The 55,510-nt window shown below is 69.7% G+C and carries 58 protein-coding genes and 1 pseudogene (1 of these 59 cut by a window edge); 24 read left to right on the forward strand and 35 right to left on the reverse strand.

Going from position 1 to position 55,510, the window contains the following annotated elements; genetic code table 11:
- A pseudogene (locus tag GPZ80_RS33780) lies at positions 1–431 on the reverse strand (hypothetical protein); the annotation flags it as partial.
- 503 nt (positions 432–934) lie between these two features.
- On the opposite strand from GPZ80_RS33780, the gene GPZ80_RS21800 reads away from it, so the two are divergent.
- Positions 935–2,284 (forward strand): PucR family transcriptional regulator, encoded by a 1,350-nt coding sequence (locus tag GPZ80_RS21800; protein ID WP_187222862.1) that lies wholly within the window; start codon positions 935–937, stop codon positions 2,282–2,284.
- Here GPZ80_RS21800 and GPZ80_RS21805 read toward each other — a convergent pair.
- Positions 2,281–3,414, reverse strand: a complete 1,134-nt coding sequence (locus GPZ80_RS21805; protein WP_187222863.1) for a zinc-dependent alcohol dehydrogenase family protein — start codon at positions 3,412–3,414, stop codon at positions 2,281–2,283. The two genes, GPZ80_RS21800 and GPZ80_RS21805, sit on opposite strands and share 4 nt — an antisense overlap.
- A gap of 134 nt (positions 3,415–3,548) precedes the next feature.
- On the opposite strand from GPZ80_RS21805, the gene GPZ80_RS21810 reads away from it, so the two are divergent.
- Positions 3,549–4,130 carry a dihydrofolate reductase family protein gene (locus GPZ80_RS21810; RefSeq protein ID WP_187222864.1) on the forward strand — a complete coding sequence of 194 codons (582 nt, stop codon included), beginning with the start codon at positions 3,549–3,551 and terminating at the stop codon, positions 4,128–4,130.
- A gap of 51 nt (positions 4,131–4,181) precedes the next feature.
- Here the strand turns inward: GPZ80_RS21810 and GPZ80_RS21815 are convergent, their stop codons facing one another.
- The 3 genes from GPZ80_RS21815 to GPZ80_RS21825 all read right to left on the reverse strand — a co-directional run bounded on the left by GPZ80_RS21815 (position 4,182) and on the right by GPZ80_RS21825 (position 6,610).
- Positions 4,182–4,406 carry a hypothetical protein gene (locus tag GPZ80_RS21815; RefSeq protein ID WP_187222865.1) on the reverse strand — a complete coding sequence of 75 codons (225 nt, stop codon included), beginning with the start codon at positions 4,404–4,406 and terminating at the stop codon, positions 4,182–4,184.
- Entirely contained in the window at positions 4,403–5,554 is a 1,152-nt protein-coding gene (locus tag GPZ80_RS21820) for an inorganic phosphate transporter (protein WP_187222866.1), read from the reverse strand. The genes GPZ80_RS21815 and GPZ80_RS21820 overlap by 4 nt, the downstream gene beginning before the upstream one ends.
- Positions 5,555–5,641: 87 nt before the next feature.
- The gene (locus GPZ80_RS21825) at positions 5,642–6,610 is read right to left on the reverse strand and encodes a cation diffusion facilitator family transporter (RefSeq protein WP_187222867.1); all 969 of its coding nucleotides are present in this window, start codon (positions 6,608–6,610) and stop codon (positions 5,642–5,644) included.
- A gap of 110 nt (positions 6,611–6,720) precedes the next feature.
- Here GPZ80_RS21825 and GPZ80_RS21830 point away from each other — a divergent pair, with 110 nt between their 5' ends.
- The 6 genes from GPZ80_RS21830 (at position 6,721) to GPZ80_RS21855 (ending at position 11,708) form a co-directional block, all read left to right on the forward strand.
- On the forward strand, positions 6,721–7,809 hold the full coding sequence (locus tag GPZ80_RS21830; protein WP_187223071.1) for an LLM class flavin-dependent oxidoreductase: 1,089 nt from the start codon (positions 6,721–6,723) through the stop codon (positions 7,807–7,809).
- Positions 7,806–8,414, forward strand: a complete 609-nt coding sequence (locus GPZ80_RS21835) for an FMN reductase (protein ID WP_187222868.1) — start codon at positions 7,806–7,808, stop codon at positions 8,412–8,414. The genes GPZ80_RS21830 and GPZ80_RS21835 overlap by 4 nt, the downstream gene beginning before the upstream one ends.
- Before the next feature lie 15 nt (positions 8,415–8,429).
- Positions 8,430–9,026 carry a hypothetical protein gene (locus GPZ80_RS21840; RefSeq protein ID WP_187222869.1) on the forward strand — a complete coding sequence of 199 codons (597 nt, stop codon included), beginning with the start codon at positions 8,430–8,432 and terminating at the stop codon, positions 9,024–9,026.
- A 41-nt stretch (positions 9,027–9,067) separates the two neighbouring features.
- Complete coding sequence (bla, locus tag GPZ80_RS21845; protein WP_187222870.1) at positions 9,068–9,952, forward strand: class A beta-lactamase; 885 nt, start codon at positions 9,068–9,070, stop codon at positions 9,950–9,952.
- A gap of 121 nt (positions 9,953–10,073) precedes the next feature.
- Positions 10,074–10,871 carry an RNA polymerase sigma factor SigF gene (locus GPZ80_RS21850; protein WP_187222871.1) on the forward strand — a complete coding sequence of 266 codons (798 nt, stop codon included), beginning with the start codon at positions 10,074–10,076 and terminating at the stop codon, positions 10,869–10,871.
- Between the two features lie 63 nt (positions 10,872–10,934).
- Positions 10,935–11,708, forward strand: a complete 774-nt coding sequence (locus GPZ80_RS21855; protein WP_187222872.1) for a hypothetical protein — start codon at positions 10,935–10,937, stop codon at positions 11,706–11,708.
- Between the two features lie 64 nt (positions 11,709–11,772).
- Here the strand turns inward: GPZ80_RS21855 and GPZ80_RS21860 are convergent, their stop codons facing one another.
- On the reverse strand, positions 11,773–12,189 hold the full coding sequence (locus GPZ80_RS21860; protein ID WP_187222873.1) for a CBS domain-containing protein: 417 nt from the start codon (positions 12,187–12,189) through the stop codon (positions 11,773–11,775).
- Between the two features lie 115 nt (positions 12,190–12,304).
- Here GPZ80_RS21860 and GPZ80_RS21865 point away from each other — a divergent pair, with 115 nt between their 5' ends.
- A complete protein-coding gene (locus GPZ80_RS21865) occupies positions 12,305–12,868 on the forward strand; it encodes an SRPBCC family protein (protein WP_187222874.1) in 564 nt (187 codons plus the stop codon).
- Between the two features lie 110 nt (positions 12,869–12,978).
- Entirely contained in the window at positions 12,979–13,539 is a 561-nt protein-coding gene (locus tag GPZ80_RS21870) for a hypothetical protein (RefSeq protein ID WP_187222875.1), read from the forward strand.
- Here the strand turns inward: GPZ80_RS21870 and GPZ80_RS21875 are convergent.
- The 8 genes from GPZ80_RS21875 to GPZ80_RS21910 all read right to left on the reverse strand — a co-directional run bounded on the left by GPZ80_RS21875 (position 13,475) and on the right by GPZ80_RS21910 (position 21,448).
- Positions 13,475–13,861 carry a DUF3037 domain-containing protein gene (locus GPZ80_RS21875; protein ID WP_187222876.1) on the reverse strand — a complete coding sequence of 129 codons (387 nt, stop codon included), beginning with the start codon at positions 13,859–13,861 and terminating at the stop codon, positions 13,475–13,477. The two genes, GPZ80_RS21870 and GPZ80_RS21875, sit on opposite strands and share 65 nt — an antisense overlap.
- The gene (locus GPZ80_RS21880; RefSeq protein WP_312880491.1) at positions 13,845–14,630 is read right to left on the reverse strand and encodes a HipA family kinase; all 786 of its coding nucleotides are present in this window, start codon (positions 14,628–14,630) and stop codon (positions 13,845–13,847) included. The genes GPZ80_RS21875 and GPZ80_RS21880 overlap by 17 nt, the downstream gene beginning before the upstream one ends.
- A gap of 46 nt (positions 14,631–14,676) precedes the next feature.
- A complete protein-coding gene (locus GPZ80_RS21885; RefSeq protein WP_187222877.1) occupies positions 14,677–15,867 on the reverse strand; it encodes an RNA polymerase sigma factor in 1,191 nt (396 codons plus the stop codon).
- On the reverse strand, positions 15,867–16,211 hold the full coding sequence (locus GPZ80_RS21890; protein ID WP_187222878.1) for a YciI family protein: 345 nt from the start codon (positions 16,209–16,211) through the stop codon (positions 15,867–15,869). The genes GPZ80_RS21885 and GPZ80_RS21890 overlap by 1 nt, the downstream gene beginning before the upstream one ends.
- Positions 16,208–16,798, reverse strand: coding sequence for a dihydrofolate reductase family protein (locus tag GPZ80_RS21895; RefSeq protein WP_187222879.1), 591 nt, complete (start codon positions 16,796–16,798; stop codon positions 16,208–16,210). The genes GPZ80_RS21890 and GPZ80_RS21895 overlap by 4 nt, the downstream gene beginning before the upstream one ends.
- A gap of 71 nt (positions 16,799–16,869) precedes the next feature.
- Positions 16,870–17,664, reverse strand: coding sequence for a pentapeptide repeat-containing protein (locus GPZ80_RS21900; protein ID WP_187222880.1), 795 nt, complete (start codon positions 17,662–17,664; stop codon positions 16,870–16,872).
- Between the two features lie 7 nt (positions 17,665–17,671).
- Positions 17,672–20,077: a PEP/pyruvate-binding domain-containing protein gene (locus tag GPZ80_RS21905; RefSeq protein WP_187222881.1), complete on the reverse strand. Its 2,406-nt coding sequence runs from the start codon at positions 20,075–20,077 to the stop codon at positions 17,672–17,674.
- 45 nt (positions 20,078–20,122) lie between these two features.
- Positions 20,123–21,448, reverse strand: coding sequence for a lysine N(6)-hydroxylase/L-ornithine N(5)-oxygenase family protein (locus tag GPZ80_RS21910; RefSeq protein ID WP_187222882.1), 1,326 nt, complete (start codon positions 21,446–21,448; stop codon positions 20,123–20,125).
- Positions 21,449–21,563: 115 nt separating this feature from the next.
- On the opposite strand from GPZ80_RS21910, the gene GPZ80_RS21915 reads away from it, so the two are divergent.
- Complete coding sequence (locus tag GPZ80_RS21915) at positions 21,564–22,499, forward strand: methionyl-tRNA formyltransferase (protein WP_187222883.1); 936 nt, start codon at positions 21,564–21,566, stop codon at positions 22,497–22,499.
- Between the two features lie 23 nt (positions 22,500–22,522).
- On the opposite strand, the gene GPZ80_RS21920 is transcribed toward GPZ80_RS21915, so the two are convergent.
- The 7 genes from GPZ80_RS21920 to GPZ80_RS21950 form a co-directional block, all read right to left on the reverse strand.
- Entirely contained in the window at positions 22,523–23,434 is a 912-nt protein-coding gene (locus tag GPZ80_RS21920; protein ID WP_187222884.1) for a glutaminase, read from the reverse strand.
- Between the two features lie 283 nt (positions 23,435–23,717).
- Positions 23,718–25,346 (reverse strand): monocarboxylic acid transporter, encoded by a 1,629-nt coding sequence (locus GPZ80_RS21925; RefSeq protein WP_187222885.1) that lies wholly within the window; start codon positions 25,344–25,346, stop codon positions 23,718–23,720.
- Positions 25,343–25,687: a DUF485 domain-containing protein gene (locus GPZ80_RS21930; protein ID WP_187222886.1), complete on the reverse strand. Its 345-nt coding sequence runs from the start codon at positions 25,685–25,687 to the stop codon at positions 25,343–25,345. The genes GPZ80_RS21925 and GPZ80_RS21930 overlap by 4 nt, the downstream gene beginning before the upstream one ends.
- A 69-nt stretch (positions 25,688–25,756) precedes the next feature.
- The gene (locus GPZ80_RS21935; protein WP_187222887.1) at positions 25,757–27,520 is read right to left on the reverse strand and encodes a sodium/solute symporter; all 1,764 of its coding nucleotides are present in this window, start codon (positions 27,518–27,520) and stop codon (positions 25,757–25,759) included.
- Entirely contained in the window at positions 27,517–27,873 is a 357-nt protein-coding gene (locus tag GPZ80_RS21940) for a hypothetical protein (RefSeq protein WP_091382217.1), read from the reverse strand. Before GPZ80_RS21940 ends, GPZ80_RS21935 begins: the two co-directional genes overlap by 4 nt.
- Positions 27,873–28,661 carry a LytR/AlgR family response regulator transcription factor gene (locus GPZ80_RS21945; protein WP_187222888.1) on the reverse strand — a complete coding sequence of 263 codons (789 nt, stop codon included), beginning with the start codon at positions 28,659–28,661 and terminating at the stop codon, positions 27,873–27,875. The genes GPZ80_RS21940 and GPZ80_RS21945 overlap by 1 nt, the downstream gene beginning before the upstream one ends.
- Entirely contained in the window at positions 28,658–29,734 is a 1,077-nt protein-coding gene (locus GPZ80_RS21950; protein ID WP_187222889.1) for a sensor histidine kinase, read from the reverse strand. The genes GPZ80_RS21945 and GPZ80_RS21950 overlap by 4 nt, the downstream gene beginning before the upstream one ends.
- Before the next feature lie 147 nt (positions 29,735–29,881).
- On the opposite strand from GPZ80_RS21950, the gene acs reads away from it, so the two are divergent.
- From acs to GPZ80_RS21970, 4 genes are all read left to right on the forward strand, one after another.
- A complete protein-coding gene (gene acs / locus GPZ80_RS21955; protein WP_187222890.1) occupies positions 29,882–31,831 on the forward strand; it encodes an acetate--CoA ligase in 1,950 nt (649 codons plus the stop codon).
- A gap of 686 nt (positions 31,832–32,517) precedes the next feature.
- Positions 32,518–34,608, forward strand: coding sequence for a M14 family zinc carboxypeptidase (locus GPZ80_RS21960; RefSeq protein ID WP_222719692.1), 2,091 nt, complete (start codon positions 32,518–32,520; stop codon positions 34,606–34,608).
- A 97-nt stretch (positions 34,609–34,705) separates the two neighbouring features.
- Complete coding sequence (locus tag GPZ80_RS21965; RefSeq protein WP_187222891.1) at positions 34,706–35,092, forward strand: VOC family protein; 387 nt, start codon at positions 34,706–34,708, stop codon at positions 35,090–35,092.
- 67 nt (positions 35,093–35,159) lie between these two features.
- Positions 35,160–36,479 carry a glycoside hydrolase family 125 protein gene (locus tag GPZ80_RS21970; RefSeq protein ID WP_222719693.1) on the forward strand — a complete coding sequence of 440 codons (1,320 nt, stop codon included), beginning with the start codon at positions 35,160–35,162 and terminating at the stop codon, positions 36,477–36,479.
- Here the strand turns inward: GPZ80_RS21970 and GPZ80_RS21975 are convergent, their stop codons facing one another.
- A complete protein-coding gene (locus tag GPZ80_RS21975) occupies positions 36,480–36,941 on the reverse strand; it encodes an SRPBCC family protein (RefSeq protein ID WP_187222892.1) in 462 nt (153 codons plus the stop codon).
- A 50-nt stretch (positions 36,942–36,991) separates the two neighbouring features.
- Entirely contained in the window at positions 36,992–37,552 is a 561-nt protein-coding gene (locus tag GPZ80_RS21980; RefSeq protein ID WP_187222893.1) for a copper resistance CopC family protein, read from the reverse strand.
- Between the two features lie 231 nt (positions 37,553–37,783).
- On the opposite strand from GPZ80_RS21980, the gene GPZ80_RS34075 reads away from it, so the two are divergent.
- Entirely contained in the window at positions 37,784–38,107 is a 324-nt protein-coding gene (locus GPZ80_RS34075) for a hypothetical protein (protein WP_376771709.1), read from the forward strand.
- The gene (locus GPZ80_RS21990; RefSeq protein ID WP_187222895.1) at positions 38,029–38,835 is read left to right on the forward strand and encodes an ArsR/SmtB family transcription factor; all 807 of its coding nucleotides are present in this window, start codon (positions 38,029–38,031) and stop codon (positions 38,833–38,835) included. The genes GPZ80_RS34075 and GPZ80_RS21990 overlap by 79 nt, the downstream gene beginning before the upstream one ends.
- 51 nt (positions 38,836–38,886) lie before the next feature.
- On the opposite strand, the gene GPZ80_RS21995 is transcribed toward GPZ80_RS21990, so the two are convergent.
- Positions 38,887–39,042 carry a hypothetical protein gene (locus GPZ80_RS21995; protein WP_187222896.1) on the reverse strand — a complete coding sequence of 52 codons (156 nt, stop codon included), beginning with the start codon at positions 39,040–39,042 and terminating at the stop codon, positions 38,887–38,889.
- A gap of 230 nt (positions 39,043–39,272) precedes the next feature.
- On the opposite strand from GPZ80_RS21995, the gene GPZ80_RS22000 reads away from it, so the two are divergent.
- Positions 39,273–42,038, forward strand: coding sequence for a helix-turn-helix transcriptional regulator (locus tag GPZ80_RS22000; RefSeq protein WP_187222897.1), 2,766 nt, complete (start codon positions 39,273–39,275; stop codon positions 42,036–42,038).
- Here GPZ80_RS22000 and GPZ80_RS22005 read toward each other — a convergent pair.
- A complete protein-coding gene (locus GPZ80_RS22005) occupies positions 42,020–42,571 on the reverse strand; it encodes a DUF6328 family protein (RefSeq protein WP_187222898.1) in 552 nt (183 codons plus the stop codon). The genes GPZ80_RS22000 and GPZ80_RS22005 overlap by 19 nt on opposite strands.
- A gap of 134 nt (positions 42,572–42,705) precedes the next feature.
- Here GPZ80_RS22005 and GPZ80_RS22010 point away from each other — a divergent pair, with 134 nt between their 5' ends.
- Entirely contained in the window at positions 42,706–43,737 is a 1,032-nt protein-coding gene (locus GPZ80_RS22010) for a TRM11 family SAM-dependent methyltransferase (protein ID WP_187222899.1), read from the forward strand.
- Entirely contained in the window at positions 43,734–44,159 is a 426-nt protein-coding gene (locus tag GPZ80_RS22015; RefSeq protein WP_187222900.1) for a universal stress protein, read from the forward strand. Before GPZ80_RS22010 ends, GPZ80_RS22015 begins: the two co-directional genes overlap by 4 nt.
- A gap of 220 nt (positions 44,160–44,379) precedes the next feature.
- On the opposite strand, the gene GPZ80_RS22020 is transcribed toward GPZ80_RS22015, so the two are convergent.
- The 4 genes from GPZ80_RS22020 to GPZ80_RS22035 are packed head-to-tail and all read right to left on the reverse strand — an operon-like array spanning position 44,380 to position 48,096.
- The gene (locus tag GPZ80_RS22020) at positions 44,380–46,575 is read right to left on the reverse strand and encodes a heavy metal translocating P-type ATPase (protein WP_312880492.1); all 2,196 of its coding nucleotides are present in this window, start codon (positions 46,573–46,575) and stop codon (positions 44,380–44,382) included.
- Between the two features lie 11 nt (positions 46,576–46,586).
- On the reverse strand, positions 46,587–47,474 hold the full coding sequence (locus GPZ80_RS22025; protein ID WP_187222901.1) for a DUF8832 domain-containing protein: 888 nt from the start codon (positions 47,472–47,474) through the stop codon (positions 46,587–46,589).
- Between the two features lie 10 nt (positions 47,475–47,484).
- Positions 47,485–47,766 carry a metal-sensitive transcriptional regulator gene (locus tag GPZ80_RS22030; protein ID WP_187222902.1) on the reverse strand — a complete coding sequence of 94 codons (282 nt, stop codon included), beginning with the start codon at positions 47,764–47,766 and terminating at the stop codon, positions 47,485–47,487.
- Positions 47,767–47,814: 48 nt separating this feature from the next.
- The gene (locus GPZ80_RS22035; RefSeq protein ID WP_187222903.1) at positions 47,815–48,096 is read right to left on the reverse strand and encodes a metal-sensitive transcriptional regulator; all 282 of its coding nucleotides are present in this window, start codon (positions 48,094–48,096) and stop codon (positions 47,815–47,817) included.
- Positions 48,097–48,203: 107 nt separating this feature from the next.
- Between GPZ80_RS22035 and GPZ80_RS22040 the strand changes: the two genes are divergently transcribed.
- The 4 genes from GPZ80_RS22040 (at position 48,204) to GPZ80_RS33435 (ending at position 51,635) form a co-directional block, all read left to right on the forward strand.
- Positions 48,204–48,932: a ZIP family metal transporter gene (locus GPZ80_RS22040; protein WP_187222904.1), complete on the forward strand. Its 729-nt coding sequence runs from the start codon at positions 48,204–48,206 to the stop codon at positions 48,930–48,932.
- A gap of 46 nt (positions 48,933–48,978) precedes the next feature.
- The gene (locus GPZ80_RS22045; protein WP_187222905.1) at positions 48,979–50,415 is read left to right on the forward strand and encodes a S8 family serine peptidase; all 1,437 of its coding nucleotides are present in this window, start codon (positions 48,979–48,981) and stop codon (positions 50,413–50,415) included.
- Positions 50,416–50,817: 402 nt separating this feature from the next.
- Positions 50,818–51,414, forward strand: a complete 597-nt coding sequence (locus GPZ80_RS22050) for a DUF7711 family protein (RefSeq protein ID WP_187222906.1) — start codon at positions 50,818–50,820, stop codon at positions 51,412–51,414.
- Positions 51,415–51,512: 98 nt separating this feature from the next.
- A complete protein-coding gene (locus GPZ80_RS33435) occupies positions 51,513–51,635 on the forward strand; it encodes a hypothetical protein (protein ID WP_281401377.1) in 123 nt (40 codons plus the stop codon).
- A gap of 230 nt (positions 51,636–51,865) precedes the next feature.
- On the opposite strand, the gene GPZ80_RS22055 is transcribed toward GPZ80_RS33435, so the two are convergent.
- The 6 genes from GPZ80_RS22055 to GPZ80_RS22080 form a co-directional block, all read right to left on the reverse strand.
- The gene (locus GPZ80_RS22055; protein WP_187222907.1) at positions 51,866–52,420 is read right to left on the reverse strand and encodes a carboxymuconolactone decarboxylase family protein; all 555 of its coding nucleotides are present in this window, start codon (positions 52,418–52,420) and stop codon (positions 51,866–51,868) included.
- On the reverse strand, positions 52,417–52,842 hold the full coding sequence (locus GPZ80_RS22060; protein ID WP_187222908.1) for a DUF6187 family protein: 426 nt from the start codon (positions 52,840–52,842) through the stop codon (positions 52,417–52,419). Before GPZ80_RS22060 ends, GPZ80_RS22055 begins: the two co-directional genes overlap by 4 nt.
- The gene (locus GPZ80_RS22065) at positions 52,835–54,127 is read right to left on the reverse strand and encodes an FAD-dependent monooxygenase (protein ID WP_187222909.1); all 1,293 of its coding nucleotides are present in this window, start codon (positions 54,125–54,127) and stop codon (positions 52,835–52,837) included. The genes GPZ80_RS22060 and GPZ80_RS22065 overlap by 8 nt, the downstream gene beginning before the upstream one ends.
- Before the next feature lie 73 nt (positions 54,128–54,200).
- A complete protein-coding gene (locus tag GPZ80_RS22070) occupies positions 54,201–54,749 on the reverse strand; it encodes a DUF6423 family protein (RefSeq protein WP_312880493.1) in 549 nt (182 codons plus the stop codon).
- Between the two features lie 162 nt (positions 54,750–54,911).
- Positions 54,912–55,196 (reverse strand): DUF6235 family protein, encoded by a 285-nt coding sequence (locus tag GPZ80_RS22075; protein ID WP_187222910.1) that lies wholly within the window; start codon positions 55,194–55,196, stop codon positions 54,912–54,914.
- Positions 55,186–55,510: the 3' portion of a hypothetical protein gene (locus tag GPZ80_RS22080; protein ID WP_187222911.1), read on the reverse strand. 17 nt of this gene lie beyond the right edge of the window; 325 of the gene's 342 nt are visible here — the last part of the coding sequence; its start codon lies beyond the right edge, outside the window; the stop codon is at positions 55,186–55,188. The genes GPZ80_RS22075 and GPZ80_RS22080 overlap by 11 nt, the downstream gene beginning before the upstream one ends.

Here is a 55,510-nt window from a genome sequence, read left to right on the forward strand (position 1 = left end):
GGCGCGTCGAACGGGTTCGACGGCGGGATGCTCGCGAGCGAACCGTCGGCCTTGCGCGCGGTGATGTTGAGCAGCAGGTCGTGCACGGTGATCTTGATCGGGCCCGCCTGCGGGAACTTCAGCGAGGGCGTCTTGCCAGTCGCCCGCACGGTGAAGCCGCCGGTCGCGGGGACCGCGGTCTTCTCCACGGTGACCGGGACTTCGAGGTCGGTGTCGAAACCGGGCGCCGTGATGTGCGCGGTCGAGACAGCCGTGCCCTCGATCGTCGCGACCTTGACCAACTTCANGAACGTGCACGAGTAGTTGAGGTCGAGCTCGGCCGCGGTGGCGCCGCCCGCCGAGACGAACAGGCTGGTCGTCACCAGACCGGTGACGGTGAGGCCCGCCAGCACGGCGGCGAGACGCCTCGGTTTTAACTTCCGGTGAGTCATTTGTTCTCCAACCGCACAAAAACGGGGGACCGGCTATTACTGGAAGGGCCTGAACAAAGCCGCGCCGAAAATCACCTCGAAACGGCTCCGGTATATGCAGGCAACGTACCGGCCAGTAGATCGGCCCGCAATACCGGATCTCGCAGGTAAACCGGCACAATTATCAAGCTAAAGCAATTCCAGTCATACGTTTTGCCCGGTGGTGACAAGGACCGTCCAGGGGTTGCAGGGCGAGACGAACAGTCACGAAGCGTAGCCGAAACCCTGGGCAAACCCCGGGATAACGGCACCGTGAGTAGCTTTGTCACGTTCGGACAGGCCTCGACCTCCGCGCTATCCGTCTCACACAAACTCTGCGGCGGTAACCGCCCGATCGTTGGCATGGACACGCGGGCCACGGGTCGCTATTTGACACTTGAATCCGCTGAATTTATCGTCATTCGAGCAAACGCCGCCGCCGCGCCCCGGTGGTTCCACCACATTCTCCCCTACGAGGTGGGTTAATGACCGAACTGAACGGGCGAAGCCCGCGTGCCGATCTGACGGCGACGGCGCTGCGGAAAGTCGAACCGGTCAATGGTGATGACCCGGCCCGATTGCGTTCCCGGCACCGGACCGACGCCGCGCTGAAGATGTGGCGGATGATCCCGCCGGAGCTGGCGCACAAGCTCCGGCCCATGGCGCCGCACCTGGTGAAGGCCGCGGTCCTGGAGATCCAGCGCGCGGTTCCCGCTTACGCCCAGCCGCTCGACGGCAAGTTCCGCGAGGTCCTCGTCGGCGCGGTCGACATGGCCGTGGTCAAGTGCTTCGACAACATCCTCGACTCCAACGCCCAGCAGGCGGACTGGGAAGCCGCGTTCCGCTACGCGGGTCGGGTCGAGTTCCTCGAGGGCCGCACGATGGACTCGCTGCAGACGGCGGTCCGGGTCGGTGCCCGCGTCGTCTGGCGGCAGCTCAGCGCCGCCGGTCGGTCCGTCGGCATCCCCCACGACGTGCTGTTCGCCCTGGCCGACGCGATCTTCGCGTGGGTAGACGAGCTGTGCACCGCGGCCATCGCCGGGTACACCGCCGCCCAGGCCCGCTCCACCGGCGCACTGGAGCGACGCCGCAGGCAGCTACTCAAGATGATCCTGTCCGACCCGCCGGTGGCCCGGCAGTCGCTGGCCGACCTGGCGGGCGTGACCGACTGGGAACTCCCGCAGCGGGTCGCGGTGATCTCCCTCGAATACCGCGAGGACCAGCACCGGCTGCCAGCCACCGCCCTGGGCCCCGAGGTCCTCGTCGACCTGGAGAGCACCGAGCCGTGCCTGGTCGTGGCCGACCCGGACCGCCACCTCGCCCGGCTGGAGAAGGAACTGCGCGGCAGGCGGGCCGCGGTCGGCCCGACGGTGGAACTTGGCGACGCCATCCTTTCGCTGCGCTGCGCGCGCAAGGCGATGACGCTCGTGCACCGCGGTGTGCTGCCGGACAAGAACATCACGCTGTGCGCCGAGCACCTCTCGACGCTGGCCCTGATGTCGGACGAGTTCCTGGTCTCGCACCTGACCGGCCGCGTCCTCGTCCCGTTCGAGAACCTGACCGCCAAGCAGCGCGAACGCCTGGAGAGCACCCTGCTGGCCTGGTTGGAGACCCGCGGCGGCATCAACGAGATCGCCACCCGGCTCGACGTGCACCCCCAGACCGTGCGCTACCGCATGCACCAACTGGAGCAGTTGCTCGGCGAGCGCCTCGCCGATCCGGAGGAGCGGCTGTCCCTGGAGATCGCCCTGCGCTACCGGCGGATCATCGCCGAGGGCAACCCGACCGAGGACGCCGAGGAACCTGAGGAAGCCCTGCTGGACGACGCCATCTAACCCCGCGAGTCCCCACCTCCCGACCGCGAGTTCTCAGTTCGAGCACCCCGAATCGGGAACTCACTGTCGGGAGGTGGGGACTCGTGGGTCAGGTCGACAACTGTGACACCGGGGCGGCCGGGCGCGGCGTCGTTCATCGCGACCAGCGCGCCTGGGACACCGTCGAGGCTGATCCGCGGCCCCACCAGGCGGGAGAGATCCATGCCTGCCCGCTCGACCATGCTCAGCATCGCCGGGTACTCATGCGCCTGGACGCCGTGGCTGCCGAGCAGAACCAGTTCGTCGGCGATCACCTGGTGCATCGGGATCGGCGCGACGCCGAGCGACGGCGGCATCAGCCCGACCTGCACGTGCCTGCCGCGTTTGCGCAGGCACGCCACCGAAGCCGCGCAGGTCGCCGGGTGGCCGACGCAGTCGAGCGACACGTGGGCGCCGCCGCCGGTGACCTCGCGGACCGCGGCGGCCACGTCATCGACCTCGCCCGCGTCGATCACCACCTCCGCGCCCAGCGACAACACCAACTCCAGAGCCGCCCGCGACAGGTCGACGGCCACGACCCTGGCGCCCGCCGCGACAGCGATCAACACGGCGGAGATCCCCGCGCCGCCGCACCCATGCACGGCGACCCACTGACCGGGCCGCACCTCGCCCTGGCGCAGGACCGCACGGAAGGCCGTGCCGAACCGACAGCCCAGCGCCGCGGCGGCGACCGAGTCGATCGACCCGGGCAACCGGACCAGGTTCACCTCAGCATGGTCGAGGGCCACAAACTCGGCGAAGGAACCCCAGTGCGTGGAGCCGGGTTGGAACTGGCGGTCGCACACTTGCTGGTTGCCGCTCGCGCATTGGGGACACGCCCCACAGGCGCAGACGAACGGCACCGTGACCCGCTCGTCCAGCCGCCAACCGCGCACCTCCGACCCGACTTCGACGATGCGCCCGGCGAGCTCATGCCCGGCCACGTGCGGCAGCGCGACACTCGGGTCGTGGCCCTGCCAGGCGTGCCAGTCGCTGCGGCAGACGCCGGTCGCCTCGACTCGCACGACGACCCCGTCGCGACTCGACTTGGGCTCGTCGACGTCTTCGACCAGCGGTTTCACGCCGAATTCAGTGATCACGACGGCGCGCATGGCAGTCCTCCGGTCTCGGGTGGAAGTTTCTCGAAAATACTTTGTCGAGGGCTGTCGATTCCGCGGTGGAGCGTTCGTCGGGTGAGTGAACGGCAAGGAGAGCCCCACCCGGGGCCACACCGAAGGAGCACATCATGGGCAAGCTGGTCGTCACCGAGTTCATCTCCCTCGACGGCGTCATCGAGGACCCGGGCGGCGCCGAGGGCTTCGAGCACGGTGGCTGGAGCTTCAAGTCCCCGGCGCCGGACGGCGAGCAGTTCAAGTTCGACGAGCTGATGGCGAGCGACGCGCAGCTCTTCGGCCGCCACACCTACGAGGCGTTCGCCGCGGCGTGGCCGGAGATGACCGACGAGGCCGGGTTCGCCGACAAGATGAACTCGATGCCCAAGTACGTCGTGTCCACGACCCTCGGCGAGGCGAAGTGGAACAACACCACCGTCATCTCCGACAACGTCGCCGAGGAGGTCGCGAACCTCAAGACCAAGTACCAGGGCGACATCCTGGTCGCGGGCAGCGCGACCCTGGTCGACACCCTGCGCGCCCATGACCTCGTCGACGAGTACCGCCTGATGGTGCACCCGGTCGTCCTCGGCTCCGGCAAGCGTCTGTTCCACCAGGTCGGCGGCATGAGCGACCTGGAACTGGTCGACTCCCGCAAGGTCGGTCCGAACGTGCTGCTGCTGACCTACCGCGCCGCCGCCAAGACCGAGAGCTGACCGTCGCACCCGCGCGGGCCGCCTGAGCACCTCAGGCGGCCCGCGGGCGGGTCAGCCCGCGACGATGATCCAGAGACCGAAGGCCACGACCGCCGCGCACAGCGCGAAACTCACCGCGGCCGTGGCGACGCCGAAGACGTTCGATCCGCCCTTCGCGCGGGCGTCGGCGTGGTCGGACCAGCCGCGCACCCCGAGCGAGAACAGGATCACGGTGCCGACCGCGGTGCTGAAGGCCACGATGAGGACCTCGACCAGCAGCGCCCAGTTGATGTTCATCGGGCTGCCCCACCAGTGGTCTCGACAGTCTCACCGGGGATGGGTTCGACCGGGATGTCGTTGACGTTGTGCGCGCCGACGACGTCGCGGCGCGAGCGGAGGTAGATGCCCAGGCCGAACGCCAGCCCGACCACGGCGACCACGACGGTGCCGAACGTCCCGGACTCGGCGACGACGCCCGCGAGAGCGCCTGCCAGGCCCGCGGCGGGCAGGGTGATGATCCAGGCGAGCACCATTCGGCCGGCGGTCCCCCACTGCACCTTGGCCTGCGGCGTGCCGAGGCCCGCGCCGAGGATGCCACCGGAGCAGACGTGGGTGGTCGAGAGCGCGATGCCCAGGTGCGACGAGGTCAGGATGACGGCGGTGGCGCTGGCCTGGGCGGCGAAGCCCTGCGGCGCCCCGATGTCGGTGATGCCCTTGCCGAGGGTGCGGATGATCCGCCAGCCACCGAGGTAGGTGCCAAGGGCGATGGCGGCACCGGCGCTCACGATGACCCACACCGGCGGGCCGGAGCCTTGAGGCAGGCTGCCCGCGCTGATCATGGTGAGGGTGATGATGCCCATCGTCTTCTGCGCGTCGTTCGTGCCGTGCGCCAGCGAGAGCATCGACGCGGAGGCGATCTGGCCGATGCGGAAGCCGCGCGGCGTGCGGCTCGCGGTGGCCCGGCGGGTGATGCGGAAAGCCAGATAGGTGGCGACCATGCCCGCGAACATGGCGATGAGGGGCGCGGCCAGGGCCGGGACCAGGACCTTCTCGGCGAGCTTGGCGAAGCGGACGGCGTCGCTGCCCGCGGCGACCCAGGTCGCGCCGATGAGGCCGCCGAACAGCGCGTGCGACGAACTCGACGGCAGGCCGACGTACCAGGTCAGCAGATTCCAGACGATGGCTCCGACCAATCCGCCGAACACCACCGCCGGGGTGATCGCGGCGTCGTCGACCAGCCCGCCGGAGATCGTTTTGGCCACCTCGACCGACAGGAACGCGCCCACCAGGTTCAGCACCGCCGACAGCGCCACCGCCGTCTTCGGACGCAGCGCGCCCGTGGCGATCGACGTGGCCATCGCGTTGGCCGTGTCGTGGAAGCCGTTCGTGAAGTCGAAGATCAGCGCGGTCACCACCACGATGGTGACCAGCACAGACACATCCACCGAGAACTCCTCCCCCGACGACCGGAACGACGCAAACCTACGTTAACCACTCGTTCACACGATCACAGGGCAGGCAGGGGGCAGGCTTTACCGCTTGCCGTAGCGGGCCAGGACAGCCGACCGGAGGACCATGTCGGACCGCGGAACGGGTTCGATGAACACCTCGGCGATCACCGGGTAGGCCGCGCCCAGGTCGGTGGCCAGCCGCACGCAGGCGCGTTCGAGATCGGCGGCGGTGAGCGCGTCATCGAAGTCCACGCGTGCGCACACCAGGACACGGTCGGTGCCGATGAGCATGGTCTGCAGATCGACCACGGCTTCGATCTCACGCGCCGCGGCGAGGGTGTCACGGATGGCGTAGACGAGGTCCGCCGAGGCCTGGCGGCCGATGAGCAGGCCCGCGTTGGTCCGCCCGAGGAGGAACGCGACGAACGCGAGCAGCAACCCGATGGCCACCGACGCGACGCCGTCCCACACCGAGGACCCGGTGAACTGGCGCAGGCCGACACCGGTGAAGGCGATCAGCAGGCCGAGCAGCGCGGCGGTGTCCTCGTACAGCACGGTCTTCGACGTCGGGTCGTCGCCGTGCCGCAGGTGTTCGAGGAGGGTGCGGCCCTGCTCGGCGGCCTCGCGGCGCACCTGGCGCCGCGCCTGCGTCCAGGAGATCGACTCCAGCGCGAAGGCGATGATCAGGACGAGGTACGCCACGTGCGCCGAGGTCGACTCCTCGGGCTCGCCGAAGATCGTGGAGAAGCCTTCGTAGAGGGCGAACACCGCACCCGAGACGAAGATCGACACCGCCGCCAGCAGCGACCAGAAGTACCGCGCCTTGCCGTAGCCGAACGGGTGGCGCCGGTCTGCGGGACGGTCGGAGACCTTGAGCGCGGTGAGGAGCAGCAGTTCGGTGAAGGTGTCGGCCACGGAGTGCGCGGCCTCGGCAAGCATCGCCGCCGAGCCGGTGATCACGCCCGCGATGAGCTTCATGATGGCGATGGCCAGGTTCATCACCCCGGCGAGGACGACCGTCAGCGTGCTCTCATCCTCCGATTCGCTCACGGTCGGATCGTAAGAGCGCGCATACCGGCGCGCCGGGTGGGAATACCGGGTGATCAGCCTTTGTTCGGCATAGTTGAGAGCTGAACTACCTATTGGGAAGAGGCGTGGACATGCAGTTCGGGATCTTCACCGTCGGCGACGTGACCACCGACCCGACCACCGGGACGACGCCCACGGAGGCCGAGCGCATCCAGGGGATGGTCACGATCGCGCTCAAGGCCGAGGAGGTCGGGCTGGACGTGTTCGCCACCGGCGAGCACCACAACCCGCCGTTCGTGCCGTCGTCCCCCACCACGATGCTGGGCTACGTCGCCGCGCGCACCGAGCGGCTGATCCTGTCCACCTCGACCACGCTGATCACGACGAACGACCCGGTGAAGATCGCCGAGGACTTCGCGATGCTGCAACACCTCGCGGGCGGGCGGGTCGACCTGATGATGGGCCGCGGGAACACCGGCCCGGTCTATCCCTGGTTCGGCAAGGACATCCGTGACGGCATCGATCTGGCGATCGAGAACTACGCACTGCTGCGCGGACTGTGGCGCGAGGACGTCGTCGACTGGGAAGGCCGCTTCCGCACGCCGCTGCGCTCGTTCACCTCGACCCCGCGCCCACTCGACGGCGTGCCCCCGTTCGTCTGGCACGGCTCGATCCGCAGCCCGGAGATCGCCGAGCAGGCGGCGTACTACGGGGACGGGTTCTTCGCGAACAACATCTTCTGGCCCAGGGAGCACTTCATCCGGCTCGTCAACCTCTACCGGGCCCGCTTCGAGCACTACGGGCACGGCAAGGCGGAGCAGGCGATCGTCGGCCTCGGCGGGCAAGTGTTCATGCGCAAGAACTCCCAGGACGCGGTGCGCGAATTCCGGCCGTACTTCGACAACGCGCCGGTCTACGGCCACGGACCGTCCCTTGAGGACTTCACCGACCAGACCCCGCTGACCGTGGGCAGCCCGCAGGAGGTCATCGACAAGACACTGACGTTCCGCGACTCCTTCGGCGACTACCAGCGGCAACTGTTCCTCGTGGACCACGCGGGCCTGCCACTCAAGACGGTGCTGGAGCAGCTCGACCTGCTCGGCGAGGAAGTGATCCCGGTGCTGCGCAAGGAATTCGCCGCGCTGCGGCCTGCCAACGTACCCGAGGCCCCGACCCACCAGAGCCTGCTCGCCGCGTCGACCGTGCAGGCCGCCCGATGACCACCATCGCCGTGGTGTCCGCGGGCCTCAGCGAGCCGTCGTCCACCCGCCTGCTGGCCGACCGCCTCGCGGCGGCGGTCCAGCGGGAGGCGCAGGCAGAGGTGCGCGTGATCAACCTGCGCGAACACGCCCACGACATCGCCGACAACCTCCTGACCGGCTTCCCACCACCGGCCCTGCGAACGGCGATCGACACGGTCGTCGAAGCCGACGCCCTGATCGCCGTCTCCCCCATCTTCAACGCCTCATATAGCGGCCTGTTCAAATCCTTCTTCGATGTGCTGGAGCCGGATTCCCTCGCGGGCAAGCCAGTCCTCCTTGGAGCGACCGGAGGAACGGCCCGACACTCACTCGCGTTGGAACACGCCCTGCGCCCGATGTTCGCCTACCTCCGCGCGACCGTGGCGCCGACCGCGGTGTTCGCGGCCACAGAGGACTGGGGCGGCGACGACCAAGGCTTGGCGGACCGGGTAGCCAGTGCGGGGAGGGAACTCGCCGACCTGGTCAACGGCAAGCCATCCAGGCCGAGGCCAAACGGATTCGACGACCCGATCCCGTTCGAACAACTCCTGGGCCGGGGCGAGCTGACGAGGCCTGCGGACTGACGTCAGACTGGTGCGGTGGACGACTACTGCGACCGATGCGGCCCCGATGCCCCCGAACGACTCTGCCGTCACGGCGAGGCGCGGACCGCTTGGTCGATGGTGCCCGTGGACGTCCGCGAGGAGATCGATGACCTCATCTGCCAGCGGCGGATGATCTTCGCGATCGTCGCCTTCCGGGACAGGGCCGGTATCGAGCCCAAGCCAGGTATCCCGCTGGGTAAGGAACTCGTGGATCACCGGCACGGCATCCTGATCGAGCAGGGCCGGATCACCGCGCCACCGGAGACCACCGTCGAGGACATGCTCGCCGAGGCCGCGACGCTCGGCGAGGAGGCAGTCGCGGTCGAGGCGTACTGGGACGGCGACTCCTGGGGCTCGATGGTCTGCGTCTGCGTGATCGTGCGGCGGCCGAGTCGCCATCACGACTCCTTCGACGAAACGTGTCTCGCGGTGTTCCGCGGCCTCGATCCGGTGGAGGAAGCGGTGCAGAAAGGCCAGGCGGTGGCCGAACGGCTGGGGGTTCCGTTCTTCTTCCCGGCCCCGGAGAAGCAGGATCTCGACCCGCCGCGCTGGTGGGACACACCGGACGCGGGCCACCTCCCCCTCACCTGATCTCCACACCTTCTCCACCCATGGTCTGTACCTTTCCAACCATGGGACTTGATCACACACGCCGCACCCTGCTCACCGCCGCCGTCGCCGCCCCGCTCCTCGTGGCGGCGGCAGGCCGGGCGAGTGCGACCAGCGCGCAGCGGACCCTGAGAGAACTCGAAGCCGGATACCCCGGCCGCATCGGCGTCACGGCCATCAACACCGGGACCGGCAAGACCATCCGCTACCGCGCCCACGAGCGGTTCGCGCTCTGCTCGACGTTCAAATGCCTCGCGTCAGCCGCGATCCTGCACAAAGCCCGCACCACAGACCCAGGCCTGATGGACCGGGTGATCCACTACACCCACGCCGACCTCGTCAAGCATTCCCCGGTCACCGAACTGCACGTCGACACCGGCATGACCGTGCGCGCGCTGTGCGCGGCCACCATGACCACCAGCGACAACACCGCGGGCAATCTCCTGCTGCGCCTACTCGGCGGTCCCTCGGGCATCGGCGAGTTCACCCGCACCCTCGGCGACCGGTGGACCCGGCTCGACCGCTACGAGACCGACCTCAACACCAACCTCCCCGGCGACCCGCGCGACACCAGCACGCCCGACGCCATCGCCCGGGACCTGCGGAAACTCGTCCTCGGCGACGCCATGCACCCCGGTGACCGGGCCGAGCTCACCGGCTGGCTGATCGACAACAAGACCGGCGACGAGCGAATCCGGGCGGGCCTGCCGAAGGGCTGGACGACCGGGGACAAGACCGGCGGGGGCGACTACGGCGCCCTCAACGACATCGCGGTCACCTGGCCGCCGGGCGCGGCGCCGCTGGTCATCGCCGTCTACACGACCCGCCTTGACCCGACCATTCCCGGACAGAACCGCGTCGTCGCCGATATCGCGCGTGTGGTCGCCACCGAGCTTCACCCCTACTGAAAAGGCTCTGACCAGGCGTGATGCGGCCGTACCCGGTCGTGGGCGAATGAGGTTCGCCGATCGGTGGTAGTCCACCAATCAACGACCCCATCGCAGACCCCAGCCTGGAACGGGAGCTGGCATGACCCAACCGCAGCTGACCAACGCCGCCTACCGAGACTCGTCGGAGGGCTACGGACACCTGCGGCCACTGTTCGAGGCGATGGCGGAACTGCCCGCCGACTCCCCGGAGCGCACCGACCTCCGGGAGCGGCTCGTGACCGGGCACCTGCCCATCGCCGAGCACATCGCCCAGCGGTTCAGCCACCGCGGCGAGTCGCACGACGACCTGCTGCAGGTGGCGACCGTGGGGCTGCTCAACGCGATCGACCGATTCGACCCCGACCGCGGCACGGACTTCCTGTCCTTCGCCATCCCCACCGTGATGGGCGAGGTGCGCAGGCACTTCCGCGACTCCGGGTGGGCCATCCGGGTGCCGCGCAGGCTGCAGGAACGCCACCTCGCGGTGACCGCGGCGGGCTCGAAGCTGTCGCAGACCCTCGGCCGCGCGCCCACCCCCCGCGAGATCGCCGCCCACCTGGGGATCTCCGCCGAGGAGGTGTACGAGGGCCTCGAAGCGGGCGCGGTGTACCGCTCCCGCTCGCTCGACGAGATGATCGGCCCCGACGAGGACGCCGCGCCCGTGGCCGACCGGATCGGCGTCGAGGACGAGGCGTTCCACGACGTGGAGAACAACGAGACGCTGCGCCCGCTGCTGGGCAGGCTGCCCGCGCGGGAACGCCGGATCCTGCTGTTGCGCTTCTACGGCAACCTCACCCAGACCGAGATCGCCGCGCGCGTCGGGCTGTCCCAGATGCACGTGTCGCGCCTGCTCAGCAAGACCCTGCAGACGCTCCGCAAGGGAATCACCCAGCCGTGAGCGCCGTTCAGGTATGAACCGACGCCACCCGGGGTACTTGCCTGGTGTCGGAAGGAGTACCTGATGACCAGCTATGACCCGGATGTCAGCGCATCCAGAGAGCTCACCACGAGCTCGGACGTACCCCGGCGGCGTGGCGCCATCAACGGCCTGCTGCTGGTGCTGCTCGGGGCGTGGGGTGCCTTGATCCCCCTGATCGGGCCGTACTTCTCGCTCGCGTACACCCCGGACACGGCTTGGACGTTCACCGGCAACCGGCTGGTGCTCAACATCCTGCCCGGTCTGGCCGTGCTGCTCGGCGGTCTTGGCCTGATGGCCACCAACCGGCGCGGTGGCGGCGTGTTCTGGGGCTGGCTCGCCGCGGTCGGCGGCGCCTGGTTCATTCTCGGCCCCGCCGTCAGCAGGCTGTGGAACAACGGCACCCCGGCCACCGGTGAGCCGGTTGGCTCGTCGACGGCCGCCCAGGTGTTGACCGAGATGGCGTTCCACACCGGGCTCGGCGCGCTCATCGTGTTCCTCGCGGCGGTGGCCCTTGGCCGCTTCACCATCCGTGAGCGGACCTTTGACACGTACACCGTGGCCGACGAGGCCCAGGTGGACGAGGACTCGGCCCGGGCACGGATCGATGAGACCCGGCGTGCCGAACCCCAGACGGTCGAACCCGCGAGCCCGATCGACCCGCGCACCAACGAAGTCCCGCAGCCGCGCGACGTTCCGCAGCGTGACGTGCTGCAGCCCAACGTGGCCCAGCGTGAGGTGCCACCGCGCACCGCGCCGCCGCGCGAGGTCCCGCATCCGATCGACGTGGACGAACCGCCGAATCGACGCGGGCGGTAACCCGAGCCGGAGAACGAAGAACCCCACCGCGCCCGACGCGCGGTGGGGTTCTTCGTTCTCCGGCTCAGTCGGTCGAGATGGCCTTGAGCAGGTCCCCGACCGGTCGGTCGGGCAGCGCCCGGGCCACGTCGGCCTGCGCGATGATGCCCACGAGATCGTCCCCGTCCAGGACCGGCACCCGGCGCACGCTGTGGTCGGCCATGGCGCTCAGCACGGCCTCCACGTCGTCGTCGACGCGGACCGTCACGGCGTCGCCCTGGGCCAGCTCACCGGCGTGCATGGCCATCGGGTCCTTGCCCTCGGCCAGCACCTTCACCACGATGTCGCGGTCGGTCAGCATCCCCTTGAGCGTGTCGTCCTCACCCCGGATCGGCAGCGACCCGACGCCCAGCCGAGCCATGGCGCGAGCCGCGTCCATCACGGTGTCGGACGCGCGCACGCAGGTGACGTCCGCTGTCATCAGTTCCCTGGCAGTGATCATGTCGCTCCTTTCCCTTCCTCGGGCTACCCAGAGCGAGTCGGTTCAACCACGGCACGTGTAGGTCTCAGCCGACAGGGGTAGGTCACGGGTGTAGCCCACGACCTAAGGAGTGCGAATGACCACGATCGAGAAGTCTGTCGACGTGACCGCGCCGGTGTCCACGGTCTACAACCAGTGGACCCAGTTCGAGTCGTTCCCGGCGTTCATGGACGGCGTGGACCGGGTCATCCAGGTCACCCCCACGCGCAACCACTGGGAGACCACGATCGGCGGGGTGCACCGCGAGTTCGACACCGAGATCACCGAACAGCACCCGGATGAGCGCATCGCGTGGAAGTCGGTGGCGGGCCAGGAGCAGGCCGGTGTGGTGACGTTCCACCGCCTCGACGACAAGACCACGCGGGTCAACCTGCAGATGGAGTACGAGCCGGACACGCTCACGGAGAAGGCGGGCGCCGCGCTCGGGGTGATCGGGCACCGCATCGACGGCGACCTGCACCGGTTCAAGGAATTCATCGAGGGCCAGGGCCACGAGACCGGCGCGTGGCGTGGCGACGTGCGGCGCCCGCCGCAGCAGGGTGACGGACCGACCCTCGCCGGGCCGGGTGCGCCGCCGGAGACCAGCGTGCCGCCGCTGCCGCCGGGCCAGGACCCGAACCGCCCGGACTCGCTGCGCTGACTCGGAGCCGAACCTGAAGGGCGACTCCAGCCGAGGGCTTCGCGCTGCCGAGGCCACCGGTCCGGGCGCATACTGGCTGTTCCAAACGGACATACGAAAGGTGGCCGCGGGTGACTTCGGCAGACCGGACCGGGCGGTTCAGCCCACTGGAATGGGTCGGCATCCTCGCCGGGCTCGGCGCCCTCGTCGTCAGTTTCTTCCCCTGGCAACGGGTCACCGGCCAGTTCGCCGACATGGTGGAGCAGATCGGATTCCGCACGACGTCGACGGCGTGGAGCAGCGGCCCGGTCGCCTGGCTCGCCGTTCTCGCGCTGTTGCTCGCCGCGGCTTTGCTGCTGGCACGGGCGTTCGGCGTTCGACTGCCCGGTGTGTCGGTGGTGTGGCTGCTGCTCGCGGTCACGGCGGTGGTGCTGGTGATCATCCGGTGGGTGACGCTGCCGGAACTCGACCCGGCCCGGCTCGCCCTGCTCAACCTGAACCCGGAAGACGTCGTCTCCAACGCCGGGCCGGGCCTGTTCCTGTGCCTGGCCATCGCGATCGTGTCGATGGCGGCGGCGGTCGCCCGAATCCGGACAGCGGGCAGGCCGGCGGCGCGGACGGCGCCGGTCAGGCCTCCGGCGGCAGCACCAGCCGCCGAAAGAGCCGATCAAGATCGGCATCCGGATCGCTAGTCAACCCCGTGTGGGTGGGCGAAGTCTGAACCAGAGTGCTGCGTGGCGCGGTCAGCCACCGGAACCGCCGCCCTGGGGTGATCTCGGTGACCGGGCCTGCCTCGTCGGACTCGCAGCTGCCGCAGAGATGGTCGAGGCTGTCGGCCAACACTTCCAGGTCGATCCCGGGGTCCAGCGCGCGCAGCCGGTCCGGGTCCACGTGGGTCCGGCACCGCAGGTAGTCCAGCGGCGCGCAGTAAAGCAGGATGCCGATGTTGATCGACTCGCCCCGGTCCTGGCGGGGAACCGCGCGCAACAAGGCGTACTCAAACACGTGCGGCACGAGCGGCCTCCAGGGTCTCGACCCAGCGCGGCGAGGACGCCAGCCGTGATTCGAAAAAGGCGGTGTAGGCGGCTCGGAGCTCCGTCGGCGTCATGCCGTCCTGCACGAGCCACGCGTCGGGGACGATGGCGAGCACGTCGCGGAGCACGTCGCGGGTGATCAGGGGCTTGAGTTCGGCGTCCGCATCGGCGACCGAACCGGCGACCGGCATCATCACGTGGTCGGCGCCGTCGTAGCGGTAGTCCGCCGAAGGCTTCCAGCCCGCCGACCAGCCATGGTGGAAATACAGGGCGGCGCCGTGGTCGATCAGCCAGACATCGCGGTGCCACAGCAGCAAGTTCGGGTTGCGCCAGCTCCGGTCGACGTTGAGCACCAGCGCGTCGAACCACAGCAGGTGCGCCGCCAGGTCGGGGCCGGGATCGCGCACCAGCGGGTTGAAGTCGAACACCCCGGGCAGGTAGTCGAATCCCAGGTTCAGGCCACCGCTGGCCCGCAGCAGGTCCTGGACCTCCTGGTCCGGCTCGGCACGGGCGAGTTCGGGGTCAAGGTCGGCCAGCACGATCTCCGGCACCCGGAAACCCAGCGCCCGCGCCAGTTCCCCGACGACCAGCTCCGCGACGAGCACCTTGATGCCCTGTCCCGCGCCCCGGAACTTCAGGACGTACATGCCCAGGTCGTCGGCCTCGACCAGCCCGGGCAGCGACCCGCCTTCACGTAGCGGGGTGACGTACCGGGTGGCGACCACGGTGCGCGGGTTCGGAATGGTCACCCCCGCATCATGCCGTGGCACCGCGCGACCGACCCGGTGGACACCCTCAAGCGGTCAACGTCTCCCGCCGCCGACACAGCAGTTCACGCTCAGCGGCGTTGTCCGCGCGGGCGATCGCGGCGTCGTAGGCGTCCGCCGCCTGTTCGACCCAGCCGAGGCGGCGGAGCAGGTCGGCCCGGATGGCGTGGAACAGGTGGTACGCATCGAGGTTCAGGTCGTCGACGATGGCCAGTGCCGCCCTGGGCCCGGCGACCTCGGCGACGGCGACCGCGCGGTTGAGCGCCACGATCGGGGTCGGGGCCATGGCGAGCAACTGGTCGTAGAGGGCGACGATCTGCGGCCAGTCCGTGTCGACGGCTGACGCGGAGTCGCTGTGGACGGCGTTGATCGCCGCCTGGAGCTGGTACGGCCCCGGCGCTCCCCGCCGCAGGCACCAGCGGACGAGGGCCTGGCCCTCGGCGATCAGGTGGCGGTTCCAGCGGGTGCGGTCCTGGTCGCGCAGCAGGACCACGGCGCCATCGGTGTCCGTGCGCGCGGCCGATCGGGAGGCGGTGAGCAGCATGAGGGCGAGCAGCCCGACCACCTCCGGCTCCTCCGGCATCAGCTCGACGAGCAGCCTGCCGAGCCGGATCGCCTCCGCGCACAAGTCGTCGCGCACCAGTTCCCCGCCGGAACTGGCCAGATAGCCCTCGTTGAACACCAGGTAGACCACCGCGAGCACCGGCCGCAGCCGGGCCGCCAGGTCGTCCGGCACCCGGTAGGGAATCCCCGCGTCGCGGATCTTGCCCTTGGCGCGCACCAGCCGCTGCGCCATCGTCGGTTCCGGGACAAGGAACGCGCGGGCGATCTCCGCGGTGGTCAGCCCGCCGAGCAGCCGCAGCGTCAACGCCACCTGCGCGGCCGGGGCCAACGCCGGGTGGCAGCAGGTGAAGATCAGCCGCAGCCGGTCGTCGCCCACCACGCCCTCCTCCCCCGGTTCGTCGACCGCGAGGATGGCCGCGGCCTGCCGCTCCGCTCGGGTGGACTCACGGCGCAGCCGGTCGATGGCGCGGTTGCGGGCCGTGGTGATGATCCACCCGGCCGGGCTCGGCGGCGGTCCGCTCGACGGCCACCGCTTGACCGCCTCGGCGAAGGCGTCCTGCACGGCCTCCTCCGCGAGGTCGATATCGCCGAAGGCCCGGACCAGCACGGACACCGCGCGCCCGTACTCCTCGCGGAAGACGCGGGCGATGTCCATCAGGTTCCCTGCAGCGGCCGGACCTCGATCGGCAGGGTGGTGATCTCGGCAAGCCTGCGGCCCCACGCCACCGCCGCGTCCAGGTCGGGCGCCGTGATCACGGTGAACCCGCCCAGGTGCTCCTTGCCCTCGACGAACGGCCCGTCGGTCATGAGCAGCTCCGAATCCCTCACCCGGACCACGGTGGCCGTGCTCGGCGGGTGCAGGCCGGCGCCGAACACCCAGGCGCCCGCGTCGCGCAGTTCCTGGTTCCAGGCCAGCAGCTCACGCATGATCGGCTCGAGGATCTCCGCGGGCGGCAGGTCCCCGTCGGGCTGGTAGACGCTGAGCAGGTACTGCTTCATCGAGTGCCCTCCTCGGCCCGGTAGGTCGCCACGACCACGCCGGTGGTCGTCGTGACGCTCTCGGTCAGCCGCAGCGACGCCGTGGCCCCGTCGAAGAGCCGCTGCCCCGACCCGAGCACCACCGGGTGGATCGCGAGCAGGAACTCGTCGACGAGCCCGTGGGCCATCAGCGACCGGACCAGTGCTCCGCTTCCGAGTATCACCACATCCTTGCCCGGCTGCTTCTTGAGTTCGCGCACCGCGGCCGCGGCCTCGCCTGCGAGCAGCGTGGAGTTCTGCCACGGGAGCGGTTCGGTCAGGGTCCGGGAGGCGACGTACTTGCGGGTGCGGTTGAGCACGTCGGTGAACGGGTTCGGCTCCGGCTGGTTCGGCCAGACCGCGAAGAAGTGCTCATAGGTCCGGCGGCCGAACAGCAGCGCACCGGTGGTGCTCATGCTCTTGGCCATCGCGTCGGCGAACACCGAGTCGCCGTAGGGCGCCGCCCAGCCACCTTGGGTGAACCCGCCGCGGCGGTCCTCGTCCGGGTGTCCGGGGGCCTGGGTGACGCCGTCGACGGTCACGCTGTTCACGGCCACGATCCTGCACATGTTCGAGTCCTTCCGTCGGTTCCTGTCCCCTATACGAACGGAACACGGCCGGATCGACAGTCGAGACCGAATCACCAGTGCGACGGCGCTGTGAGCGTCACCGGCAGCTTCGTCTCGGCGTTCCCCTTGGCGGCGTCCACCTGCGATTGGATGAGGAAGAGGCTCTCACGCAGGTCGGCGCCTCGCAGGTCCGCGTCGCGGAAGTCGGCGCCGATGACGTCGGCCAGCCGCAGGTCGGCGGCGCGCAGGTCCGCGCCGATCAGGTAGGCCCCGCGCAGGTTCGCGCCCCGCAGATCGGCGCCGCTCAGCCTCGCCCCGATCAGGTCGGCTCCCCGGCGCTCCTTCTTCCTGGGGACTCCGGACCGGACCAGCTCGCTTGCCAGCAGCAGCAGTGTGTTGACCGCGCCTTGGTGGACCGACACGTCCAGTCCACGCAGGCTGTCCGGGTCGCCCTGGGTGAGGGTCTCGATGCCCTCGCGGGCACGTTTGAGCTCGTCGCGCATGCTCGGGGCCAGGGACTCGGCCTCGGTCAGGTAGTAGAGCAGCTCGTGCAGGTGCCGCATGGCGGCGAACACCTCGAACATCGGCTTCGCCCGCTTCGGCGCGGACCGCCAGTCCTGGCCGCCGAAGGTCACCTGGGAGACCTGCTGGCCCGCGCCGAAGCAGTCGAACACCGTGCACCCGGTGAAGCCGGACGTCCGCAGCCTGGTGTGGATCCCGCAGCGGAAGTCGTCGAGCAGGTTGCGGCACGGCGTGCCCGCGGGCTTGTCGACCGCGAAGTCCGCCGACTTGGCGAACGCGGGCGCGACACAGCACAGCGCGAAGCAGTTCGCGCAGTCGGCACGCAATCGGGCGGGGTCGGCCACTGCTCTCCTAGCGGTCGGGTTCGCCCACCAGTGTGACTGTCCCCTTTCCGCCGTCGATACGGACGTGGTCGCCCGTGGACAGCCGGGCGGTCGCGTTGCCGCAGCCGACCACCGCCGGGATGCCGAGTTCGCGGGCGACGATCGCGGCGTGCGAGAGGGGGGCGCCGACATCGGTGACGATCGCCGCGGCCCGGGGGAACAGTGGCGTCCACCCGACGTTGGTCACCGCGGTCACCAGGATCTCGCCTTCCCGCAGCGCTTCCGCTTCCTCCACAGTGGACACGACGCGGGCGGTGCCGGTGACGATGCCCGCCGCGCCCGGGAAGCCGGTGATCTCCTCGCCCATCGGTGCGTGCTCGGCGGTCTCGTCGTAGAGGTCCGTGCGACGGTTCGGATCGGCAGCCCAGGCGACCGGGTCGAACCGGCCGCGGATCAGCGTCGGGTACGCGGGCAGCGCGCCGTAGCGGTCGTAGGCCGCGCGGGCGGCCGGGACCCTCGCCAACCGGGACTCGTCGCCGTCGAGGACCGCGACGATGTCGTCGACCGGGAGGAAGAACAGGTCGTCGCCACGGCCGGTCAGCTCCCCGGCACGCAGCACGAACGCGCGGAGCACCCAGAAGGCGCGCACCATCTCCGAGCGGGCCCGCTCGCGTGCCCTGGCCACGTCGGCCGCCTTGCCGACCGCCTTGCGGATCGCCGCCGCCTTCCCCGGGTGCCGCTCGACGAGCCGGGCCCACGCCTCGTCGCGGGTCGCCGCCTGGCGCTTGAGCAGGGTGTCCGGGTCGAGGTCGCCGACGCGGTCGAGGAGCCGGTCGATCCAGGCCGGATCCTCGGCGGGGCGCGGTTCGGACAGCTCGAACTCGTCGGGGCCGCGGTGGCCCCAGGTAGCGGCGTAGGTGTCGTGGTCGATCTCGCCGCGCCGCAGCTGGGCCAATCCGAGCAGCGGACCGAGGCTGGCCAGCTCGCCACCCGCCCCTTGCAGGCCCGTGAGCAGCGCGGTCGTGTCATCGGGGCCGACCAGCTTGGTCAGCCGCCGTTGGACCTTGTCGGGTCCGGCGCCGCGGGCGCCCGCGTCGAGTATTCGGCAGGTCTCGCGGAGCAGTGTGTCGAGGTCGGAGCGCCACAGCGCGGCCAACTCGTCGAGCCGCCGCGCCGCGCGGATCCGCTCGTGCAGGGACGCGCACCGGGCGGGTGTCTCGGCGAGGAGCTGGGGCAGCCGCTTGCGGTAGGCGATGGCTTCGCGGACGAAGGGCACGGCCGCGCGCAGCACCGCGAGGCGTGACATCGGCAGCGGAGGGATCTCGACGCCGTCGGGGAGGCGGCCGAGGGTCTGCTCACCGGCCCGGCGGGCGATCTTGCCCAGCCCGACAGCGCTCGCGGCGGCCGTGGAGACGCTGAGATTGAGGTAGAACCGGCCGCCGAGGTTGCCCGTGATCCGGTACTCCCCGACCTTCGCCGAGGAGAGGATCTTCACCACCGACCAGGTGGCCGGGGTCATCACGCTCGGCACGGCCTCGCCGAGATTCACGCAGGTCCACAGGTAGTCGCCGCCGAGGCTGTCGTTCCACACCTCGGGCTCGACCCGCAGCGTGGTGATCGGGCGCGCCTGCAGAACGCTGAACCGTCCATTGTGGAGCGCCCACTCGACGTCCATCGGTGTGCCGTAGAGGTTCTCGATCCGAGTCCCCAGCGCCGCGAGTTCGATGGCCTGCGCGTCGGTGAGGACGGGGGCGCGGCGGCGGTCCTCGGGCACCGCCTCGTCGCCGGTGCCGTCGGCGGTGCGCACGGTCATCACGGTCTTCTCGGCGATCTCACGCCCGAGCACCCTTCCGTCGCTGACGACGTGCGTGTCCGGGGTGACCACGCCGCCCACCACGGCCTCGCCCAGACCCCAGGCGGAGTTGATCACCTGTTCGCCGCGCGCGCCGGTCAGCGGGTTGGCGGTGAACAACACGCCCGCGGCGTCCGCGGGCACGAGTTCCTGCACCACCACCGCCAGGGCGACGCCGTCGGTCTCGACGCCGTTGTGCGCCCGGTAGGCGACGGCCCGCTCGGTCCACAGCGACGCCCAGCAGCGGGCGACCGCGTCGAGCAGCGCGTCGGGCCCGGTGACGTTGAGGAACGTGTCGTGCTGGCCGGCGAACGACAGGTCGGGCAGGTCCTCCGCGGTCGCCGACGACCGCACCGCGACCGGCCCTTCGCCATACGCGGCCAGAATCGCCGAGGCGACCCCTGGCGGCATCTCGCCGCCCGCCGCCACGAATGCCCGGTAAGCGCTGGTCGTGACGTGGAAGCCGGGTGGCACCGGCTGGCCCGCGCGGGCCAGACGCGCCAAGGAAGCGCCCTTGCCGCCGACTGTGGCGAGGTCAGCGGCCGGATCGTCGAGCGGGAGGATCAGCACATCGTCGGGCATGCGCCCATACAACCAAAAGCGCGCCCGCCCGGTCGGCCGAACGGATCAGCCGAGCGTGCTCAGGGCGAGTTCCGCGGCGGGAACCAGAGCCCGGTCTCCGCGCAGGATCGCGTCGAGGATCTCCCCGGACCGCACGGCGTTGTTCGACAGCAGCGACGAGGTGATGCCGTGCGAGTGCTCGGTGGCCCCGCCCTGCACGTAGATCCCGGCGGCGACGTCAGCGCAGGTGCGCACGCGGTAGTCGCGGGACACCTGGAGCCTGCCCTGGTCGTCACGCGCGCACTCGCCCGCCAGATCGCCAAGCAGGGCAAGGGAATCGTCGCCGCGGTAGCCGGTGGCGTAGACGACGACGTCGGCGTCGAGCACGGTGCGCTCACCGGAGGTCATCGACTCGACGGTGACCCGCACGCGGTCGCCGAGGTCGGCGACGTCGACCGGGCGGGACACGTTGAACATGCGCAGCCGCGGCTTGCCGAGGACTTTCTCCTGGTACATCCGCTTGTAAAGGTCGTCGATGAGGTCGATGTCGACGACGGAGTAGTTGGTGTTCGCGTGATAGTCCATGATCTTGCGCTTGGCCTCTTCCGGCGCGAGGTAGTACTCGTCGACCGCGGCCGGGTCGAACACCCGGTTGGCGAACGCGCTGTCGTCGGCCGGGCTGTAGCCGAAGCGGGAGAACACCGAGCACACCTCGGCCTCGCCGAACTTGGTGTGCAGGAAGGCGGTCGCCTCGGCGGCGCTCTGACCCGCGCCGACCACGACGAAGCGTTTCGCGGCATCGGGGACGTGGTCAATGTCGCGCAGAAGTGTGCTGTTGTGCCAGATCCGCTCGCCCGGGCTGACGCCGTCGGGCAGGTTGGGCCGTAAACCGGTGGCCAGGACCAGGTTGCGGGCCCGGACGGTCTTCGGCTCCCCGCCGACGGTGGGCCGGGACACGACGTCGAAGTACGCCACCGTCCCGTCGACCACGACCGGGTTCACCGCGGCGACCTCCTGACCGTAGAGCACCTGGTCGGCCATTTTCGCCGCGCACCACTCGAAGTAGTCGTGGAACTCGACGCGCAGCGGGAACAGGCTCTTGTGGTTGACGAAGTCGATGAGCCTGCCGCGGCTGTGCAGGTACGACACGAAGCTGAACTCGCTGGTCGGGTTCCGCAGGGTGACCAGGTCTTTCAGGAACGACACCTGCATCGTCGCGTCGTCGAGGAGCATCCCCCGATGCCAGCCGAATTTCGGCTGGCGCTCGAGAAACCGCGCGGTGAGGGGCGTGGCCGCCGTCGCGTTGTGCTCGGTGAGAGCGATCGCGAGACTCAGGTTCGACGGGCCGAAGCCCACGCCCACGACGTCGTAGACCGGTGTATCGACCCGCATCTGTGACCTACCCATCCCCTAGTGGCGGTACCCGAACAAAGGTCACCCTAACCTAAGTTAAGTTAGGCTCAGCTTCGCCCGACCGGGTGACGTGCACCACGAGGAGGAAACGCCCATGCGGGTGGTCATGTTCGGGTACCAGACGTGGGGTCACCGGACTCTGCAGGCGTTGCTCCAGTCGGAGCACGAGGTCGTGCTGGTGGTGACCCACCCGCGGTCCGACCACGCCTACGAGAAGATCTGGTCCGATTCGGTCGCCGACCTGGCCACGTCGCACGGCGTCGAGGTCATGCTCAAGACGCGGCCGGACGAAGACGTGATGTCGCGGCTGCAGCAACTCGAGCCGGACCTGATCGTGGCGAACAACTGGCGCACCTGGATCCCGCCGAAGATCTTCACCCTCCCCCGGCACGGCACCCTGAACGTGCACGACTCGCTGCTGCCCGCGTACGCGGGTTTCTCCCCGCTGATCTGGGCCCTCATCAACGGTGAGAAGGAAGTGGGCCTGACCGCGCACATGATGGACGACGACCTCGACGCGGGCGCGATCGTCCTGCAGCGGTCCATCCCGGTCGGTCCCCGCGACACCACGACCGACCTGTTCCACAAGACGGTCGACCTGATCGCGCCGGTCGTCACCGAGGCGATCGACCTCATCGCCTCCGGCACCGCGATGCTGACCCCGCAGGACCGGTCGAAGGCCACGTTCTTCCACAAGCGCGCGATCGAGGACAGCCGCATCGACTGGACCTGGTCGGCCGAGGAACTCGACCGACTGGTCCGCGCCCAGTCCGACCCGTACCCGAACGCTTTCACCTTCCACAACGGAAAGCGGCTGCGCATCGTCGAGGCGTCGGTCTCACGGGCCCGCTACGGCGGCACCCCGGGCCGGGTCTTCATCCGCGAGGGCGACGGCGTGGTCATCGTCGCGGGCCCCGAGGCCCGGCGTGGACAGAGCCCGGGCCTGGTCATCGAACGAGTCCGCACTGACGACGACCGCGAACTCGCCGCCACCGACTACTTTCGCAACATGGGCGGATACCTCGGCTAGGTCGTGTCCTGTGGACGACATGCCTAGAACACGGACCAGCCGGTCAGCGTGGTGAACCGGTCCAGGGCGGCGACGCCCCGGACCGAGTTGCCGTGGGTGTCCAGGCCGGGGCTCCAGACACAGATGGTGCACCGGCCTGGGATCACCGCCAGGATGCCGCCGCCGACGCCGCTCTTGGCAGGCACACCGACGCGGTAGGCGAACTCGCCCGCGGCGTCGTAGGTACCGCAGGTGAGCATGATCGCGTTGAGCCGCTTGGCCTGGCTGCGGGTCAGCAGCCGACTGCCGTCGGCGCGCATGCCATGGCGGGCCAGGAACAGTCCCGACAGGGCGACGTCGCGGCAGCTCATCATGATCGCGCACTGTCGCACGTACTGGTCGGCGACCGTCACGACGGGGTTGCGCATGTTGCCGTAGGACGCCATGAAGTGCGCCAGGGCCAGGTTCCGGTCGCTCTGGGTGATCTCGGAGTCGCGGACCTCGGTGTCCACGCGAACGGCGAGGTTGCCACTCTCGGCCCGCAGGAAGGTGAGCAGCTCAGCGGCGGCGTCACCGACGATGGAGGCGAGGTGGTCGGTGGTGACCATGGCGCCTGCGTTGATGAACGGGTTGCGCGGGATGCCGGCTTCGTTCTCCAACTGCACCAGCGAGTTGAACGGGTTGCCGGAGGGCTCCTTGCCGACCCGGTCCCAGAGCGATTCCTCGTCGCGGGCCAGGACCATGGCCAGGGTGAAGACCTTGGAGATGCTCTGCAGGGAGAACGGCGTCTCCCAGTCCCCCACCCCGGTGACCGTGCCGTCGATGTCGGCCACCGCGATCCCGAACTTCGTCGTGTCGACCCCGGCGAGCGCGGGAATGTAGTCCGCCGGGGCTCCATGTGGGACGGCCTCGGAGACCTCGGTGTGGATGGCTTCGAGCAGCGCTGGGATATGCACGGCGCAATAGTGACAGCGCTCGGGTGGTATCAGCCATCCTGACCAGCAGGTGGGTGGGGCTTATGGCTTCACCGACTTGCGACTTGGGTTTGGCGGCTTGGCGGGCCGGCGGGTGAGTGCCTGTTTTGGGTGGTTCGGCCCGTTGCGATCCGGGCTGGTCGGCGATCGACAGCGTTCATCGACCGCGTCTGACCACACCGAACCTTCGCCATCGCACCACAAAGAAGCCAGGCATGGGTCGGGGGCGCGCCGTCCTCCGCGGATGGCGCACCCCCGGGTCTCGCTAGTGCGCGGTCGCCTTTTCGGCGTGCGCACCGGTCAGGGCTCGGACCTCCATCTCCGCGTACTTCTCCGCGTCAGTGCCGCCCTTCGACAGCACCGTGCCGAGCCAGCCGAGGAAGAAGGCCAGCGGGATCGACACCAGGCCCGGGTTTTCCAGGGGGAACCAGTGGAAGTCGACACCCTTGATCATCGACGGGGTCGAGGCCGTCGCGGGCTTGCCGGACACCGCGGGCGAGAAGATGATCAAAACGATGCTCGACACCAGACCGCCGTAGATGCTCCATAGTGCGCCGCTGGTGTTGAAGCGCTTCCAGAATAGCGAGTACACGATGGTCGGCAGGTTCGCCGACGCCGCCACGGCGAAGGCCAGGGCCACCAGGAACGCGATGTTCTGTCCATTCGCGACGATTCCGCCGCCGATCGCGACCAGGCCGATCACCACCGCCGTGATCCGGGCGACGCGCACCTCCTGGGCCTTGTCGTCGACCTTGCCCTTCTTGATGATGTTGGCGTAGATGTCGTGTGCGAACGACGCCGACGCGGTGATGGTCAGACCCGCCACCACGGCCAGGATCGTGGCGAACGCGACCGCGGCGATCAGGCCGAGCAGCACCGGTCCACCAAGTGCCTGCGCCAGCAGCGGTGCGGCCGAGTTGGCCTTGCCGGGCGCGTTCTTGATGGCCTCCGGACCGACCAGGGCGCCCGCGCCGTAGCCCAGCACCAGGGTGAACAGGTAGAAGATGCCGATGAGCCAGATGGCCCACACGACCGAGCGGCGCGCTTCCTTCGCCGTGGGCACGGTGTAGAAGCGCATAAGGATGTGCGGCAGACCCGCGGTTCCCAGCACCAGCGCCAGACCCAGCGAGATGAAGTCGAGCTTGCTGGTCTCCGACTTGCCGTACTGGTTGCCCGGGTTGAGCAGCGCCTCACCGTTCGCGCCACCCGCGTCGACAGCGGCGCCAAGCAAGGTGGACAGGTTGAAGCCGAACTTCGCCAGGACCCAGATCGTCATCGCGAGCCCACCGGTGATCAGCAGCGCGGCCTTGATGATCTGCACCCAGGTGGTGCCCTTCATCCCGCCGACCAGCACATAGATGATCATGATGACGCCGACCAGGGTGATGACCACCGACTGCCCGGTCTTGCCGCTGATTCCCAGCAGCAGCGCGACAAGTCCGCCCGCGCCCGCCATCTGCGCCAGCAGGTAGAAGAACGAGACAACCAAAGTGGACGTCGCTGCCGCGGCGCGCACGGGGCGCTGCTTCATCCGGAAGGCGAGCACGTCGCCCATCGTGTACTTGCCGGTGTTGCGCAGCAGTTCCGCCACCAGCAGCAACGCGACCAGCCAGGCCACCAGGAAGCCGATGGAGTACAGGAAGCCGTCGTAGCCGTTGAGCGCGATAGCGCCCGCGATGCCGAGGAACGACGCCGCCGACAGGTAGTCGCCCGCGATGGCGACACCGTTCTGCGGGCCGGTGAACGAACGCCCGCCCGCGTAGTAGTCAGCCGCGGTCTTGGTGGTGCGGCTGGCGCGGAAGACGATGACCATGGTGATCGCGACGAAGACGCCGAAGATGCCGATGTTCAGGACCGGGTTGCCGGAGACCTCGGCGGCGAGTTGAGTGCTCATGCGTCTTCACCCTCGATCTCCTTGCGAATCTTCTCCGCGGCCGGGTCGAGGTTCTTGGTGGCGTGCCGGACATACAGCATCGTGATGGCGAACGTCGAGACGAACTGCAGCAGTCCCAACACCAGCCCGACGTTGATGTTGCCCCACAGCTTGATGGACATGAAGCCGTGCGCGTAGTCGGCGAGCAGCACGTACGCCATGTACCAGAGGAAGAACAGCGCGGTCATCGGGAAGACGAACCCGCGCAACCGCTTGCGCAGCGACCCGAACTCAGGACTTTGCTGGATCTCCGTCCAGGCCGGATGCTGCGGTGGACCGACCGCGGGGTCTGTGATGGTCATTGCGGGCCTCCGTCAACGGGGATTCGGGTTACCCGTGACCGTAGGAAGATCAGGACCCGCGAGATCCGCTCAGCGGCCCAGACGTCGAGTGATGCGACGAACGGCGGACGAACGGCGCGCCTGCCAAGACAAGTGGCCCAGGTCACGTCCTGGCCCCGGTCGGGCGTGCTGCTCCTCGCCCAGGTGCAGGCGCAGCATCGCGGCCGCCGCCCACGACGGCGGACGGCCGAACAGTGACACCCCGATCATGGTGGCGAACGCCAGCGGCACCGACCACGGTGCGGGCTGGGCGACCAGAATCGCTTGCCAGCCAGTCAGTTCTCCGCCGAACAGAGTAACGGCGATTGCTCCCGCCGAGGCCAGCAAACCGACGGTGACCCCCGCGAGCGCGCCCGCCTTGGTCAGCTTGGACCACCAGATGCCCAACACCAGCAGCGGACAGAAGGTCGACGCGGCGACGGTGAACCCCCACGTGACCAGCACGCCCGCGTCGATCCGCGCCGACGGCAGCGCCAGCATCACCACGACCGCCGCGGCGGCGAACACCGTGCCCCGCAACCGGTTCAGCCCGCCGGGCAGCAGGTCGTGGGCGATCGCGCCGGACACCACCAGCAGCAGGCCCAGCGACGTCGCCAGGAACGCGGCGAACGCGCCCGCGGTGAGCAGGCCGGTGAACACATCACCCCAGCCACCGGATTCCACTTGGGACGGCAGGGCGACCACGGCGGTGTCGGTGGTTCCCGCCAGGTAGAGCTGCGGCACCAGGACTTTCGCCAGCGTGCCGTAGATGCCGGGGAACAGGTAGAAGATGCTGAGCAGCCCGACGGTGATCGCGGCGGTACGCCTGGCCGCGCGGCCGTCCGGGCTGGTGTGGAACCGGACGAGCACGTGCGGCAGCCCCATCGTGCCCAGCATGGTGGCGATCAGGATCGCCCAAGTCCCCAACAGCGGGTATCCGGCGTGGCGCAGGTCGAGCAGCGGCCGCTGCCAGCCCGGCCCGCCAGGCGCGGCGCCCCCGCGGGCCTGGGGCACCGCCGTCCCCTCGGCGAAGACCAGGGTGCTCCCGGACGTCGCCCGCAGCTCCCCCGGCGGCAGGGTCTCGCGGCTGCCGTCGCGGCCGATGACCGTGGTGGGCTCACGCAGTTCCAGGGTGACGTCGAGCTGGAAGTCGACCGGGGTGTCCTTGGCGAAATGGGTGAACTCCACGGGGTGCACCGCCTCGTGCCGCACCTCGGGACCGACCTGGATGAGCAGCCAGGCCGCGGGCACGATGAACAGCAGCATCTTGAGGTAGAACTGGAACGCCTGCACGTAGGTCGCCGCGCGCATCCCACCCAGCGCGAGAGTGATGCTCACAGCGGCGGCCGCGATCACCACACCCACCCAGTACTGGCTGCCGCTCACCGCCGACAGCACCAGCCCGGCCGTGCGGAACTGCGGCACCAGGTAGAGCCCACCGATCACCAGGACGACGACCGCCGACAGCTTGCGCAGCGTATGGGAGGCGAGCCGCGCGACCGCGAAGTCAGGCACCGTCAGCGCGCCCGAGCGGCGCATGGGCGCGGCCACCAGGACCAGCATCGCGACGTAGCCCGCGGTGAACCCGACGGGGTACCACAGCGCGCCCATGCCGTCCTTGACCACGAGACCGGCGATCCCGAGGAACGACGCCGCCGAGAGGTACTCCCCCGACACCGCCGCCGAGTTCAGCAACGGCGACACCCGTCGGGACGCGACCAGGAAGTCCGAGGTGGTGCGCATGGCCGCGATGCCGCGCAACCCGATCAGCAGCGTGACCAGCACGACCGGGGCGACGGAGAGGAAGGCGATCATGCGGTTTCGTCGGCGGACTCGGCCCGCTCGGCCCGGCGCAGCTGCCAGGCCGCGATCCCCACCATCAGCGGGTACGGCAGCGCGCCCATCGCCAGCCACGACACGGGGATGCCGAGCAGCCGGACGTCGTCGAGCGCGGGCCACGCGGCGAGGACCGCCGGGATGCCCAGCAGCAGGGACACCAGCAGCACCAAGGGAAGCAGAGCGCGCCTGCGCTGAACGGCGTAGACCCGCATCGCCCGTTGGACGTCGTCCGGGTCGAGCGCGGGCGGGCGCCACGCGGTGTGAACCCGGCGGCGGGCGTGCGCGATCCGCGTCTGCGGACTGGTCACCGCGACCCGCCGCGAGGGCATCAGCCCCGCCCGCCCAACTCGCCGCGCTGGGCCGCGTGCAGAAGCCGTTCCCGCAGCTCACGGGCATGGCGACGGCTGACCGGGACGTCGCCGAGGTCGGTGTGCGCCAGCATGCCGCCGACGGCGTCGCTGCGCAGCTCCCGGACCGCGTCGATGGCCACCAGGAATCCTCTGTGGACCCGGGCGAACCCGGCGCCCTCCCAGTACTCCAGCAGCCGTGAGATCGGCATCCGCACCAGGTGCACCCCGCCGCGGGTGTGCAGCCGCACGTAGTCGCCCTGCGCCTCGACGAACTCGACGTCGCCGCGGCGCACGTAGCGGATGCGGCCCTCGCTCTCCACCGGCAGCACGGGCATGGCGTCGGGCTTGGCCGGGCTGGTGTCGTCCGGCGCGGAGACGGGCTCCGGGATCTCGACCGGCGTGACCATTCGCGCGACGCGGCTCAGGGTGGTGGCCAGCCGTTCCGCCCGCACGGGTTTGAGCAGGTAGTCGACCGCGCCGATGCCGTAGGCGGACACCGCGTGCCCGTCGTAGGCGGTGACGAACACGATCACCGGCGGCTTGCTGAGCTTGGACAGCAGCGACGCCAGTTCGAGGCCGTTCATGCCTGGCATGGAGATGTCGAGGAACACCGCATGGAACTCGCCGCCCTCGATCATCCGCAGCGCGGTCAGCGCGTCGCCCGCGGCGGCCACCCCGGCCACCTCGGGCGCGTCGCGCAGCAGCCTGCACAGCTCGTCCAGCGCCGCCTTGACGTCGTCGACGGCGAGCACCCGCATGCCGCTCATGTGGCCACCCCGGGCTGGAACACCGGCACCCGCACGACAACCCTGGTCCCGGCCTCGGGCGCGGTCTCCACGACGAGTCCGTACCAGGCGCCGTAGACGTTGCGCAGCCGTCTGTCCACATTGGCCAGTCCGATGCTGCCCGTGGTCCCGTGCCCGGCCAGGATCGCCTCGGCGACCGACGGGTCCATGCCGACCCCGTCGTCCTCCACGCTGATCACGCAGTCGTTGCCCTCCGACTCGCCGCGGACCTGTACGACCCCGTCGCCCGCGCGGGGCTCGATCCCGTGCCGGACCGCGTTCTCCACCAATGGCTGCAACACCAGGTACGGGATGGTGACCGCGAGAACTTCGGGGGCCACCCGGATCTGAACGCGCAGACGGTCGCCGAGCACGGCCCGCTGCAGCGCGAGGTAGGTCTCGATGGCGTGGAACTCGTCGGCGACGGTTGTGAACTCGCCATGGCTGGCCAGGCTGTACCGGTTGTAGTCGGCGAAGTCGAGCATCAGCTCGCGGGACCGCTCCGGGTCGGAGTGCACGAGCGAGGCGATGACGGTCAGCGCGTTGTAGACGAAGTGCGGCGACATCTCCGCGCGCAGTGCCCGCAGCTCCGCCTGCGCGGCGTACTCGGCGGACACCTCCAGGCGGGCCCGTTCGAGCGCGGCGACGATCCAGTCGGCCACCTCGCGCACGGCCCCGGCGCGGATCTGGCCGGACACGACCAGCACGCCCGCGAGTTCGTCGTGCACGTGCAGGGGAACTGCCAGGAGCGGCGCACGGCCCGCGCGGGTGTCGGTGTGCAGGACCTCTTGGACGAGCACGGTCACCCGGTCTTGCGGGGCGGCGGTGCCCGCCCACACCGGGCGGCCCGACAGGTCGGCCAGGGCGACACCGTCCACATCGAGCAGCAGTCGCACGCCGCGGGCCACCGCCCGCACCCGCGGCCCAGAGAGCCCATCGGCCAGGTCGTCGGCGATCTGCCGCGCGGTGCCGAGCACCGAAGCCGCGTCGGTGCGCGCCCAGGGTGGCCACGGCCGCCGGGGCGGACGCACCTGTGGCTGCGCGGGCACTGACATGGGTTGATGTTAGGCGACGGCGGTCCGTTCTCGTCCACTCGTCGACCGTTCGTCCCCGAGCCGACACCGTCCGTCGCTGATCATCTCCGGCCGGGTCCGCGCCGTCCTAGCGTGGCGGCCTGCGCACCGGGACGGCGGGAGAACGCGATGACCACGGACAGTTTGTCGAACCTGATGGACGAGCGGCGCACGTTCGCGCCGGACAGCGGCTTCGCGGCCGCCGCGAACGTGGACGCGGGCTGGTACACCGCGGCCGACGCCGACCGGGAGGGCTTCTGGGCGGCCCAGGCGCGCAGGCTGTCGTGGGAGTCCGAATGGTCGAGCGTGCTGGACTGGTCGGACGCACCGGTCGCCAAGTGGTTCGTCGGCGGGAGGCTCAACGTCGCCTACAACTGCGTCGACCGGCACGTCGAGGCGGGCCTTGGCGACCGCGTGGCGATCCACTGGGAGGGCGAGTCGGGCGACGGGCGCACGATCACCTACGCCGACCTGCTGCGTGAGGTGTCGAAGACGGCGAACGCGCTGGTGTCACTGGGTTTGCGCGCGGGCGACCGGGTCGCGATCCAGCTGCCGATGATCCCCGAGGCGATCTACGCGATGCTCGCCTGCGCCCGGCTCGGCCTGGTGCACAGTGTGGTCTTCGGCGGGTTCTCCCCCACCGCGCTGCGCTCCCGCGTCGACGACGCCCAAGCCCGGCTGCTGATCACTTCCGACGGGCAGTTCCGCCGGGGCAACGCCGCCCCGATGAAGGCCAACACCGACGAGGCGATCGCCGGATGCGCGTCGATCGAGCACGTCCTCGTGGTTCGGCGCACGGGGTCCACTGTGGAGTGGACAGAGGGCCGCGACGTGTGGTGGCACGACCTGGTCGACGGTCAGTCCGACACCCACACCCCGGAAGCGTTCGACGCCGAGCACCCGCTGTTCATCCTCTACACCTCGGGCACCACCGGAAACCCCAAGGGCATCCTGCACACCAGCGGCGGATACCTGACCCAGGTGGCCTACACCCACCACGCGGTCTTCGACCTCAAACCGGAAACCGACGTGTACTGGTGCACGGCGGACATCGGCTGGGTCACCGGCCACTCCTACATCGTCTACGGCCCGCTGGCCAACGGCGCGACGCAGGTCGTCTACGAGGGCACGCCGGACAGCCCGCACCAGGGCAGGCACTTCGAGATCATCCAGAAGTACGGGGTGTCCATTTACTACACGGCGCCCACCCTGATCCGCACGTTCATGAAGTGGGGCGACGAGATCCCGGCGGGCTACGACCTGTCGTCGCTGCGGCTGCTGGGCTCGGTCGGCGAGCCGATCAACCCGGAAGCCTGGATGTGGTACCGCGAACACCTCGGCGGCCAACGCTGCCCGATCGTCGACACGTGGTGGCAGACCGAGACCGGCGCGATCATGATCAGCCCCCTGCCGGGCGTCACCAGCACAAAACCCGGCTCGGCGCAGCGGCCACTCCCCGGCGTCGGGGCACGCGTGGTGGACGACGCCGGGGTCGAGGTCGGGCCCGGTGGGGGCGGTTATCTGGTCCTCGACAAGCCATGGCCGTCGATGCTGCGCGGAATCTGGGGCGACGAGGAGCGGTTCCGCTCGACGTACTGGTCGCGCTTCGACGGGTTCTACTTCGCCGGCGACGGCGCCAAGTACGACGCTGACGGTGATATCTGGCTGCTCGGGCGGGTTGACGACGTGATGAACGTGTCGGGGCACCGGATCTCGACCACGGAGGTGGAGTCGGCCCTGGTCTCGCATCCCAGCGTCGCCGAGGCCGCGGTCGTCGGCGCCACCGACGCGACCACGGGCCAGGGCATCGTCGCCTTTGTCATCCTGCGCGGCGGCCAGGACGCCGAAGTCGCGAGCCAACTGCGCGACCACGTCGCGAAGGAGATCGGCCCGATCGCCAAGCCCCGCCAGGTCCTGGTCGTCCCGGAACTACCCAAGACTCGATCCGGCAAGATCATGCGCAGGCTCCTGCGCGACATCGCGGAGAACCGGGCGGTCGGCGACACGACCACTCTGGCCGACTCGTCGGTGATGGCGCTGATCTCCTCGGGCCTCAACCCCGCTGAGCCGCCTGGATGACCTGCTGAACTCCTGTCGCGTCCGGGATCTGGACGAGTTGCGTGCGGTGGTGGGCCGCGCTCGGCCGGCCCCCGCAGCACCGTCGCGAACAAGTGCGGCAGGCGACTCGGTGGCCCGAAGCTGATCGTTCCGGTGCCGTCCGGGCGCCGGGCGAACACCATCGGCGGGGCAAGCGCACGAAGGGCAATGGCGTCCACACTTTTCCTCCCGCGCAGCAGGATCCGCTGGTCGGTGACCACGTAGCGCGCGGCCGTGGACCGTCGGCGGCAGACGACCAGCAAGATCACCACAACCAGGATCCCGGTTGGAAACAGCCCGGCGAGACGGAACCACGCAGGGGCCGCCGCCGCGAGCCACTGCCAGAGCACGCTGAAGCCGACGACATGGGCCAGCATCAGCGCGGCCACGAGTCGATCGGAGCTTTCGGGCTGGGCCCGCCCGACCAGGGTTCCCGCTCACCGTCCCATAGAACGATCTTGTCCGTGTTCATGACGGGTGTGTCTCCGGGTTCGTCTTTTCGTGAGACGGGTGATCCGAATGTCGGGCGGCCGACTGTCCTGGGCCGGATGACCGTAACGCGACACCCCCGGCGTCGTTGAATGGCGCACGGGCGGCGAAACACGCAGGTCCGTGCCGCGCTCGAGGGTCCGCGGCGTCATCCGACCCGCCTTGCGGAGGAGCTCCCTGTGATCCGTCGCTCGTCCAGGTTCCAACGGATGTCGGTGCTCGCGGTCGCCGCGGCCGCCGTCGCCTTCACGGTCGCGCCCGCTGGTGCCGACAACACCGCGTTCCCCGTCCAGTTGGTCACCGTCGACACCCCGACGCGCGCCCACAAGACGCTCCTCACCCGACTTGGTCTCGACCTCACCGAGCACGCGGGCCACAACTACGTCGAGGTCGTGCTGCACACCGCCGCCGACGCCGACGCGCTGCGGCGGGCCGGGTTGACCTGGCAGGTGCGCATCCCGGACATGGTCGCCCGGGAGGCCCAGGTCAACGCGGCGAACAAGGCGTACGCCGACGTCACCGCCGTGTCCCCGCTGCCCAGCGGCCGCGACAACTACCGCACGCTCGCCGACTACAACAGCGACATGACGACCCTGGTCACGATGCGACCCGACCTGGTCAAGCCGTTCGACCTGCCGCACAAGTCGCTCGACGGCAACACCGTGCGCGGTGTCGAGATCGGCCGCGACGTGCGGGCCCCCGAGGATGGCAGGCCGGTGTTCGCGATCATGGGCGTGCACCACGCCCGCGAGTGGCCCTCCGGCGAGCACACGATCGAGTTCGCCTACGACCTGGTGAAGAACTACGGCCGGGACGCACGCATCACCGCCCTGTTGGACAAGGCGCGGGTGCTCGTCGTGCCGGTCGTCAACGTCGACGGGTTCGACCGCTCCCGCACCGATGGCGCCCTCATCGACCTGCGCGAGACCGACGACGGCGGCACCGCCACCATCCTCGGCACCCCGGGCAACGCGTACAAGCGCAAGAACTGCCGGGTGATCGACGGCGTCGACACCCCGGACGGCACCTGTGCCCTCGCGGGCGCCACCAGCCCCGGCGGCTTCGGCATCGGCGTCGACCCGAACCGCAACTACGGCGGCTTCTGGGGCGGCCCCGGCGCGTCCGACCTGTTCGCCGACCCGACCTACCGCGGCGCGGGCCCGTTCAGCGAGCCGGAGACGCAGAACATCCGGGAGCTGGTCAGCGGCCGCCACGTGACGACCCTGATCACCAACCACACGTTCTCCAACCTGGTCCTGCGGCCCAACGGCGTGCACCCCGACACCATCGGACCCGGCGGCCTGCCGGTCGGCGACGCGCCCGACGAGGCGGCGCTCAAGGCGCTCGGCGCGAACATGACCGCGCAGAACGGGTACAAGAACCAGCACGGCTGGGAGCTCTACGACACCACCGGCACCACCGAGGACTGGTCCTACAACGCCACCGGCGGCTTCGGCTACACCTTCGAGATCGGCCCGGACGAGTTCCACCCGCCGTTCCCCAAGGTCATCGACGAGTACCTGGGCGCGGGCGCCTACGCGGGCAAGGGCAACCGTGAGGCCTACCTGGTCGCGCTCGGCAACGCCGTCGACACCGCGACCCACTCCGTCATCGCGGGCAAGGCGCCCGCGGGGGCCTTGCTGCGTCTGCGCAAGGAGTTCGCGTCGCCGACGTGGTCGGGCCACATCACCGACCGGCTGAACACGTCGATGGTGGTGGGCCCCGACGGCCGCTACACCTGGCACGTCAACCCGTCGACCCGCCCGGTCGTGCAGGCCAAGCAGTACCGGCTGCTCGACACGACGCCGCTCAAGCAGGAGGTCTTCACCGGGACGACCCTGCCGCTCATGGAGACCGACAAGACGTTCGTGGTCGACCGAGCGGCCGACGCCTTCGAGGTGAAGCTCGACTGGCCCACCCCGGACGACCTCGACCTCTACGTCTACCTGCGCAACGCGGACGGCTCGCTCACCGAGGTCGGCAAGTCGGTGGCGTTCGTCGGTGTGAAGGACCGCGTGCTGCTGACGAACCCGGTACAGGGCACCTATGTCCTGCGCGTGGTCAACGCGTCGTCGATCGCGCCGAGTTGGACGCTCACCGCGTCGCTGTTCGACGGTCAGGAGCACACGGCGGGCGGCCTGATCGAGAACTGGACGCTGACCTGCGAGAAGAACGGCAAGGTCCTGGAGACCGTGCCGGTGATCGTGGACCGCGGCCAGCAGGTCAAGGCCGATCTGAAGGCGTGCCAGAGCAAGTGGGCCACTTCCTGACCCGATGACCGACGAGAGGGGGCGGGCTGCTCGGCTCGCCCCCTCTCGCGTGTCCTACTAACGTCGGACGGTACGTACTTCGCGAGGAGGGACGGACATGACCGGCCGAGTGGTGCACTTCGAGGTCCCGTTCGACGACGGCGACCGGGCCAGGACGTTCTACCAGGAAGCGTTCGGCTGGAAGGTCGAGGCGTTCCCGGGGATGGACTACACGATCGTCTCCTCGGGCCCGACCTCCGAGCAGGGCCCGACCGAATCGGGATACATCAACGGGGGCATGGCCCAGCGCGACGCCGAGAAGTCCTTCACCTCGCCGGTCATCGTCATCGACGTCGAGAACATCGACGACGCCCTGACGAAGATCGGTGAGCTGGGCGGCAAGACCGCGGTCGAGAAGATGCCGGTCGGCGAGATGGGTTTCGCGGCGTACTTCACCGACACCGAAGGCAACGTCGTCGGCCTGTGGGAGACCGCCAAGTCTTGATCGTCGGGTGCCCGCGGCCGGTTCGGTGGCAAGATCGGGTGATGGAGCCGATCATCGGGAGGCCACCGTGGCGCAGCTGAGGGCTGACCTGCTGGGCAAGGTCTCCGCCCGGATCACCGAGGTCACGGGCCGGGCGGAGATCGCCGACGCCGTCACGAGGTTCCTTCGCAACACCGCCGAGACCACGGTGTCCGAGCAGCCGGACGGGACCACGTTCGTCATCACCGGCGACATCCCCGCCATGTGGTTGCGCGACTCCGCCGCCCAGCTCAAACCGCTGCTTTACCTGCTCGACGACGCCCCTGAGCTGCTCAGCCTGCTCAACGGACTGCTGCTGCGGCACTGGCGCTACATCTCGATCGACCCGTACGCCAACGCGTTCAACCTCGAACCCAACGGCCATGGCCACCACTCCGACCGCACCCCGATGGATCCCATCGTGTGGGAGCGCAAGTGGGAGATCGACTCGCTCACCTACGGTATCGACTTCGCCTACACGCTGTGGAAGTCCGCGGGCAGCACCGACTGGTGCGAGACGACGTTCCGGGTCGCCGCGGCGCGGATCGTGCAGACGTTCACCACCGAGCAGGACCACGAACACCGGTCGAGCTACACGTTCCGCCGCGGCGGCCGGTTCGCGAGCGGCCGCAACACGCTGAACCGGCACGGGAAGGGGAGACTGACCCGGCCCACCGGCATGGTGTGGAGCGCGTTCCGACCCAGCGACGACGCCTGCGAGGCCGGGTTCAACGTGCCCGGCAACTTCTACGCGGCGCAGGCGATGCGTCAGCTCGCCGAGATCGCCCGCGAGTTGCTCCACGACGACAACCTCGCCGCCGACGCCGACCGGCTCCAGCGGGAGATGAGCGACGGCCTGGCCGACCACGGCACAGTGGAGGGCCCGGGCGGAACGGAGATCTTCGCCTACGAGGTCGACGGGTTCGGCGGCAGCGCGCTGCTCGACGACGCCAACGTGCCGAGCCTGCTGTCACTGCCCTACCTGGGCTGCGTCGGCGTGGACGACCCGGTCTACCAGGCGACGCGCAAGTTCCTGCTCAGCCCGCGCAACCAGTACTACTTCCAGGGCAGCGCGGCGAAAGGCATCGGCAGCCCGCACACGCCGCGCGACCACGTGTGGCCGATCGCGTTGAGCGTGCAGGGTTTGACGGCCACGACCGCGCAGGAGCAGGCCGAGATCATCGCGCTGCTGCTCGACACCACGGGCGGCACCGGGATGATGCACGAGAGCTTCCACGTCGACGATCCGACGAAGTTCACCCGCGAATGGTTCTCCTGGGCCAACTCCATGTTCTGCGAGCTCGTGCTCGTCCACTGTGGGTACCGCCTCGGCGGCGGCCGCAGCCCCGACTACCTGCCACAGGCCTGATCAGCGCTCCGCGTGCGCCTTCACGGCCGCCAGGGTGTGCTCGATCGACTCGACATTGAAGCCCGGCCGGTCCTGCCGCCCGGTGACCTTGGGGCCGAGGAAGCGCCGGATGAACCAGCTGCCCACCCGGTACCAGTTCTCGGTCAGCACACAGCCGGTCTCGGTCGGCTCGATCACGTAGGACCACCGCGAGACCCGCACGCCGAACGAGGTGCGCACGTCGAAGGTCAGCAGCCTGCCGGGCACGCACTCGACCACGGTGGCCTGGGTCGACCACTGCTTGGCGCCGTTGCGGTTGGTGCCGCGGAACTTGGCCCCCACCGCCGGGCCAGGGCAGTCGACCCAGTAGCCGCCGATGTTCTCCGGGCTGAACTCCCCCATCCGCGGGAGGTCGCTGACCAGGGACCACACGGCGTCCGCGGCGGCGGCGACGGGCGTACTGCGCGAGATGGAGGGCTCCACACGGTCAACACTGCCCGCTCGCCCCGGCCCGGCGCATCGCGCATCGTGCGCTAGTCGGCGCGCTTGCGCCGGACGGCCAGGAGCACACCGAGTGCGACCAGAGCCAGCACCCCGGCGGCGACGGGCCACCACTGCGTGTCGGAGTCGACCACGTCGGATTCGCCCCGGGGAGCGGTGGTCGTCGGCGCCACAGCGCTGGTGGTCGTATTCGGTGCCGCGGTGGTCGTGGTGGGGACGGCGGCGGCGCTGAGGGTGAAGGTGAGGCTGTTCGACGTCGCGTCGCCGTCGTGCCCGGTGACCCGGTAGGCGACCTTGTAGGCGCCGGGCACGGTCGGCCTGAACGGCACACTGACCGTCGCGCCGGCGACCCCCGCGTCACCAGAGGCGACCGCCCCGTCCGGCCCGGTGACGGTAAGGGTCGTCTCCCCCGGCGTGAGTTCCTCGGTGAAGGTCAGCGTGACCGCCGCAGGCGCCGCGTCGAGCACCGAGTCGGCTTTCGGGTCACTGGACTTGAGCGAGTTGTGCGCCAGCGCGGGAGTCGCGGTGGCGACCAGCGTCGCGGCGATGACGCTGAACAGGACGCCGACGACGCGGCTGGTGCGGTGTGCCATGGGGGGAGCCTTCCGAGAAGCGCGGGTGATCGTCAAGGCGCGGCCTGCCGGGGTCACGCGGGCCTGCTATACCCGAGTGGTCGTTCAGGAGGACCCACCAGTTCCCGTGCCGAGGGAGTCTCCGTGAGCACCAGACCGCCGCAGCGCCTGCGCTCCGCCGTGGCCGCCATCGACGTGCGGCCCGCGGACCGGATCCTGGAGATCGGCTGCGGCCGCGGTGTCGCCGCGGCGATGGTGTGCGAGCGGCTCGACACCGGCCGTTACGTCGGCGTCGACCGCTCCGCCACGGCGATCACGACCGCGACCACCCGCAACGCCGAGTCCGTGGCGGCGGGGACGGCACGCTTCGTCACCGCCGCGCTGGGCGAGTTGGACCCGTCTTCCCCTCCCCACCACGACCGGCAGGCTACTGACAGTCGTCACCGGGTAGACATGCAACCATTTGGTTGCTTATCATGGCCGGGAAGGGGGCGGTCATGGACGCGGTGTTCAAGGCGCTCGCCGACGCGAACCGCAGGCAGCTGCTCGACCGGCTCAACGCCGACAACGGGCTGAGCCTGCGCGAGCTCAGCGAGGGACTGGAGATGAGCAGACAGGCGGTGAGCAAGCACCTCGCGGTGCTGGAAGCCGCCTCACTCGTCAGCACCGTGAAGCATGGCCGCGAGAAGCTGCACTACCTCAATCCCGTGCCCATCCACGAGATCGCCGACCGGTGGATCGGGAAGTACGAACGCGACCGAATGGCCGCGCTGTCCCACCTCAAGCACGTCCTGGAAGGACCACCGATGAGCAAGCCCGAGTTCGTCTACGTCACCTATATCCAGACCACCGCGGAGAAGCTGTACCGCGCGCTCACCGACCCCGAGTTCATCAAGATCTACATGGGCGGCACCGGGCCGAAGTCGGACTGGAAGGTCGGCTCGCCGGTCCTGTGGAAGTCCATGCCGGACGGCGAGTTCGAGGACATGGACCAGCAGGTCCTCGAAGCCGTGCCCGGCAAGCGGCTCGCCTACACCTGGCACACGCTGCAGCCGACGCACCGCGAACTGTTCGACTCCGACGAGGAGTTCGCCGAGGCGGTCAAGGAGCGCTCGAAGGTCAGCTTCGACATCGAGCCCGCGGAGATCCCGATGATGGGCATGAAGCTCACCATCACCCACGACGGCTTCGACAGCCCGGACAGCAAGATGCTGGAGGGCACCAGCGGCGGCTGGATCATGATCCTGTCCGCCATGAAGACGTTCCTGGAGGGCGGGAAGCTCGTCGCGGACCAAGAGGACTGAGGCAGAGGAAAGGCGCCCCCGGGCACGGGAGCGCCTTTCCTCTAGCCGGACTCAGTTATGCGTCATGTCTGTGCCGTTGTGCGTCATCTCGACCTGGTTGTGGGTCATCTCCGGGTCGTCCGCGTTGGCCGTGCCCGCGATGACAAGCGCCCCCAGGGCGCTCGCCGCCAGCAGCATGAACGCGGCGACCGATCGCCTGATCCGCATGATTCCTCCGTACAGAAGCCAGGATTCCGGGCATTTCGTCGGACGTGAACGCTGTGCGCGAAAGGTTGATCGACGAGGAGCCTGACAGCGGTGATCTACGGCCCGGACAACGCCGCGTGAATCGACGGCCAATGCCGAGCGGGCGTCGGATGGACGATCCCCTGGTCCATCCGGCTTAACCGGTGCGTACACGGTTGTTCACCGACAGTTCACGTCTCTATCGTTGTCGGATGGACCCGTTCGTCGGTCGCGACGCCGAACTCAGCCGTCTCGACGGCTGGGTCGACCGTGTGCGCCGAGGCGACGGCCAGGCCGTGCTCATCGAGGGCGAACCCGGCATCGGCAAGACCACCCTGCTGCGCGTCGCCACGGCGCGGGCGGCGCGCGCGGGGTGCCAGGTGTTCTGGGGCGCGGGCGACGAACTGGGCCAGGCCCTCCCACTGCTGCCCCTGCTCGACGCGCTGCGGGTCCGCGAAGGCGACAGCCCACGCCGCGCCGCCGTCGCCCGGCTGCTGCGCGGTGAGACCGGAGCGGGCGACCCGGTCACCGCCGCCACCGAACAGATCCTCGCCCTCGTGGACGACGCCTGCGCGGCCGAACCGGTCGTCCTCGTCGTCGACGACCTGCAGTGGGCCGACCGGTCCACCGTCGCCCTCTGGTGCAGGCTCGCCCGCTCGACCCACGAACTGCCACTGCTGCTGATCGGGATCACCCGCCAGGTCCCGCGCCGAGCCGAACTGCTCGCCCTGCGCCGCGCGGTCGGCACGAGCGGCGTGCTGCGGGTGGGAAAGCTGTCCGACATCGCGGTGACCGACCTCGTGCGCTCGCTCGCGGGCGCAGCCCCCGGTGCCACTCTCCGCGCCTTGGCCGATGGCGCGGCCGGGAATCCCTTGTATGTCACCGAACTCATCGACGCCCTCAGCCGCGGCGATGCGCTGACCCGGGTCGACGGGCACGCCGACGTGACCACCGACCGCACCCCGGCGACCCTCACCGCCGCCATCGCCCACCGGCTCGACTTCCTGCCCGAGCGGGTCCGGACCGTGCTGCGCGCGGCGGCGCTGCTCGGCGTCGAGTTCGACCTCGCCGACGTCGCGACCGTGCTCGGTGAGCGCTTCACCGCGCTGGTCGACGACCTCGAGGAGGCCCGCGCGGCCGGGGTGCTCCGGGAGTCCGGCACCAACCTGGCCTTCCGCCATCCGCTGATCCGCGGTGCCCTCTACGACGATCTGCCCGGCCCGGTCCGCGCCGCGTGGCACCACGACGCCGCGCGGGCCCTGGCCGCCGCCCGCGCGCCGGTGCACCGCGTCGCGAAGCAGCTTCTCCGCGCGGGCGGCGCCCGACTCGACGAGTGGGCCACCACCTGGCTCGCCGACGCCGCGCCCGCTCTCATCGCCCAGGCTCCGGCCGTCGCGATCGACCTCCTCGACCGCGCCGAGATCCACACCGGCGCGTTGGCCTGCCGACTGGCCGAAGCCCTCTGCCGCACCGGCGACACGGCCCGCGCCGAACAGGTCGCCACCCGCGCGCTCGACGCCACCACCGACCCGGACCTGGTCTCCGACCTGCATTGGACGCTCGCGCAGTGTCGGGCCATGGCAGGCCGGTCAGCCGAGTCCCTCGCCGCGCTCGCGGCCGCGCTCACCCGCCCGGACCTGCCCGCCCGGCACCGTGCACGGCTGCTCGTGTTGACCGCGCGCGCCCATCGCGACCTGGGCGAAGTCGACGTCGCGGGCGCGGTCGCGGCCGACGCGCTCGCCGCCGCGACCGAAGCCGACGACCGCTGGTCCACCGGCTGGGCGCTGCACGTGCTGATCATCGTGACGATGATGCGCGGCGACGTCACCGCCGCGTTGCCGCTGTTCGACCGAGCTCTCGCGGTGACCGGCCCCGACCCCTCGCTGATCGACCTGCGGCTGCTGCTGCAGATCAACCGTGTCGTGGCGCTCGGCGACCTGGACCGCTACGACGAGGCCCTTGCCGCCGCCGACCAGGTCCGCCGCCTCGCCGACGACACCGGCAGCCTGGTCCGCCTCGCCCAGGCACAGAGCGCCCTGAGCGAGCTGCTCTTCGACGTCGGCCGCTGGGGCGACGCGCTCGCCGAGGTCGCCGCGGTCGCCGAGGAGGCCAAGGACCCCGGCGTCGCCTGCTGCGACCACGGCATCGCCGCCGTCATCGCCCTGCACCGGGGCGACCCGGACGCCGCCCGCGACCATTTGCGCGCCGCCGAACCCAACGCCGCGCGCATCGGCAACCGGGTCGTCGGCTCACTCGCGCTGGCCCGCGCGCTCGACGCCCAACACCGCGGCGCCCCGGACGAGGCCCTCGCCGGGCTCCTCGCCTGCCTGGGCGAGGGTGCCGAAGAGCTCGAGGAGATGGAGGAGCTGCTCCCCGAAGCCGTCCACCTCGCCGTGCGGGCCAGCGATCTCGGCGCCGCGGGCTACGTCACCGGGCTCGCGGAGAAACTCGCCGAGCACAGCGACATCCCACACCGGGTGGGCGGTGCCCTGCTCTGCCGCGGCCTGCTCGCCCACGACCCGGCGACGCTGCTGCTCGCCGCCGACCACTTCGCGGAGGCGGGTCGACCGCTCCCCCGCGCGCACGCGATGCACGCCGCGGCGGTCGAGTTCGCCGAACGCGGCGACGTCGCCTCCGCTCGGGCCGCGTTCACCCGCGCCGACGATCTCTACGACACCCTGGGCGCCCGATGGGATGCCGGGCGGCTGCGTGCGGAGCTGCACGCCCACGGCATCCGCCGGGGCCCGCGGGTCAAGCACCGCCAGGCCACGACCGGCTGGGAGAGCCTCACCCCCACCGAGTCCCGCATCGCCGCGCTGGTCGCGGAAGGACTCAGCAACCCGAGTATCGCCGCCCGCCTCGTGCTCTCGAAGCGGACGGTCGGCACCCACGTCTCCCACATCCTGGCCAAGCTGGGTGTGGCCTCCCGGATCGACATCGCCCGCGAGGCCGCGGGCCGCTACCGCGAGTCGGGCTGACGCGACCGCACCAGCCGGTGTCCGAAGCGGTGCCGGTTCCACAGCGGCACCGCGATCCACCAGGTCATGAACCAGGCCATGATGCCGCCGGAGATCCACAGCGCCTGCCCGGTGCCGAGCACCACGTCGAGGATCAGCATCATCGACGAGCCGAGCGCCAACATCAGGAAACACAGTCCGGACAGGGTGAACCAGCTCGTCGCTCGAACCAGCTTGCGCTTGAGCCTGCGCTGGAACACCAGTCGGTGGAATGGCGCGGGCGCGATCAGCAGCGCGGTCGCGGCCGCACCCATGATCAGACTGGCCACATAAGTCCACCGCTGGAACTCGGTGATGTCGGCGAACCTCGGCGTGAACGCCAGCGCGAGCAGGAACGCCAGCAGGAACTGCACACCGGTCTGCGCGACCCGGACTTCCTGAAGCAGCTCACCGTAGTTTCGGTCGAGCCGCTGCGCCGGCGTCTCGCCCCGCGCCCGCAGGTTCCACTCGTCGTGGGTCTCGTCGTGCGAGGTGGGCAGCGGGTGCAGGGTCATGGCGGGCTCCAACGTCGAAGGGAAAACTGCCCCTCAACGGTCTCCCGATCATGAACGCGAGACATCGGTCGGCTGACCTAGGCGGGAAGCTCTAGGATCAGTGAGTTGACAATCCTAGTGACCGTGCGGGAGACATGGCCGACTACGCACTTCTCATCCTGCCCTCGACGAACCGTGTGTACGCCGATTCGTCGGTCGCGCTCACCGTGGCCGAACTCGAGGTGTTCAACCAGTCCGTCGTGGACGGTCGCATCGGCGACATCGCCCGCACCGAACTCGCCGGCGTCCCCTACGTCACCTTCACCGCCGACACGCTCGACGAGTCGGACATCGCCTACCTCGCGAACCTGTCGTCGATGTACGCGCTGTTCCGGCTCGACGGCAAGCTGCTCGAGCCCGTCCCCCTCCACCGCCTCGACGCGTTCGACAGCGACCTGATCACCATCCTGAAGTACCAGGGCAAGACGAACGAGCTGTTCACCAAGCTGCTGCTCAACATCACCCTCATGTCGTCGGCCCGGGCCCGCGACATGCTCGACCACCGCCTGACCGTGCTCGACCCGATGTGCGGGCGCGGCACCACCCTCAACCAGGCGATCATGTACGGCTACGACGCCGCGGGCATCGACCTCGACCAGAAGGACTTCGAGGCGTACGCCGCGTTCCTGCAGACCTGGCTCAAGCGCAAGCGGATCAAGCACCACGCAGAGGTCGTCAAGGTGCGCCGGGACAAGCAGCACCTGGGCCGCAGGCTGCAGGCGTCCATCGGCCTGAGCAAGGAAAGCTACAAGGCGGGCGACGCCCTGTCGCTGACCTACGTCAACGCCGACACCACCAGGGCCCGCGACTTCCACCGCCCCGAGAGCGTCGACCTGATCGTCACCGACGCCCCTTATGGCGTGCAACACGGCAGCCGCGCGGGCCAGGCCCTCCAGCGCACCCCACTGGAACTGCTCCGCGAGGCCGCCCCCGCCTGGGCCAAGCTGCTCAGGCCCGGCGGGTCGATCGGGATCGCGGTGAACACCAACGTCGCCCCCCGCGCGGACACCCTCGAAATCCTCACCCGCGCCGGCCTCGCCCCCCTCGACGACGGACCGTACCGAGCCTTCGAACACCGAGTCGACCAGGCCATCGTCCGCGACATAGTGATCGCCCGCAAACCATGACCACACTCGTGGTCGGCGTCGACCACCGGGACCTGAGCTTCAAAGTCCTGGCGGTCGCCGCCGACCTCGCGGTGAAACTGGGCGCGGACCTGCGGGTGGTGCATGCGATCGACCTGCGCGACTACCCGGTCGACCCGGACTCGGCGGACTGGGAACAACACGCCGAAGCCGCCCTCACCGAACTACGCGGAAACGTAGAGCGTGCCCTGTCCACCCATGAAGGCCACTGGACGTACGCGGTCCAGGTCGGCGAACCGGTCCCCACCCTCAAGACCGCAGCGGACGAACACGACGCGATGATGATCGTGGTGGGCCACCACAAACACTGGACCCCCGTGCGCGTCACCCGAGGCTCGGTGGGCGCAGGCCTGAGCCGCACCGCCCACCGCCCAGTCCTGATCGTTCCGGAAAGCCCACAGTAAGACGAAGCTGAACTCTCAAGCATCTCCAACGACCGAAACGCAAGGGGCCGATCCCAACGGCCCGTTTGGGTGGAGCGGTCTCTTTGGGCGTGAGGAGAGACCCCTAAACTTGCCGTGGTCGTGGGCCGAAGGTCCCCACCCGCTCTTCCACAACAGGGGTCCTCCTTCGTAGGGCCCCAAAGCAACCACTCCACCCAAACCACCACCCACCGCGCCAAGCTCAGTGGAAAGCCCGCAACCGCAAGCTGTTCGTCACAACGAACACAGAACTAGCCGCCATCGCCGCCCCAGCCAACATCGGATTCAACAACCCGGCAGCAGCCAACGGCAACGCAGCCACGTTGTAAGCGAACGCCCAGAACAAATTCCCCTTGATCGTCCGCAAAGTCCGCCGAGACAACCGAATCGCGTCCGCAGCCGCCCGTAGATCACCACGCACCAGCGTCAGATCCCCAGCCTCGATCGCCACATCCGTCCCGGTCCCCATCGCCAGCCCAAGGTCGGCGGTAGCAAGCGCGGCTGCATCGTTGACCCCGTCACCCACCATCGCCACGACCTTGCCAGACCGCTGCAGCCGGGCGATGACCTCAACCTTCTCCTCCGGCAACACCCCAGCGATCACCTCAGTGATCCCAACCTCCGCGGCCACGCTCCTAGCCACGGCTTCGTTGTCCCCGGTCAGCAGCACCGGCGACAATCCCAACGCCCGCAACAGCTTCACCGCTTCGGCCGAAGTCGGCTTCACCGTGTCGGCCACGACCAGCACGGCGCGCCCCCGGCCGTCCCAAGCCACGACAACGGCCGTGTGGCCACGACCCTCTGCCTCCGCCTTGGCCGTCACCAACTCGGCAGGCAGGCCGGCGTCGAGCATGCGGCCAACAGTCACCAACTCGCCGGACACCTTGGCACGCACGCCCCGGCCCTCGATGGCCGAGAAGTCCTTGACGGGAGGCAAAACGCCGACCTTGTCGCGCGCGGCCTTCACGATCGCCCGAGCGATCGGATGCTCCGACCCGTCCTCCACCGCCCCCGCCAGCCGCAGCACCGTCTCGACATCCTCGCCCTCGGCGACCTGAACGCCCACAAGGGACATCTGACCCGTCGTCACCGTGCCGGTCTTGTCGAGGACCACCGTGTCCACCCGCCGGGTCGACTCAAGCACCTCCGGGCCCTTGATCAGGATTCCCAGTTGCGCGCCTCGGCCGGTGCCGACGAGCAACGCCGTCGGAGTGGCCAGCCCCAGAGCGCACGGGCAGGCGATGATGAGCACCGCCACCGCCGCGGTGAAAGCCGCCGACGTGGACGCGCCGGCGCCAAGCCAGAACATCAGCGTCGCGACGGCCAGTGCGATCACGACCGGGACGAACACCGCCGAGACCCGGTCGGCCAGCCGCTGGACCGCGGCTTTCCCGGTCTGCGCTTGCTCGACCATGCGGGCGATCCGGGCCAACTGCGTCCGCTCACCGACGTTCTTGGCGACGACGACCAGCCTGCCGCCGACGTTCACCGTGCCGCCCACGACGGCCGCGTCCGGCCCGACCTCCACCGGCACCGACTCGCCGGTCATCATGCTCGCGTCGATCGCCGACGTGCCCTCCGCGACCACACCGTCGGTCGCGACCTTCTCCCCCGGCCGCACGACGAACCGGTCGCCGACGGCGAGTTGGCCCACCGGCACGCGGGTCTCGACACCATCGCGCAGCACCGCGACGTCTTTCGCGCCCAGGTCGAGCAGCGCCCGCAGCGCGGCCCCGGCCCGCCGCTTGGCGCGGGACTCGAAGTACCGGCCCGCCAGGATGAACGTGGTGACGCCCGCGGCAACCTCCAGGTAGATGGCCTCACCGGCCCCGCGCGCGATGGTCAGCTCGAACGGGTGCGTCATGCCCGGCACACCGGCCGAGCCGAGCAGCAGCGCGTAGAGCGACCACAGGTAGGCGGCGAGTGTGCCGATGGAGACCAGCGTGTCCATGGTCGCGGCGCCGTGGCGCAGGTTCATCCACGCCGCGCGGTGGAACGGCCACGCGCCCCACACGATCACCGGGGACGCCAGCGCCAGCGAAACCCACTGCCAGTAGGTGAACTGCAGCGCGGGCGCCATGGCCATCGCGACCACCGGGACGGAGAGCACGGCCGAGCCGAGCAGCCTGTCCCGCAGGGTGTCGCGTTCCTCGGGCTCGGGCGCCTGCTTGGTGGGCAGTTGCGCGGTGTACCCGGCGGCCTCGACCTGGGCCACCAGGGTCTGCGGGTCGATGTCCTCGGCGAAGATGACGTTCGCCTTCTCGGTCGCGTAGTTGACCGTCGCGGTCACACCGTCGAGCTTGTTGAGCTTGCGCTCGATCCGGTTCGCGCACGACGCGCAGGTCATGCCGCCGATCGAGAGTTCGATCTCGGCTGTCCTGGTCAGGTTCGTGGTCACGTCGGGGCCTCTCAGCCGTGTGTGTGTCCGTCGGCGCCGTGCTCCGGCGACGTGGTCAGCGTGAACTCGGCGGTGCGCACGACACCACCGTGCTTGAAGTCCAAGAACACCCGGTAGGTGCCATCGGACGGGACTTCGGCGACGAACGGCACGTCCGGACCGGGTGAGCCCGCTTCCGCGTGCACGTGCAGGTAGGCGAGGTCGCCGCCGCGCAGCGCCACCAGGTGGCCGTAGGCACCCAGGTAGGGCTGCAGATCCGCGACCGGCCTGCCGTCCTTGGTGACCGTGGCGGTGAGCTTCGAGGCGTGTCCGGCGATCAGTTCGCGGCCGACTCGCACCTCGTAGCCGTCGACTTTCGCCAGCCACGACTCCGGCTGTGTGACCGGCTGGAAGTCGCCCGGCACCATCACGTCGACGCCCAGGGTCAACGCGGGGCCGCCACGCGGGACGAAGTCGGCGAAGACCCGGTAGCTGCCGGGCCTGCGCAGCGCGAGCGGGACCGACCAGGTGCCGTCGGCGGCGCGTTCGGGGTGGACGTGCTGGTAGCAGGCGGTGTCGCGGCGCACGACGATGAGGTGCAGTTCCTTCTCGTGCGCGACCTCGAAGTCGGTGACCGTCTTGCCACCCGGGCCGGTGACGCGGAAGGTGAAGGGTTGCGCGGCGCCCGCCGTGAGCGCCGTCGCGCTCGGCACGAGGGCGTAGCCGCCGCTCCACGCGGACAAGCCGACCGGAGCTGAGGCGACAGCAGGCTCACCAGCGGTCCCGTGGCCGCCCGAGTCGCCATGCGGCGCGGGCTGCTCGACGTCCATCGGCCCGACCGCCGCGCCGAGCCCGTAGGCGGCGCCACCGACCAGGACCAGCGCGGCGGCGTAGGCGGCGAGAGCGCGCGCTGTCTTCACCCCGGGCGCCCTACGACCGGACGAGACGGGCGATCGCCGCGCTGGCCTCGCGAACCTTGTCGTCGGCAGCCTGCCCGCCCTCCGCGACCGCCTCGGCGACGCAGTGGTGCAGGTGCTGGTCGACGAGCCCGAGCGAGACCGCCTGCAGCGCCTTGGTGGCAGCCGACACCTGGGTCAGGATGTCGATGCAGTACTTGTCTTCCTCGACCATCCGCTGCAAGCCGCGGATCTGCCCTTCGATCCGCCGCAGTCGCTTCAGGTAATCGTCTTTGTCGCCGCTGTAGCCGTGCATCGGTGTCTCCTTCGTGGACACCGACAACTATACCCTACGGGGGTACCCCTAGGATCGGACCAGCCTGGCGATGGCGTCGGACGCCTCTTTCACCTTCACCGCGGCCTCGTCGCCACCGGCGGCCGCGGCCGCGACCACGCAGGTGGCGAGGTGCTCGTCGAGCAGTTCGAGGGAGAACGCCTGTAAGGCCTTCGTCGCCGCGGACACCTGGGTGAGGATGTCGATGCAGTACTTGTCTTCCTCGACCATCCGCTGCAGGCCCCGGATCTGTCCCTCCACCCGGCGCAGTCGTTTCAGATAGGCCTCGCGGTTGCTGCTGTCGACGGCCACGTGCGCTCCCCGCTGTCCTCGTTGAAGAGTCAGAATACGGGTCAGGGGTACCCCGCGACGATCCCCCGCGCGTGCGAACAAGGTCGAATGCCGCCAGGCTTGGCCGCATGTGGGAAGCCATGTGGTGGGGGCTGGTCGGCGGGTTGGCGCTGGTGGTCGGCGCGGTGGTCGGCCTGGTCGGCAACCCCCGGCCGAAGGTGATCGCCCTGGTCATGGCCTTCGGCTCCGGCGTGCTGATCAGCGCCTTGGCCTTCGAACTGGCGGCCCAGGCGTTCACCGGCGGCGGGGCGCTCGCCCTCGCCGCGGGCCTGGCCGCGGGCTCGGCGGCGTTCTACCTCGGCGACCTGGTCATTGACCGGCGCGGCGGGGAACATCGCAAACGGTCGGACGGCCGCCAGCGCTCCGGTGCCGCCCTCGCGATCGTGCTCGGCTCGCTGCTCGACGGCATCCCCGAGTCCGCCGCGATCGGCGTGTCCCTCCTCGACGGCGGCACGGTCGGCGCCGCGGTGGTGGCGGCGGTGTTCCTGTCCAACGTCCCCGAGTCGATGTCCGCCGCGTCGGGGCTGCGCAAGGCGGGGCACTCCACCCGGTGGATCCTGGGTCTCTGGGCGGGGGTGGCGGCCGTTTCCGCGCTTGCCGCCGGACTCGGCTACGCCACCCTCGGCGGCGCCTCCCGCGAGACGGTGGCGGCCGTTCAGGCGTTCGCAGCGGGCGCGATCCTGACGATGCTGGCCGACACGATGATGCCGGAGGCGTTCGAGAACGGCGGCAACGCGACCGGCGTCGTGGCCACTTTCGGCTTCACCACAGCGTTTCTTGTCAGCCACCTGGCGTGACTGATCGACTACCATGAGCCCACCGCGGACCTTTCGGGAGGCACCCATGGCTCGTTTCGCGATGCTCCTGCGACCCGACCAGGACCCAGCCGTCACCACGGCCCGGCTCACCGCCGAACTCGGCGCCCAGGTCGAGCCTCTCTCCACGGATGACCCGGACGCCCTGATCATCGATCTCCCCGACCGCTCCTTCGCCACCGACGCCGACGCGTTCAGCGCCGCCTACGCGCTGGCCGACGACTACGACGCCCTCGCGGTCGAACCGGACCTGCCGACCGCCTTGTTCCCCGAACCCGACCCGGTGCGTGGCGCGGACTTTCCGCCGGGTTGCTGGTCTCCGGAACATCCCAATCTGGCCGAGGAGTGGGCGCTGTGGACGATCCGGGCGCCGCAGGCGTGGGAGTACTCGCGCAAACAGGGAAGGCCCGAGCGCGGCGAGGGAATCGTCGTCGGCCAACCCGACACGGGAGTCATCCGCCACCGGGAGATGGACGGCGTCCAGTTCGTCCCGGGCTACGACTTCGTCGACAACGACAACGACCCCACGGACCCGCTGGCGGACGGAAACCCAGGTCACGGGACCGCCACGGCCAGCGTGATCGTCTCCCCCGACACCCACGTGGTGACGGGCGCGGCCCCGAGGGTGCGGCACATGCCGGTCCGGGCGATCGAGAGCGTCGTACGGGTGACGCAGGTGTCGGTCGCGAAAGCCGTTGTGTGGGCGACGGACCACGGTGCCCACGTGATCACGATGAGCCTCGGTGGACTGCCGTCGTTCGCGTTGGACCGGGCGATCAACCGAGCGGTGGCGGCGAACGTGATCGTCATGGCGGCGGCGGGAAACTGCGTCGGCACAGTGGTGTGGCCCGCCCGCTACGACAACTGCGTGGCCGTCGCGGGCACGACGCCGCACGACACCCCGTGGCGCGGGACGTGCAAGGGCGGCGCGGTCGACATCTCCGCCCCCGGCGAGAACGTCTACCGGGCGCGCATCCCCCAGTTCCCGGGGGACGGGGATTCGGGGCAAGGGCAGGGAACCAGCCTCGCCGTGGCCCTTACCGCGGCCGTCGCGGCCCTATGGCTGGCCCACCACGGCCGTGACAGGGTAATCGCCGTCGCGAGAAGCCGGGGCGAGACAGTGCAAGCCCTGTTCCGACGACTCATCCGAGAAACCGCCCGACGCCCCCAAAACTGGAACACGGGCGACATGGGAGCAGGCATCATCGACGCCCACGCCCTCCTGAGCAAACCCCTCGACACGAGAAGCCCGGCAACGGAACCCGCCACCGTCGGCTCAGTCCGCCATCTGATCACCGAACTACTCGGCGACCTCCCCGTAGAGGTCGACTGTGACCGCTACGGCCCCGAACTCGCGTCCCTGATCCTGCACACCCTCCTCGGCGACCGCACCACCACACTCCCGTCGACGAAACTAAGGGCAGCCATCGCCAACGAACACCTACGCCGATTCCTTCAGCTGTAGCGGCCGCATCACTACCCGGGCGATTTCAACCCGTTCCACCCGCGCACCCCAGCCACCCCCGCACCGCTGCGACCGCTGCCTCCCCCGGCCCTCGCTGTCACCTCCTTTCAAACCGCTTCTCCCATCACTGCGCCCTGCCCCAGCCCCACATAACCGCGCTTCACCACACAAATCACCCACCGGTCAATCCCCTGCCCGCGGCCCCTCAGGCCCCATCCAAGCCTACCCGATATCTTGATAGTGAATAGTCGATATGAGATCATCGCGAAGATCGCTCCGGGTCCATTTCGGACTCCGGGGTCCTAGGACTATTGGACTAGTCCACATCAGACCGAAGTCCGATGTGACACCCCCAAGCCGTCCCGTAACGTCTTCCCCACAGCACTTCACGAGGGGAGCAAAGTGAAGCGAGTCCGCGCGCTGCACCATCTGAGGACGGTGGCCGAGACGTGTGCCGACATGGCCACCCGGCCGCAGTCGATCTTCCCGCTCCGCGTGCGCGAACTATGGGCGGCCGGGGAGATCCTGGAGCCGGTCGACGAGCTCGACGCGGTGACGATCGCGCTGGTGGTCGATCTTCCCGTCGATGACGTCGCGTGGCTCACCGAGCCGTCCGGGGCTCAACACTGGGCCAACGCGGCGAAGTTGCAGACGGCTCCGGTCACCGTTCGGTGGCGTTCGGCGCGGGCTCCTGTGTGGAACCACGTGCTTCGGCGGCCTGCGCTCGTCTGGGATGTGGACAACGGGATCGCCGAAGCAACGCTCGACGCGATCGGCGACGGGCACACCGCGGCCGTCCGCCTCGACGAGCCGTCCGCCGACCTCATGGGCCGGCGGCTGGCCGACGACCTCGCCGTCAGTCTCCGCGCCCTGGGCTCGCGCACCGTCCACTACGCCGACCGGCGCTGGAAGCCCGGCAAGCTCGAACCGGTCGCCGACGCCCTCTGGCGCGCGAGTGAGGGATATCTCGATCTCCTCAAAGCAATCGACTACCCCTAGGCCATTACGTAACGTCCGCTCGGAACGAGATGGGGTGTGAATACGAACAGAGCGGGTAACTCCGATCCGGACGCCCCCGCGAAAGACAGGAAGAAACGATGCTGCAGACCGATCCGAACCCCATCTACACCATGCTGGTACGCGAGTTCGGCGTCGACCTCGACAAGGAGTCGCCCGCCGAGCCCGAGGTCACCGAAGAAGCCCAGCCTGCCCCTAGATAGCCGAATTCACAGGTCGGACGGCTCGTCGTCAGCGACCTGCGATCGTGGGCGGCACGCAGGGCGCTCCGGTTCGCGGCGGCGCCATTTCCACCGCCTTCGAATCGCGTGATCCCTTGGCTACCGTCGGTCAATTCCCGCGCAGTGGGATTTGCCAGACGACTCGCACATCAATGAACAAGTCGGCAGGACGTTTCGTTGAACGTGTTGAGTGTCGCGGTCCGAATGGGCCATCACGCTGCCGCCGGTGGGATCAATTTGGCCAGCCCCACATACCCGATGTCATGCAGGCGCTTCGCCGACACGGCGAAGTAGCTCGCGTCCGCGCTGACGCCCAGGCCCTCGACCATGCGGTTCATGAAGTTGAACAACGCGCACACGAGGACGGCGCTGTGCAGCGCGGACTCGTCCCATCCAGCGGCGTACACAGCCTCGGCGTCGGCGGGGGTCAGCGCTGACGGGGTCCGGGTGAGCTTGCCGACGTACCGCAGCACCGGCCGCAGCCGGGGAGCCACCTCCGCGGTGTCGAGGTCGGTGAGCGCGGCTTCCAACAGTCCCGGTTCGACGCCATGCGCCTCGGCGGTCGCGGTGTGCACGCCGTGGCAGTACGCGCAGTTGTTGACACCCGAGACGTAGGCGGCGATCAGCTCACGTTCGGCGAGACTGAACGGGGACGGGCCGCGCATCACCGTCTCGTGGTACTCGATGATCGGGCGGGCGGTGTCGGGGTAGGCCTTGAACACGTCGAACAGCACGGCGTTCTCGGGCAGTGATGGCAAGTAGGTCACGACTGTCCTCCGAGGGTGGCGACCAGGTCGTCGAGGTCGGCGCGGCGGAGCCAGCAGGCGGTGAGGTACACCAGACCGGCCGGGCCGACCGTGCCGAACACAGCGGTGAGAGTCCGGTGGCTGCGATCCCACGCCTGTCGAAGCGACGCCGAGGTCGACGGGCTGGGGTCGGCCTCGGCCAGTTCCGGGCGGATCGAGCGCCACCGGCGGGCACCCGCGGCAACCAGGTCGGGCATGGTCAGTTGGGCACCGCCGTGGCGGACGTGGTCGACGAGCATGGCGACCTGCCCGGCGTCGTCGGCGAGTGCGACCACGGCCAAGCAGGCCAGCAGCCGGTCCGGGTCGAGTCCGAGCAGCATGATCCCGGTCTCGGTGGACGCGGAGTCGTCGACGGCGGGCAGATCGAATGTGGTGTCAGACAAGGGCTTCGACCTCCATCACGGTTGGCGCGGTCACGCCGATTCGCGCGGCGATGGTGGCGGCGACTCGGGCGGTGGCGACCCGGTGGCCGTCGATGTTGCGGGCGGCGGGGCCGAGCACCATGCAGGCGGCGGCGCCGACGGCGAACACGCGTGGGTCCGCACGGTAGGCGAGGGTGCGTTCGTCCAGGTCAGGCCAACCGTCGCGCGCGCACACAACATCGGCAGGCAGCAGGTTCTCGCCGGTGGACGGTGTGGTGCCGATGGCGAGGACGACATGGTCGCCGCACACGGTGTTCCCGTCGGCCAGTCGCACAGCCCCCGGGCGGGTGCCGACCACGGCGTGGCCCCGGTGCGCGGTCAGCCTGCCGTCGGCTTCGGCGGCGCGCAGGAGGGGCTGGAACTCGAACATGATCGAGGCGCGGCGGTGGCGGTCCATCAGGGCGAGCCGGTCCGACCAGGATGTGTGGTCGAAGCGGGCGCGGCCTTCGGGGCGGAAGAAGGAGGCGTTCACATCAGCGCACTGGTATCGCTCCTCGTTCTCGCGGAGCACCCAGCGCACGGTCCGGCCGTCGATCAGGGCGTTCGCGATGACGTGGGCCGCGCTCAGGCCGGCGCCCACGACGACCACCGACCGAGCGTCGGCAGGCACGGGCTCATCCCAGTAGCCGACCTCAGCCGACCAGTCCGCGGGCGCGGCGCGCCGTTCCTCACCGAGGCACAGCACGGTGAACCGGGCGTCGACGCGGCCCCGGTCGGTGTGCACGGCGAGACCCGTCCGACCGGGCCGTACTTCGTGCACGTCGGCGCCCCAGGTCCGCGACGTCACGCCGTGCACGGAGGCGATGTGGCGGCAGTACGCCTCGAAGACGTCCACCGGCACGACCGACCGGTGTCCCGCCTGCGCCATGCGGATCTCCCGGCGCTCCACCGGGGTCAGCCGCGACCAGTGCAGCCGGGCGAAGTCGAGCAGTTCGCAGTCTCGGTAGCCCTCGACACCGGGGTGGTGCTCGTAGGGCGAACGCAGGACGCGCTGGCCGAGGGTGTCGATCCGGTCGAAGAACCGGTGACACGGCCTGCCATCGCGGTCGAGCAGGACCACATCGGACACCCCGAGGTGCCACAGCGCGGACGCGACCGCCAGCCCCGCCGGACCCGCGCCCACGATGACCACGTCGGCGCGGGCGGGCAGCGGGGAGAGCGCCACCCGCCGCGATACCGACGGGTGCGGCCAGTCCCGGCCTCTCGGCGACTCCAGCAGGTGCGGTTCGGGCATGAACTTGATCATCCGGCCTCGCCTGGGATGGACGCGATGGCGAAGCCGGGTGACCCGGTTCCGCCGGTGTCGAACGGGGGCGAGGTCAGCCGATGACGGTGACCGGGACGATCATCTCGATGACCGGCCGCTGCGGGATCCCGTCGGCCACGAGTTTGCGCACCGCCTCCGCGGTCTGCTCGGGGCTGTCGGTCGGCGAGGCGCTGTAGCGGGCGTGCGCGTAGGTGGGTCGTCGGGTCGTGCACTCCAGGTCGAAGACCTTGAGCATCGACTCGCCAGGGCGCACCTCCCCGTCATGGAAGGTGAGCCGACGCTGGTCGGGGGTGAGAAACGTGCGGGCGAACTGGCGCGACATGATCATGCCGTCGTCGCCGTCGATGAAGTGGGTGTCGTCATCGGTGGTGACCTGCATCGCGACCCAGGTCTGGTCGGTCAGGTTGGTCTCGGACTTGATCACCTGCCAGCGTCCGGGCTCCGGCAGGTAGAGGCTCATCGCGACGTCGTGGTCGAGCGCGTCCACCGCTCCCGAGATCATCAGGACCCGCCTGCGCACATCGGCGACCGCGGCCATCTGGATATCGCGGGCTCGCACCCGACTGGATACGTCAAGCCCGGGAATGTCCAATTCCGACACCATGCCTCCTTGAAGCTTTCGACGAGAATCGAGCTTGCGGGACAACGCGGACTGAGATCTCCGAACCAGGCTGGCACAAGATCGAGACCAGATCAACGACGCGATTCGCCATTGGGCCGATCGGCCCTCACAGCGCGTTCCGCCGGGGGCTTGACGTGGATTTCAGGTGATTTCAGCCTGGGTCTCGGTTGACTCCTCGGGCGCGCCGATATAGAGCACACCGAAGACGTCCGGCTCGCGGAAGCAGATCTTCACGATCAGGTTGTCCCGGACCACGACGAAGAACTCGCCGTCGCGGGAGACGTCGTCAAGCACCTTGTACGTGTTGTAGACCGTGCCGTCGGCCACCGCGAACAGCGCCTTGTAGAGCGCGTTCTTCTCGGCCTGGCCCGCGGAGCCCGCCCACTTCTCGAGCCGGGCCAGCCCCAGGTTGAGCTTAAGCCGCATACGTTCCCGACTCATCGGTCCCGACCTCCAGCATGGCGATCACGTCATCGATGTCGCGTGGCTCCGCGGGCTTCTCCGCCTTCGCCATCGCGATCCGGTAGTCCCGCACGCGCGACATCCGGGCGGTCATCAGCAGGCTCTGCACGAAGTGGTCGACCTGGGACCGGTCGCGGCCGCCTTCCTGCTCGGCGAGCATCTCGGTCAGCCTGCGCATCGCCGCGCGTCTGCCGTCGCGCGGGAGTCCGCCCAGCGCCACGGCGACCTGGTCGGCCAGTTCCACGTAGTCCTCCCCGAAGACACCGGAACGCAGCGCA

The sequence above is a fragment of the Actinokineospora xionganensis genome (genome assembly GCF_014323725.1).
Taxonomy (GTDB): Bacteria; Actinomycetota; Actinomycetes; order Mycobacteriales; family Pseudonocardiaceae; genus Actinokineospora; species Actinokineospora xionganensis.

Bases quoted from the DNA above. Each gene is read 5' to 3' on its own strand.
- GPZ80_RS21800 (WP_187222862.1), top strand. From the start codon at position 935: ATGACCGAACTGAACGGGCGAAGCCCGCGTGCCGATCTGACGGCGACG.
- GPZ80_RS21805 (WP_187222863.1), bottom strand. From the start codon at position 3,414: ATGCGCGCCGTCGTGATCACTGAATTCGGCGTGAAACCGCTGGTCGAA.
- GPZ80_RS21810 (WP_187222864.1), top strand. From the start codon at position 3,549: ATGGGCAAGCTGGTCGTCACCGAGTTCATCTCCCTCGACGGCGTCATC.
- GPZ80_RS21815 (WP_187222865.1), bottom strand. From the start codon at position 4,406: ATGAACATCAACTGGGCGCTGCTGGTCGAGGTCCTCATCGTGGCCTTC.
- GPZ80_RS21830 (WP_187223071.1), top strand. From the start codon at position 6,721: ATGCAGTTCGGGATCTTCACCGTCGGCGACGTGACCACCGACCCGACC.
- GPZ80_RS21835 (WP_187222868.1), top strand. From the start codon at position 7,806: ATGACCACCATCGCCGTGGTGTCCGCGGGCCTCAGCGAGCCGTCGTCC.
- bla (WP_187222870.1), top strand. From the start codon at position 9,068: ATGGGACTTGATCACACACGCCGCACCCTGCTCACCGCCGCCGTCGCC.
- GPZ80_RS21850 (WP_187222871.1), top strand. From the start codon at position 10,074: ATGACCCAACCGCAGCTGACCAACGCCGCCTACCGAGACTCGTCGGAG.
- GPZ80_RS21855 (WP_187222872.1), top strand. From the start codon at position 10,935: ATGACCAGCTATGACCCGGATGTCAGCGCATCCAGAGAGCTCACCACG.
- GPZ80_RS21860 (WP_187222873.1), bottom strand. From the start codon at position 12,189: ATGATCACTGCCAGGGAACTGATGACAGCGGACGTCACCTGCGTGCGC.
- GPZ80_RS21865 (WP_187222874.1), top strand. From the start codon at position 12,305: ATGACCACGATCGAGAAGTCTGTCGACGTGACCGCGCCGGTGTCCACG.
- GPZ80_RS21885 (WP_187222877.1), bottom strand. From the start codon at position 15,867: ATGGACATCGCCCGCGTCTTCCGCGAGGAGTACGGGCGCGCGGTGTCC.
- GPZ80_RS21890 (WP_187222878.1), bottom strand. From the start codon at position 16,211: ATGAAGCAGTACCTGCTCAGCGTCTACCAGCCCGACGGGGACCTGCCG.
- GPZ80_RS21895 (WP_187222879.1), bottom strand. From the start codon at position 16,798: ATGTGCAGGATCGTGGCCGTGAACAGCGTGACCGTCGACGGCGTCACC.
- GPZ80_RS21905 (WP_187222881.1), bottom strand. From the start codon at position 20,077: ATGCCCGACGATGTGCTGATCCTCCCGCTCGACGATCCGGCCGCTGAC.
- GPZ80_RS21910 (WP_187222882.1), bottom strand. From the start codon at position 21,448: ATGCGGGTCGATACACCGGTCTACGACGTCGTGGGCGTGGGCTTCGGC.
- GPZ80_RS21915 (WP_187222883.1), top strand. From the start codon at position 21,564: ATGCGGGTGGTCATGTTCGGGTACCAGACGTGGGGTCACCGGACTCTG.
- GPZ80_RS21925 (WP_187222885.1), bottom strand. From the start codon at position 25,346: ATGAGCACTCAACTCGCCGCCGAGGTCTCCGGCAACCCGGTCCTGAAC.
- GPZ80_RS21930 (WP_187222886.1), bottom strand. From the start codon at position 25,687: ATGACCATCACAGACCCCGCGGTCGGTCCACCGCAGCATCCGGCCTGG.
- GPZ80_RS21935 (WP_187222887.1), bottom strand. From the start codon at position 27,520: ATGATCGCCTTCCTCTCCGTCGCCCCGGTCGTGCTGGTCACGCTGCTG.
- GPZ80_RS21940 (WP_091382217.1), bottom strand. From the start codon at position 27,873: ATGCCCTCGCGGCGGGTCGCGGTGACCAGTCCGCAGACGCGGATCGCG.
- GPZ80_RS21945 (WP_187222888.1), bottom strand. From the start codon at position 28,661: ATGAGCGGCATGCGGGTGCTCGCCGTCGACGACGTCAAGGCGGCGCTG.
- GPZ80_RS21950 (WP_187222889.1), bottom strand. From the start codon at position 29,734: ATGTCAGTGCCCGCGCAGCCACAGGTGCGTCCGCCCCGGCGGCCGTGG.
- acs (WP_187222890.1), top strand. From the start codon at position 29,882: ATGACCACGGACAGTTTGTCGAACCTGATGGACGAGCGGCGCACGTTC.
- GPZ80_RS21965 (WP_187222891.1), top strand. From the start codon at position 34,706: ATGACCGGCCGAGTGGTGCACTTCGAGGTCCCGTTCGACGACGGCGAC.
- GPZ80_RS21980 (WP_187222893.1), bottom strand. From the start codon at position 37,552: ATGGCACACCGCACCAGCCGCGTCGTCGGCGTCCTGTTCAGCGTCATC.
- GPZ80_RS34075 (WP_376771709.1), top strand. From the start codon at position 37,784: ATGGTGTGCGAGCGGCTCGACACCGGCCGTTACGTCGGCGTCGACCGC.
- GPZ80_RS21990 (WP_187222895.1), top strand. From the start codon at position 38,029: ATGGACGCGGTGTTCAAGGCGCTCGCCGACGCGAACCGCAGGCAGCTG.
- GPZ80_RS21995 (WP_187222896.1), bottom strand. From the start codon at position 39,042: ATGCGGATCAGGCGATCGGTCGCCGCGTTCATGCTGCTGGCGGCGAGC.
- GPZ80_RS22000 (WP_187222897.1), top strand. From the start codon at position 39,273: ATGGACCCGTTCGTCGGTCGCGACGCCGAACTCAGCCGTCTCGACGGC.
- GPZ80_RS22005 (WP_187222898.1), bottom strand. From the start codon at position 42,571: ATGACCCTGCACCCGCTGCCCACCTCGCACGACGAGACCCACGACGAG.
- GPZ80_RS22010 (WP_187222899.1), top strand. From the start codon at position 42,706: ATGGCCGACTACGCACTTCTCATCCTGCCCTCGACGAACCGTGTGTAC.
- GPZ80_RS22015 (WP_187222900.1), top strand. From the start codon at position 43,734: ATGACCACACTCGTGGTCGGCGTCGACCACCGGGACCTGAGCTTCAAA.
- GPZ80_RS22030 (WP_187222902.1), bottom strand. From the start codon at position 47,766: ATGCACGGCTACAGCGGCGACAAAGACGATTACCTGAAGCGACTGCGG.
- GPZ80_RS22040 (WP_187222904.1), top strand. From the start codon at position 48,204: ATGTGGGAAGCCATGTGGTGGGGGCTGGTCGGCGGGTTGGCGCTGGTG.
- GPZ80_RS22045 (WP_187222905.1), top strand. From the start codon at position 48,979: ATGGCTCGTTTCGCGATGCTCCTGCGACCCGACCAGGACCCAGCCGTC.
- GPZ80_RS33435 (WP_281401377.1), top strand. From the start codon at position 51,513: ATGCTGCAGACCGATCCGAACCCCATCTACACCATGCTGGTACGCGAG.
- GPZ80_RS22065 (WP_187222909.1), bottom strand. From the start codon at position 54,127: ATGATCAAGTTCATGCCCGAACCGCACCTGCTGGAGTCGCCGAGAGGC.
- GPZ80_RS22075 (WP_187222910.1), bottom strand. From the start codon at position 55,196: ATGCGGCTTAAGCTCAACCTGGGGCTGGCCCGGCTCGAGAAGTGGGCG.